The sequence below is a fragment of the Kitasatospora sp. NPDC001132 genome, assembly GCF_053598415.1.
Window position 1 is genome coordinate 56895 of the sequence record NZ_JBSFKF010000017.1, and the last position, 57671, is coordinate 114565.

The 57671-nt window shown below is 72.4% G+C and carries 43 protein-coding genes and 2 pseudogenes (2 of these 45 cut by a window edge); 28 read left to right on the plus strand and 17 right to left on the minus strand.

Annotated elements, in window-relative coordinates:
* The 3 genes from ACWDBE_RS22540 to ACWDBE_RS22550 all read left to right on the plus strand — a co-directional run.
* A protein-coding gene (locus ACWDBE_RS22540; protein WP_449790544.1) for an SDR family oxidoreductase crosses the window boundary here: on the plus strand, window positions 1-304 show its 3' end. Its footprint begins 470 nt before the window's first position; the window shows 304 of its 774 coding nt (coding positions 471-774); its start codon lies beyond the left edge, outside the window; it ends in the stop codon at window positions 302-304.
* A gap of 38 nt (window positions 305-342) precedes the next feature.
* Window positions 343-1059, plus strand: coding sequence for a DUF2306 domain-containing protein (locus tag ACWDBE_RS22545; RefSeq protein ID WP_449808870.1), 717 nt, complete (start codon window positions 343-345; stop codon window positions 1057-1059).
* 256 nt (window positions 1060-1315) lie between these two features.
* A complete protein-coding gene (locus ACWDBE_RS22550; RefSeq protein WP_449790546.1) occupies window positions 1316-1678 on the plus strand; it encodes a YciI family protein in 363 nt (120 codons plus the stop codon).
* A gap of 80 nt (window positions 1679-1758) precedes the next feature.
* Here ACWDBE_RS22550 and ACWDBE_RS22555 read toward each other — a convergent pair whose 3' ends face one another.
* From ACWDBE_RS22555 to ACWDBE_RS22570, 4 genes are all read right to left on the minus strand, one after another.
* Window positions 1759-3150, minus strand: coding sequence for a multicopper oxidase family protein (locus tag ACWDBE_RS22555; RefSeq protein ID WP_449808871.1), 1392 nt, complete (start codon window positions 3148-3150; stop codon window positions 1759-1761).
* Window positions 3151-3333: 183 nt separating this feature from the next.
* Window positions 3334-4353, minus strand: coding sequence for an alcohol dehydrogenase catalytic domain-containing protein (locus tag ACWDBE_RS22560; RefSeq protein ID WP_449790548.1), 1020 nt, complete (start codon window positions 4351-4353; stop codon window positions 3334-3336).
* 21 nt (window positions 4354-4374) lie between these two features.
* Entirely contained in the window at window positions 4375-5607 is a 1233-nt protein-coding gene (locus ACWDBE_RS22565; protein WP_449808872.1) for a cytochrome P450 family protein, read from the minus strand.
* A gap of 92 nt (window positions 5608-5699) precedes the next feature.
* Window positions 5700-6878: an acyl-CoA dehydrogenase family protein gene (locus tag ACWDBE_RS22570; RefSeq protein WP_449790550.1), complete on the minus strand. Its 1179-nt coding sequence runs from the start codon at window positions 6876-6878 to the stop codon at window positions 5700-5702.
* Window positions 6879-7140: 262 nt separating this feature from the next.
* Here ACWDBE_RS22570 and ACWDBE_RS22575 point away from each other — a divergent pair, with 262 nt between their 5' ends.
* From ACWDBE_RS22575 to ACWDBE_RS22650, 16 genes and pseudogenes are all read left to right on the plus strand, one after another.
* Window positions 7141-7554 (plus strand): SgcJ/EcaC family oxidoreductase, encoded by a 414-nt coding sequence (locus ACWDBE_RS22575; RefSeq protein ID WP_402399514.1) that lies wholly within the window; start codon window positions 7141-7143, stop codon window positions 7552-7554.
* Window positions 7555-7639: 85 nt separating this feature from the next.
* Window positions 7640-8797 carry an epoxide hydrolase family protein gene (locus ACWDBE_RS22580; RefSeq protein WP_449790551.1) on the plus strand — a complete coding sequence of 386 codons (1158 nt, stop codon included), beginning with the start codon at window positions 7640-7642 and terminating at the stop codon, window positions 8795-8797.
* A 72-nt stretch (window positions 8798-8869) separates the two neighbouring features.
* Complete coding sequence (locus ACWDBE_RS22585; protein WP_449808873.1) at window positions 8870-9721, plus strand: alpha/beta hydrolase; 852 nt, start codon at window positions 8870-8872, stop codon at window positions 9719-9721.
* Window positions 9718-10905 carry a kynureninase gene (locus ACWDBE_RS22590; RefSeq protein WP_449790553.1) on the plus strand — a complete coding sequence of 396 codons (1188 nt, stop codon included), beginning with the start codon at window positions 9718-9720 and terminating at the stop codon, window positions 10903-10905. Before ACWDBE_RS22585 ends, ACWDBE_RS22590 begins: the two co-directional genes overlap by 4 nt.
* Before the next feature lie 169 nt (window positions 10906-11074).
* The gene (locus ACWDBE_RS22595; protein WP_449808874.1) at window positions 11075-11875 is read left to right on the plus strand and encodes a tryptophan 2,3-dioxygenase; all 801 of its coding nucleotides are present in this window, start codon (window positions 11075-11077) and stop codon (window positions 11873-11875) included.
* Window positions 11876-12023: 148 nt separating this feature from the next.
* Entirely contained in the window at window positions 12024-14432 is a 2409-nt protein-coding gene (locus ACWDBE_RS22600; RefSeq protein WP_449808875.1) for a methyltransferase, read from the plus strand.
* Window positions 14410-15474, plus strand: a pseudogene (gene trpD / locus ACWDBE_RS22605) (anthranilate phosphoribosyltransferase); the annotation flags it as partial. The gene ACWDBE_RS22600 and the pseudogene trpD, both read left to right, overlap by 23 nt.
* An 82-nt stretch (window positions 15475-15556) precedes the next feature.
* Complete coding sequence (locus tag ACWDBE_RS22610; protein ID WP_449808876.1) at window positions 15557-16264, plus strand: indole-3-glycerol-phosphate synthase; 708 nt, start codon at window positions 15557-15559, stop codon at window positions 16262-16264.
* A 3-nt stretch (window positions 16265-16267) separates the two neighbouring features.
* Window positions 16268-17104, plus strand: coding sequence for a tryptophan synthase subunit alpha (locus tag ACWDBE_RS22615; protein ID WP_449790557.1), 837 nt, complete (start codon window positions 16268-16270; stop codon window positions 17102-17104).
* A gap of 5 nt (window positions 17105-17109) precedes the next feature.
* Window positions 17110-18912 (plus strand): FAD-dependent monooxygenase, encoded by a 1803-nt coding sequence (locus ACWDBE_RS22620; RefSeq protein WP_449808877.1) that lies wholly within the window; start codon window positions 17110-17112, stop codon window positions 18910-18912.
* Entirely contained in the window at window positions 18909-20237 is a 1329-nt protein-coding gene (locus ACWDBE_RS22625) for a phenylacetate--CoA ligase family protein (RefSeq protein WP_449808878.1), read from the plus strand. The genes ACWDBE_RS22620 and ACWDBE_RS22625 overlap by 4 nt, the downstream gene beginning before the upstream one ends.
* Complete coding sequence (locus ACWDBE_RS22630) at window positions 20218-20442, plus strand: DUF6052 family protein (protein WP_449790560.1); 225 nt, start codon at window positions 20218-20220, stop codon at window positions 20440-20442. The genes ACWDBE_RS22625 and ACWDBE_RS22630 overlap by 20 nt, the downstream gene beginning before the upstream one ends.
* Before the next feature lie 137 nt (window positions 20443-20579).
* The gene (locus tag ACWDBE_RS22635; protein ID WP_449790561.1) at window positions 20580-21695 is read left to right on the plus strand and encodes a serine hydrolase domain-containing protein; all 1116 of its coding nucleotides are present in this window, start codon (window positions 20580-20582) and stop codon (window positions 21693-21695) included.
* Window positions 21696-21786: 91 nt separating this feature from the next.
* Window positions 21787-23040, plus strand: coding sequence for an acyltransferase family protein (locus tag ACWDBE_RS22640; RefSeq protein WP_449790562.1), 1254 nt, complete (start codon window positions 21787-21789; stop codon window positions 23038-23040).
* Complete coding sequence (locus ACWDBE_RS22645) at window positions 23037-24590, plus strand: benzoate-CoA ligase family protein (RefSeq protein ID WP_449808879.1); 1554 nt, start codon at window positions 23037-23039, stop codon at window positions 24588-24590. Before ACWDBE_RS22640 ends, ACWDBE_RS22645 begins: the two co-directional genes overlap by 4 nt.
* Before the next feature lie 628 nt (window positions 24591-25218).
* Window positions 25219-25923, plus strand: a complete 705-nt coding sequence (locus ACWDBE_RS22650) for an EboA domain-containing protein (protein WP_449790564.1) — start codon at window positions 25219-25221, stop codon at window positions 25921-25923.
* 85 nt (window positions 25924-26008) lie between these two features.
* On the opposite strand, the gene ACWDBE_RS22655 is transcribed toward ACWDBE_RS22650, so the two are convergent.
* Entirely contained in the window at window positions 26009-27259 is a 1251-nt protein-coding gene (locus ACWDBE_RS22655; RefSeq protein WP_449790565.1) for an RNA polymerase sigma factor, read from the minus strand.
* A 4-nt stretch (window positions 27260-27263) separates the two neighbouring features.
* A complete protein-coding gene (locus tag ACWDBE_RS22660; protein ID WP_449790566.1) occupies window positions 27264-27626 on the minus strand; it encodes a YciI family protein in 363 nt (120 codons plus the stop codon).
* 211 nt (window positions 27627-27837) lie between these two features.
* On the opposite strand from ACWDBE_RS22660, the gene ACWDBE_RS22665 reads away from it, so the two are divergent.
* Together ACWDBE_RS22665 and ACWDBE_RS22670 are read left to right on the plus strand one after the other, a co-directional pair.
* Window positions 27838-29424: an MFS transporter gene (locus ACWDBE_RS22665; protein WP_449790567.1), complete on the plus strand. Its 1587-nt coding sequence runs from the start codon at window positions 27838-27840 to the stop codon at window positions 29422-29424.
* Between the two features lie 290 nt (window positions 29425-29714).
* Window positions 29715-30875: an acyltransferase family protein gene (locus tag ACWDBE_RS22670; RefSeq protein ID WP_449808880.1), complete on the plus strand. Its 1161-nt coding sequence runs from the start codon at window positions 29715-29717 to the stop codon at window positions 30873-30875.
* 72 nt (window positions 30876-30947) lie between these two features.
* Here the strand turns inward: ACWDBE_RS22670 and ACWDBE_RS22675 are convergent, their stop codons facing one another.
* From ACWDBE_RS22675 to ACWDBE_RS22690, 4 genes are all read right to left on the minus strand, one after another.
* Complete coding sequence (locus ACWDBE_RS22675) at window positions 30948-31316, minus strand: YciI family protein (protein ID WP_449790569.1); 369 nt, start codon at window positions 31314-31316, stop codon at window positions 30948-30950.
* Window positions 31317-31444: 128 nt separating this feature from the next.
* Window positions 31445-32815, minus strand: coding sequence for an FAD-dependent oxidoreductase (locus tag ACWDBE_RS22680; RefSeq protein WP_449790570.1), 1371 nt, complete (start codon window positions 32813-32815; stop codon window positions 31445-31447).
* Between the two features lie 39 nt (window positions 32816-32854).
* Window positions 32855-33673, minus strand: coding sequence for a TIGR03084 family metal-binding protein (locus tag ACWDBE_RS22685; protein ID WP_449790571.1), 819 nt, complete (start codon window positions 33671-33673; stop codon window positions 32855-32857).
* Between the two features lie 258 nt (window positions 33674-33931).
* Complete coding sequence (locus tag ACWDBE_RS22690) at window positions 33932-35416, minus strand: MFS transporter (protein WP_449790572.1); 1485 nt, start codon at window positions 35414-35416, stop codon at window positions 33932-33934.
* Between the two features lie 214 nt (window positions 35417-35630).
* On the opposite strand from ACWDBE_RS22690, the gene ACWDBE_RS22695 reads away from it, so the two are divergent.
* Both ACWDBE_RS22695 and ACWDBE_RS22700 read left to right on the plus strand, forming a co-directional pair.
* Window positions 35631-36302, plus strand: coding sequence for a TetR/AcrR family transcriptional regulator (locus ACWDBE_RS22695; protein WP_449790573.1), 672 nt, complete (start codon window positions 35631-35633; stop codon window positions 36300-36302).
* Between the two features lie 464 nt (window positions 36303-36766).
* Entirely contained in the window at window positions 36767-37492 is a 726-nt protein-coding gene (locus tag ACWDBE_RS22700) for a helix-turn-helix transcriptional regulator (RefSeq protein ID WP_449790612.1), read from the plus strand.
* Between the two features lie 214 nt (window positions 37493-37706).
* Here the strand turns inward: ACWDBE_RS22700 and ACWDBE_RS22705 are convergent, their stop codons facing one another.
* Complete coding sequence (locus ACWDBE_RS22705; protein WP_449808881.1) at window positions 37707-39104, minus strand: MFS transporter; 1398 nt, start codon at window positions 39102-39104, stop codon at window positions 37707-37709.
* Window positions 39105-39655: 551 nt separating this feature from the next.
* Between ACWDBE_RS22705 and ACWDBE_RS22710 the strand changes: the two genes are divergently transcribed.
* From ACWDBE_RS22710 to ACWDBE_RS22730, 5 genes are read left to right on the plus strand one after another with little or no spacing between them, the layout of a single operon-like run.
* Window positions 39656-45736, plus strand: a complete 6081-nt coding sequence (locus tag ACWDBE_RS22710; protein WP_449808882.1) for an acyltransferase domain-containing protein — start codon at window positions 39656-39658, stop codon at window positions 45734-45736.
* The gene (locus ACWDBE_RS22715; RefSeq protein WP_449790576.1) at window positions 45733-47592 is read left to right on the plus strand and encodes a non-ribosomal peptide synthetase; all 1860 of its coding nucleotides are present in this window, start codon (window positions 45733-45735) and stop codon (window positions 47590-47592) included. The genes ACWDBE_RS22710 and ACWDBE_RS22715 overlap by 4 nt, the downstream gene beginning before the upstream one ends.
* 53 nt (window positions 47593-47645) lie before the next feature.
* A complete protein-coding gene (locus ACWDBE_RS22720; RefSeq protein ID WP_449790577.1) occupies window positions 47646-49430 on the plus strand; it encodes a beta-ketoacyl synthase N-terminal-like domain-containing protein in 1785 nt (594 codons plus the stop codon).
* A gap of 2 nt (window positions 49431-49432) precedes the next feature.
* The gene (locus ACWDBE_RS22725) at window positions 49433-50683 is read left to right on the plus strand and encodes a cytochrome P450 (protein ID WP_449808883.1); all 1251 of its coding nucleotides are present in this window, start codon (window positions 49433-49435) and stop codon (window positions 50681-50683) included.
* Between the two features lie 40 nt (window positions 50684-50723).
* Window positions 50724-51419 (plus strand): formyltransferase family protein, encoded by a 696-nt coding sequence (locus tag ACWDBE_RS22730; protein WP_449790579.1) that lies wholly within the window; start codon window positions 50724-50726, stop codon window positions 51417-51419.
* Window positions 51420-51524: 105 nt separating this feature from the next.
* On the opposite strand, the pseudogene ACWDBE_RS22735 reads toward ACWDBE_RS22730, so the two are convergent.
* The 6 genes and pseudogenes from ACWDBE_RS22735 to fxlM form a co-directional block, all read right to left on the minus strand.
* Window positions 51525-51734 (minus strand): annotated as a pseudogene (locus tag ACWDBE_RS22735) (IS30 family transposase); the annotation flags it as partial.
* 183 nt (window positions 51735-51917) lie between these two features.
* Window positions 51918-52601, minus strand: a complete 684-nt coding sequence (locus ACWDBE_RS22740) for a thiopeptide-type bacteriocin biosynthesis protein (protein WP_449808884.1) — start codon at window positions 52599-52601, stop codon at window positions 51918-51920.
* Window positions 52602-52623: 22 nt separating this feature from the next.
* Window positions 52624-53817 (minus strand): lanthionine synthetase C family protein, encoded by a 1194-nt coding sequence (locus tag ACWDBE_RS22745; RefSeq protein ID WP_449790581.1) that lies wholly within the window; start codon window positions 53815-53817, stop codon window positions 52624-52626.
* Window positions 53814-56888, minus strand: a complete 3075-nt coding sequence (locus ACWDBE_RS22750) for a lantibiotic dehydratase (protein WP_449808885.1) — start codon at window positions 56886-56888, stop codon at window positions 53814-53816. The genes ACWDBE_RS22745 and ACWDBE_RS22750 overlap by 4 nt, the downstream gene beginning before the upstream one ends.
* Before the next feature lie 82 nt (window positions 56889-56970).
* On the minus strand, window positions 56971-57192 hold the full coding sequence (locus tag ACWDBE_RS22755) for an FxLD family lanthipeptide (RefSeq protein WP_449808886.1): 222 nt from the start codon (window positions 57190-57192) through the stop codon (window positions 56971-56973).
* A 49-nt stretch (window positions 57193-57241) separates the two neighbouring features.
* Window positions 57242-57671, minus strand: partial view of a methyltransferase, FxLD system gene (gene fxlM / locus ACWDBE_RS22760; RefSeq protein WP_449808887.1) — the final stretch only. Its footprint extends 782 nt past the window's final position; only the last 430 of its 1212 coding nucleotides appear in the window; the start codon falls outside the window, past its right edge; it ends in the stop codon at window positions 57242-57244.

Below are 57671 nucleotides of genomic sequence, written 5' to 3' on the forward strand. Positions count from 1 at the left end.
GGCCGCCCTGCTGTCGCTGGCGCAGAGCCTGGCCACCGAACTCGGCCCGCGGGGCGTCCGGGTGAACACCGTCGCCCCCGGCTACATCTGGGCGGACGCGCTGCGCGAGGGCTTCGGGCACGTCGCCGCGCAGCGCGGGGTCACCGTCCAGGACGTCTACGACGAGATCGCCGCCACCCTGGACCTCGGCCGGCTGCCCGAGCCGGACGAGGTCGCCGACGCGGTGCTCTTCCTCGTCTCCCCGCTCGCGCGCGCCGTCACCGGGCACTGCCTGGACGTCAACGCCGGCGAATACCACCACTGAACCTGTCAGGACGACGACACGGAAGCTGAGGACCAGCGGTGACAGAGAACACGGAGCAGACCGGTGCGCTGGCCACCGGACCACGGCGGGCGAGACCCGGCACGGAACCGGCCACGGCCACGACGAGCTGGTGGCAGAGCCCGTGGGCGGCGGCACTGGCCGCCGTCGTGGTGTTCAACCTGCTGTACGCCTTCCCGCGCTACCTGTCGGGGGACAGCCATCAGGCCCGGATCCCGCTCGACCCGGACTTCCCGGCGCACTACGCGGTCCTGGTAGCGCACGTCGTCCTCGGCAACATCTCGCTGGTGACGGTCCTCCTCCAGGTCCTGCCGTGGATCCGCCGCCACCACCCGGCCGTGCACCGGATGAGCGGCCGGGTGTACATCTTCGCCGGAGCGCTGCCCAGCGGGGTGCTGGCGCTGGTGCTGGTGCCGTACTCCGCGGCGCCGTCCGGCAAGACCGGGCTGGCCATGATGGCGGTGCTCTGGCTGGGCACCACCCTGCTCGGGCTCCGGGCGGCGCTCCAGCGCCGGTTCGTCGACCACCGGCGGTGGATGGTCTACAGCTTCGCCCTGGCCCTCGGCACCACCTGGGGCCGGGTGCTGGCCGAACTGATGCTGCACGTCCCGGGCTTCCGGATCGACGTCATGACCCTCCTCGACCTGGCCAACTGGGCGGGCTGGGTGTTCAACCTGCTGGTCGCCCACTGGTGGCTCGAGCGGACGGCCCCGCGGGCCGCCCGACTGGTGCGCTGACGTCGAGAACCGAGCGGCCGGCCGTGGTGTCCCACGGCCGGCCGTCGGCGTGTGCGGCCCCGGCGGCCCCGGCCGGCCCGGGCCCGTCGGCCCGCCGGGCCGCCGCCGAAGCGCCGCCGGAGCGCCCGCAGGCCGTCCGGCCTGGGATTCGTCCCGTACGCACGACCGGGGATGTCGAGAACGGGCCGCCGGCTCCGACGTCTCCGGTGGAAGCCCCGGGAAGCGCCCGGGGCGCCACCCCCAAGGAGAGACAGTCATGAAGTACATGCTGACGATGCACATGAACCCCGTGCTGTGGGAGGGCCTGCCCGAGGACGAGAAGCAGGCGGTCTACGCCGGCCACGGCGACTTCATGAAGCTCCTCCGCGAGTCCGGCGAGCTCGTCCACACCCAGGCGCTGGCGGAGCCCGAGAAGAGCACGACCGTCAAGGTCCGTGACGGCGCCCCGGCGCTGAGCGACGGCCCGTACCTGGAGAACAAGGAGTTCGTCTGCGGCTTCTACCTGGTCGACGTCGAGACCCGGGAGCGCGCGATCGAGCTGGCCGGGATGATCCCGGACGCCAAGCACACCGGCATCGAGGTCCGTCAGGTGATGTTCGAGCAGGGCCTGGAGATGTGATCGGATAGCACCCCGCGGAAACGGCGGCGGCGGGTCGGGCTGTTGGTCAGCCCGACCCGCCGCCTTCGTGTTGCGCGGGGTCAGTCGACGATCTCCATCTGCGCCATCATGCCCGCCGAGGAGTGCTCCAACATGTGGCAGTGGTACATGTACTTGCCCAGGTAGTCGGCGAAGGTCGCCTGGACCCGGACCGAGGTGCCGGGCGGGAGCGGGACGGTGTCCTTCAGGCCGACGTCACCGGGCAGCGGCGGCCGGCCGTCCCGGTCGAGCACCCGGAACTGCGTCATGTGCATGTGGAACGAGTGCTGGATCGGGCCGTACTTGGTGGCACCGTCGTCGTTGATGATCGTCCAGATCTCGGTGGCACCGCGCTGGATCCGCTGGTCCACCCGGTTCTCGTCGAACGGCTTGCCGTCGATCAGGCCGACCGGGTTGCCGGTCAGGTCGAAGGAGAGCCGCACCTCGCGCTGGACCGTGGCCGGCGCCAGCGCGGGCATCGCGCGCAGCGCGGTGGGCACCCGGCTGAAGTCGAAGGCCGGGCGGGTCACGTCGAAGCGCAGCACCTGCTCGACCTCGTCGTTGCCGGTGAACTGGCCCTGGTTGGTGAGGAAGCACTGGGTGCCGACCCGCTGCTGGGAGAAGTCCACCACCAGGTCGACCCGCTCGCCGGCGGCGAGCGGGAAGTCCGTCCCCGTCCGGTCGATCGGCGCGGGCAGCAGACCGCCGTCCGAACCGATCTGGAGCACCGGCAGGGAGCCGAAGTTGAACTTCAGGAACCGCAGGGTCGAGTTGTTCAGCAGCCGGATGCGGTACTTGCGCGCGGCCACCGGGAAGTACGGCTTCTGGCGGCCGTTGACCAGGATCACGTTCCGGTTCCGCGGATCGCCGGCCACCAGCTGCCCGTTGGCGTCGATCTCGGCGTCGCGGATCGCGATCGGGACGTCGTACTCGCCGCACGGCAGCTGGTACTGGCCCTCGCCCTGACCCTCGATCAGGTAGAAGCCGTGCATGCCGCGGTAGACGTGCTCGGCCTCCATGTGGTGGCTGTGGTCGTGGTACCAGAGCGTGGCGCCGGGCTGCCGGTTCGGGTACTCGTACTGCCGCTCGGCGCCCGGGTCGATGACCTCCATCGGGTGGCCGTCGCTGTCGGCCGGGACGTGGCCGCCGTGCAGGTGCACGTTGGCGTGCTCGGGCAGCCAGTTGCGGTAGGTCACCAGCGCCCGGCGCCCCTCCTTGGCCCGGATCGTCGGGCCGATGAAGCTGCCGCCGAAGGTCATGCACTTGGTCTTGACGCCGGGGATCAGCTCGAGCTCGGCCGGCAGGATGTCGAGCCGGTACACGTCGGTGTCGGCGGTGCGGGCCACGGGGTTGAGGGTCGGCGGTACCGGCATCCGTACGGAGAACGGCCCGGAGGCCGCGCCCCGGGCGGCCTGCCCGGGGCGCTCCGACTCCCCGGCGGCCAGCGCGCTCACCGGTAGCAGTACGCCGGTGCTCGCCGCTATGCCCGCCAGGCCGAGAAAGTGTCGCCTGTTCAGGATGTCCTCCCCAAGTCGGTATCCGCGCGCCCGAAACGTTGTTCGGGTGCGTCCCAGGTCGCCATCCTGATCGTTGATCAGACCGTACGCTTCTTGCGGGTTGCGGTATTTGACGGCGGATCAGAGGTAGTTGACGACCGCGCGGAAGCGTACCCCACCCTGTTCGACCCGTTCGAGTGCTTCGGCCACCCGTTCTTTGGGGAAGACCTCGACCATCGGCGTGACGGCCCCGGACGCAACCAGGTCGAGGGCCTCGGTGAGCTGGTCGAGGCCGTTGTGGGTGGCGCCGATCACCTGCTGCCGCTGTGCCCAGAACGGGCTGGTGGGCGGGATGGTGAAGGAGTCGACCGGGTCGATGGTGGCGAGCACGATCCGGCCGTTCGGCCGCAGCCCCTGGAGGGACTCGGTGGCCGCCCGGTAGGAGGTGCCGGTCACCAGGACCACGTCGGCGCCGCCGGCCGCCCGCAGCTGCTCGCCGTCGGCGACCACGTGGTCCGCGCCGAGCGAACGGGCCAGCTCGTGCTTGTCCGGCGAGCTGGTGACGGCCACGGTCTCGAAGCCGGCCGCACGGGCGAACTGCACGGCCAGGTGGCCGAGTCCGCCGATCCCGAGCACCGCGACCCGCTCGTGCGGCTTGGGGTCGGCGGCGCGCAGCGCGCTCCACGCGGTGTAGCCGGCGCACAGCACGGGCGCGGCGGTCTCGTACGAGAGGGCGTCCGGCAGCAGCACCGTGCTGTCGGCCGCCACCGCGACGTACTGGGCGTGGCCGCCCTGCACCGTGAGGCCGCTCATCACCGACTCCGGGCAGTTCATCCCGGACTGCCCGGTGAGCGGGAGGTTGAGCCGGCAGTAGTCGCACCGGCCGCAGGTCGCCTGCACCCAGGTGGTACCGACCCGGTCGCCGACCCGGCGGGTGGTCACGCCCGGGCCGACCTCGACGACCTCGCCGGCCGCCTCGTGCCCGACCACCACCGGGTCGAGCGGCGGGAAGGGGAAGACGCCCTGGCTCACCCAGAGGTCGTTGTGGCAGACCCCGCAGGCGTGGACCCGGATCAGCACCTGACCCGGTCCAGCCGTGGGGGTGGGGATCTCGCGCAGTTCCCAGCGCGCCTTGGCCTCCGGTACGACGGCAGCCCACATCGGTCCGACCATCCTTTCGTGTCAGCGGGTTCGCGGCGTGAGGCGGACCGGGAGGGTCTGCACGCCGTTCATGATGAAGGTGACCTGCGGCTCAAGTTCCCCTGCGGGGACGGCGAGTTCGAGGTCGGGGAAGCGGCTGAACAGCGCGGAGAGGGCGATCTCGGCCTCCATCCGGGCCAGCGGCATGCCGATGCAACGGTAGACGCCGTGGCCGAAGGAGAGGTGCTCCTTGTCCGGCCGGCCGGCGTCGAAGGCGTCCGCGCTGTCGCCGTGCATCGCGCGGTCGCGGCCCACCGCCGCGAAGTTGATCAGGACCGGGTCGCCCTTGGCGATGACGACGCCGCCGAGCTCGATGTCCTCCACCGCGAAGCGGAACGGCAGGTGGGCGACCGGCGCCTCGACGCGCAGGGTCTCCTCGATCACGTCCTCCCAGCTCACCGCGCCGCTGCGGAGCAGCGCCAGCTGCTCGGGGTGGGTGAGCAGGGCCCGGGTCGCGTTGGCGAGCAGGTTCATCACCGGCTCGGTGCCGGTGGCGAGCAGCAGGTGCAGGGTGCCGACCAGTTCGGAGTCGTTCAGCCGGGAGCCGTCCTCCTCCTGGACCTGGACGAGGTCGCTGGTCAGGTCGTCCCCGGGGCTGCGGCGCTTGGAGTCGACGAACTCCAGCATCTCCCGGTGCCACTGCTCGACGTTGGCCGCGGCCTCCTCCGGGGTGAGGCTGGTGTCGATGTTCGCCTCGCCGCCGCGCAGGATCTGCGCGCGGTCCTCGGCCGGGACGCCGAACAGGTCGCAGATCACCCGGGCGGGCATCGGGCGGGCGAAGCGGGCCTTGAGGTCCAGCACCTCGCCGGGTTCGCACTGGCCCAGCTCGTCCAGCAGCTCGTCGACGGCCTTCTGGACCTCGGCGCGCATGGCCTCGACCCGGCGCGGGGTGAAGGCCCCGGCGGTCAGCCGGCGCAGCCGGGTGTGGTCGGCACCGTACCGGGTGGTGAGGTTGTCCATCAGCACCCAGCCGATGAGCGGGAAGTCCTCGCCGATCCGGCCCTCGGCGAAGTCCGTCCAGTGCCGGCGCGGGTCCTTGGACAGCCGGTGGTCGCTGAGGGCCTGTCGGGCGGTCTCGTGGTCGGCGATCGACCAGGCGAGAACGCCGCCGGGCAGTTCGATCCGGGCGACCGGGCCGTTCGCCCGGATCCGGGCGGCCTCGGCGTGGATGTCACGTCCGGTGCGGTCGATGACGACGGGTTCGGGGATTGCCATGGAGGTCTCCGAGCGGTCGATGGGAACGGTCGGACGGCATGCCGAACAGGGCCGCCGCCGCTGGTGGCGGCCCTGTCAGGGCAGAGCGTCGGCTACAGGTAGAGCGTGTTCGGGCCGAGCCCGCAGGCGACCCGCCCGTAGAGCTCGAGGTTGGTGTTGGGGTGCAGGATGCCGTGCAGGTTGAGCGTCTGGACGTCCCGCTCGATGCGCTGGATCGGGACGGTGGTGTAGATCGAGGAGCCGCCGCTGGCGGTGTTGAGGATGTCCACCGCCTCCTTGGCGCGCGAGCAGACCGCGCCGAGGTCGAGCCTGATCCGGGCGCGCTCCTCCAGCGTCCACTCCTCGCCGGTGGGGCCCTTGGTGTCGAGCAGGGCGGCGGCGCGGTGGGCGTGGAACTCCACCTCGTCGATCCGGGTGACGGCCTCGGCCACCTGGATGTGGGTCACCGGGGCCTCGGCCTGGTTGGCGTACTCGGTGTAGCTGATCTTCCGGCCGGGGAGCCGCTCGAAGAACGCCTCCTTGGCGGCCCGGGCCAGCCCGAGGGCCGGCGCGGCCACGGTGGCGCACGCGGTGGGCATGAACGGCGCCCGGTAGATGGGCGAGTCGGCGTTCGCCAGGGAGCGGTGCTGCCCCTGGAGCACCGGGACCATCGGCAGCACCCGCGGCTCGGGAACGAACAGGTCGGTGGCGACGGTGGTGACGCTGCCGGAGCCGCGCAGGCCGGTGGTGTGCCAGTCGTCGACGATCTCCAGGTCCGCCAGCGGGACCGCGACCATGATCGGCTGCGGGCCGTCCGGGGTCATCAGCACGGCCGCATTGGTGTTCCAGGAGCTGTGCAGCGCACCGGAGTTGAACGTCCACTTGCCGTTCAGCAGCACACCGCCCTCGACCGGCACGGCGACCGCGGTCGGGCTGAGGATGCCGCTCACCCGCACACCCGGGTCGGCGAAGATCTCGTCCTGCACCTCGTCCGGGAACAGGCCGGCCATCCAGGAGCTGATCGCGTAGACCGCCATGACCCAGGCCGTGGAGCCGTCGCCGCGGCCCAGCTCGGCGATCACGTCCACCACGGTGCGCATGTCGGACTCGTAGCCGCCGTAGCGGCGCGGCACCCGGATCCGCAGCAGTCCGGAGTCGGTCAGCGCCGCCAGGGTGTCGTCGGACAGCCGGCGGTGCTCCTCGTGCCACAGCGCGTTCTTCTGCAGCAGCGGCACCAGCTCGGCGGCACGGCTCACCAGTTCTTCCCTGGACGGGGATTCCTTGGCTGTCATCGGGGGCTCCTCCGGAGTGGGCGGCCCACTCGGGACGGCTTGGCCGTCCGGGCCGCGGTCGTTGATCGGCCCTGTCGAGGCTGGCAGTCGGCCGGGGTGCCCGCATCTCCCGGATTGCGGCGCACCCGAGGCATGCCCTGCCCCGGGTTCCGGGCAACACACCATCGCAATCCGGGAGTTGTCCCCCCTCCCGGCCTGCTGTGAGGCTGGCCGTCACCCGGCCCGCGTGATCGCGGCCGGGACCACCGGAGAAGGAGAGACCATGTCCGCCACTCCCGCGCCCAACACCCCCGACGCCGCCGCCCTGCGCGCCGTTCCCGAGCGCATCGTCGCGGCCTGGGCCGCGCAGGACGCCGACGGCTTCGCCGAGGTCTTCACCGAGGACGCGACGCTGATCCTGCCCGGGGACGTGTTCCTGACGAGCCGTCAGCAGATCCGCGCCTTCATGACCCAGGCCTTCGCCGGCCCGTTCAAGGGGACCCGGGTCACCGGCGAGCCGGTGTCGGTCCGCCCGCTCGCCGAGGACGTCGCCGTGCTGGTCACCCGGGGCGGCGTGCTGGCCCCCGGGGACGCCGAGGTGACGGCCGAGCGCGCGATCCGGGCGACCTGGGTGCTGGCCCGCCAGGGTGCCGACTGGCGGATCGCCTCGTACCAGAACACCCCCCTCGCCGCCTGAGGCACCGCCGTCCGAGACCCGGCCGGCTTCCGGCCCCGCCGCTGCCCCGCCTTCGCCCCGACCGTCCCACCGAGAGGACTCCACCATGCGCCCCTTCCGTGTCGACATCCCGCAGGAAGCCCTCGACGACCTGGACCGCCGGCTCGCGGCGACCCGCTGGCCCGGCGAGCTGCCGGGCGTGGGCTGGCAGCGCGGTGTACCGCTCGGCTACCTGAAGGAGCTGGCCGAGTACTGGCGCTCCGGCTTCGACTGGCGCAAGGCCGAGGAGCAGCTCAACGCGTTCCCGCAGTTCCTGACCGAGATCGACGGCGTGGACATCCACTTCCTGCACGTGCGCTCGCCGGAGCCGGATGCCATGCCGTTGATCATCACCCACGGCTGGCCCGGCTCGGTGGCGGAGTTCCTGGACGTGATCGGGCCGTTGACCGACCCGCGGGCGCACGGCGGCGACCCCGCCGACGCGTTCCACGTGGTCATCCCCTCGCTGCCCGGCTACGGCTTCTCCGGCCGCCCCCAGGAGGCCGGCTGGGACACCGCCCGGGTCGGCCGGGCCTGGGCCGAGCTGATGCACCGGCTCGACTACGACCGCTACCTCGTCCAGGGCGGCGACTGGGGCATGCCGGTCTCGCTCCAGCTCGGCCTGGCCGATCCGGCGCACGTCGCGGGCGTCCACCTCAACATGCTCGCCACCTTCCCGCCGCAGGACCCGGCCGAGTTCGCGAACCTGGGCGAGGCGGACCTGGCCCGGCTGCAGTTCGCCGCGAACTTCGAGCAGGACGGGGCCGGCTGGCGGAAGATCCAGTCCACTCGCCCGCAGACCCTCAGCTACGGTCTGACCGACTCCCCGGTGGGCCAACTCGCCTGGATCGTCGAGAAGTTCAAGGAGTGGACGGCCGCGGAGACGGTGCCGGAGGACGCGGTGGCCCGCGACCGGCTGCTGACCAACGCGGCGATCTACTGGTTCACCGCCTCCGCGGGCTCCAGCGCCCAGCTCTACTACGAGTCCAACCGGCTGGACGCCGACTTCATCCGCACCTGGGCCGGCCCGTGGCCGCTCGCCGCGCCGGTCGGGGTGGCCGTCTTCCCCGAGGACGCCGTCCGGCCGATCCGCCGGTGGGCCGAGCGGATCCTGCCGACCCTCGCCCAGTGGTCCGAGCTCGAGCGCGGCGGGCACTTCGCGGCGCTGGAGGAGCCCGAGCTGTTCGTCGGCGACGTCCGGACCTTCGCGCGCCGGGTGCGCTGACCGAAAACTCGACCCGCCCGGCGCCGGTGGCGGCGCCGGGCAGAAACGGAGAGGCCCCGTATGGAATCGCCGGTGTATCGCGGATACGACCAGCGCACCCTGGACCGGCAGTACTCGCCGAGTTCCCGCGTGCCCGACCTGACCGTCTTCGTGGACCGGTACGCCGGCGACAGCGAGAAAGCCCGGGCGGATTTCGAGGTCCGCCGTGGAATACCCTACGGCCGCTCGCCCGCGGAATCCCTGGACTTCTTTCCGGCGGGCTCCCGGAACGCGCCGCTGGTGGTTTTCCTGCACGGCGGCTACTGGCAGGAGCTGAGCAAGGACGACGCGTCCTTCCCGGCCCGCGGCCTGGTCCCCGCCGGCGCCGCGTTCGCGGCACTGGGCTACGGGCTGGCGCCCGAGTACCGGCTGGACGAGATCGTCGCGCAGGTCCGCCGCGGCCTGCTCTGGCTGCTGGAGCACGCGCGGGAGCTGGGGGTGGACGCGGACCGCGTCCACATCGGCGGCTCCTCCGCCGGCGCCCACCTGGCCCTGATGGCGCTGCTGGACGACTGGCTGCCGGGCGGCCGCCACCCGGCCGACGCGTTCGCCGGGGCGGTCCTGCTCAGCGGCGTCTACGACCTCGAACCGCTGCGGCACACCTACGTCAACGAGCCGCTGGGGCTGGACGCCGCGGCGGCGGCCCGGCTCAGCCCGATCCTGCGGCTGCCCGCGCGCCTGCCCGCCCTCGTGGTGGCCAGGGGCGGCGCCGAGACGGACGAGTTCGCCCGGCAGCACGACGACCTGGTACGGGCCGTCGGCCCGCGCGCGGCCGTGGTGCGCGAGCTCGTCGCCGCCGACCGCAACCACTTCGACCTGCCGTTCGACCTGGCCGATCCGACGACCGGGCTCGGCGCCGCGGTGTTCGCGCAGGTGGGCCTGTGACCACGCACGAGGTGGCCGCGCAGCTCGACCGGGACGACCCGCTCGCCGCCGCCCGCAAGGCGTTCCTGCTGCCCCCGGGCACGGTGTACCTGGACGGCAACTCGCTGGGCGCGCTGCCGGCCTCCGTGCCGGAGCGGGTCCGCCGGGTCGTCGCCGAGCAGTGGGGCGAGCACCTGATCGGCGGCTGGTACGAGGACGGCTGGTGGGACGCGCCGCTGCGGGTCGGCGACCGGCTCGGGCGGCTGCTCGGGGCGGCCCCCGGCCAGACGGTGGCCGGCGACTCGACCTCGGTCCAGCTGTTCAACGCCCTGACCGCCGCCGCCCGGCTGCGCCCCGGGCGCGACATCCTGCTGATGGACGACGCGGGCTTCCCCACCGACCGCTACCTGGCCGCCTCGGTGGCCCGGATGCTCGGCCTGGAGCTGCGCGAGGCCCCGGTGTCCGGGTTCGAGGAGGCGCTCGCCGACTGCGGCGAGCGCCTGGCCGTCGCCACCGCGAGCGCCGTCGACTTCCGCACCGGCGAGCTGTGGGACCTCGCCCGGCTGACCGCGGCCACCCACCGGGAGGGGGGCGTGGTGGTCTGGGACGTCAGCCACGCGGTGGGCGCCGTCCCGCTCGCGGTGGACCGGGACGGCGTCGACTTTGCCGTCGGCTGCGGCTACAAGTTCCTGTCGGGCGGCCCGGGCGCCCCCGCCTTCGGCTACGCGGCCCGCCGCCACCACGACCGCCTCGACCAGCCGCTGACCGGCTGGAACGGCCACGCCGACCCCTTCGCGATGACGCCGGACTACCGGCCGGCCGAGGGGATCGCCCGCTGCCGGATCGGCACACCGGCGGTCCTGTCGCTGCTGGCCCTGGACGCGGCACTGGACGTCTTCGACGGAGTCGACCTCCGGCAGCTCCGGCGGAAGAGCCTCTCGCTGAGCCGGTTCTTCATCGCCTGCGTCGACGAACACCTGGCGGGCCGGGGCTTCGAGCTGGTGACGCCGCGCCAGGACGGCCGCAGGGGCAGTCAGCTGACCCTCGGCCATCCGGAGGCGGCCCGGCTCATGGCGGTCCTGGTCGAACGCGGCATCACCGGTGACGTGCGGCCGCCGAACCTGCTGCGCTTCGGCCTGAACGGCCTCTACGTCTCGCACGCGGACGTCCTGACCACCGTCCTGGCCCTGCGGTCACTGACCTGACGGTCCTGCGCGCCCCGCGGTCACCGGCCCCACGGTGACCGCGGGGCACCGCCCTGACGGCACGTCACATCTTCCGGATTGCTGAACTCCCCATCCTCGCCTTGTTGACCTTCGGCGCCGCCCGCTAGCCTGGCGGACATTCCAGCTCAAGATTCACCACTCGAATCGGATGTGGGTTGTGACGGGCGAAGACACAGCGGTTCTGGACTATTCCGCATATCTCGCACTGGACGAACTCATGGCATTGCAGCGGCCGCGCACCGACGTGCCCGACGAGCTGCTTTTCATCGTGGTCCACCAGGCGCACGAGATCTTCTTCAAGCTGATCCTCCATGAATTCGCGGAAATGCAGCGAACGCTGTCCGAGGGCGACAGCGGCGGCTCGTTGCGCCGGCTGAACCGGCTGCTCGCCGTCTTCCGGGCCGTGGTCGGTCACGTCGGCCTGATCGAGACGATGACGGCCGACCAGTTCAACGCGTTCCGGTCGGTGCTGAACGGCAGCGGTTTCCAGTCGGCGCAGTTCCGCGAGATCGAGGCGGTGCTCGGCCGGCGCGGGGACGCGATGGTCAGCCAGTACCCGCAGCACAGTGCCGAGCGGACCGCCATCACCGCGGCCATGACCCGGCCGCCGGTGTTCGACTCCGTCCTGCGCTACCTGGCGCAGCACGGCTACCCGGTGCCGCAGGACCGCCTGCACCGGGACGTCTCGCTGCCCCAGGAGCCCTCGGAGGCGGTGCAGTCGGTGCTGCTGCGGGTCTACCGCGACGACGGCGTGGCGGCGCAGCTGTGCGAGCGGCTGCTCGACCTCGACGAACTCATCCAGGAGTGGCGCTACCGGCACGCCAAGATGGCCGAACGGATCATCGGTGCCAAGCCCGGCACGGGGGGATCCGCCGGTGCCGCGTACCTGCGCGGCACCCTGCACCAGCCGGTGTTCCCGGACCTCTGGGCGATCCGCAGCGAGATGTGAGACCGATCCCCGATCCACCTCACGGCGGCCATCCCGCCACTATTCCACGAGGTGTGGCATGTACCTATCGGAACACAAGTCCCCGTCCGTCCGAACCGAAGGCCGAGCCCCGGCCGGCCCGACCGCCGAGTGGCCGCAGCACACCGGCGTGGCGGGAATCAGCCTCCGCGGAGCCCGCCCGAGCGACCGACCGGATTCCGCGGCGGCCCTGGCCCGCCTCGCCGAGTGGACCGCCGGGCTGGAGACCGACGGCGAGCGCGGGTCACCGGAGAGCTTCCCGTTCAAGGAGATCCTCGACCACTTCCAGACCACGGGACGGAACTACGCCTCCCCCGAACTGGTCGACGCCTTACGCGGGTTGGAGCGGAGGCTGGCCGAAACGGCGCTGCCGGACCACCGGCTGCCGCCCGACCGGCGGCTGCTCCTCGACTGGCTGCCGAGCACCTTCGACCAGGACGACGGCGACTACGACTCCTACCTCCTCGTGCCGATGCTCGAACGGCTGGCCGCCGCCGACGGCGAGTCGCAGACCGACCCGGGCCTCGACACCCAGATCCGCGTCCTGCTGGCCGACCTCCTGCTCGCCGAGAGCGAGGCCCTGGCGGTGACGCCGGACGCGCACTGGCAGCGGGTGCGGACCCACGCGGTCGCCCAGGCCCTGGCGCGGGTGGCCGAACTGGCGCCGGGGGCACGCGGGGGCGTGGTGCCGCCGGCGCGGTTCGTCCGGACGCTCGACCGGGACGACCCGGCGCTGGCCGCGCTCGGCCGGCGGCTCGCGCAGGCGGCGCTGGACGCGACGCCGGAGGCCGTCCGGCAGGCGGCCGAGATCTCGATGCTCCCGTCCACGCCCGTCCACGACGAGTTGATGTTCGTGCGCAGCGTGCAGCTCTTCGAACTGGTCTACCGGCGGACGTACCGGTGTCTGGAGCGGGCGCTGACGGCGCTGCGGGCCGCGGACCTCAGCACCGCGGTCGCCGAACTCGAGGCCGCGGCCGAGCGGGTGGAGAGCACCCCGATCCTCTACCGGGTGCTCACCACGATGTCCCGCGAGGGCTTCGCGATCATCCGCGCGCACACCGAGGGGCGCAGCGCCATCCAGTCCCGCGCCTACCGGCAGGTGGAGCGGATCACCGCGCCGCGGCCCCGTACGGCGACCGACGACAAGGTCGCCCGGGTCGAGGTGCCGAGCCCCACCCTCCAGGAGGTCTTCCAGGAGCTGGCACCGGTGCTCGGGGAGCCCGCGCTGGAGCCGGTGGCCGCGGCGATGGCCCGGCTCGACGACAGCTGGCGCGCCATGAAGCGGACCCACTGGGGGATCACCCGGAAGATCATCAAGGACTCCCCCGGCACCGGTGGCACCACCGGTGCCGACTACCTGAAGGCCACCGCCGCGATACCACTCTTCCCGGACCTGCGGGGCGCGGGGGAACGCACCCGCGACCACGACCGGAGACCGCCGCGACCGACGGAGAACACCATGCCCGACCCCGAGGACCAGAACAGCCTGCTGCGCCGGAAGATCATGGGGTACATCGTCTCCCAGGCGATCTTCGCCGTCACCGAACTCAAGGTGGTCGAGAGCCTCGGCGAGGAGGCCGTCCCGGCCGCGGAGCTGGCCCGCAGGGTCGGCGCCGACCCGGACGCCCTGCACCGCTTCCTGCGGGTCCTCACCGCCGAGGGGCTCTTCGTGGAGCAGCCCGCCGGCACCTTCGCCGTCACCCCGCTCGGCGCGCTGCTGCACCGCGACGCGCCCGGCTCGCTGCACCACCTCGCCTCGCTGATGGCCGGCGAGGCGTACCAGGCGTGGACGGCGGCCGGCCACTCGCTGCGCACCGGCCGCGCGGCCTTCGATACCGTCTTCGGCAAGCCCATGTTCGACTGGCTCGGCGACCACCCCGCGGAGCTGGCCGCCTTCAACGAGGGCCAGGCCGGGCTGGTGACGCTGCGGCTGCTGCCCCTGCTCGACCGGGACTGGAGCGGGGTCGGCACGGTCGTCGACGTCGGCGGCGGCAACGGCACGCTGCTGGGCACCCTGCTGTCCCGGCACCGGGAGCTGCGCGGGGTGCTGTTCGACCTGCCGAAGGTGGCGGACGAGGCGCTGTCCGGGCTCGGCGGGGGCGAACTGCGGGAGCGCTGCCGGGTGGTGGGCGGCGACTTCTTCGACGAGGTCCCGTCCGGGGGCGACGTCTACGTCCTGGCGCAGATCCTGCACGACTGGTCCGACGACCGGGCCGTGGAGATCCTGCGCAGCTGTCACCGGGCCATGGGGCCGGGGGCCAGGCTGCTCATCCTCGAACAGGTGATCCCGGACGACTCCCGGCCGCACCCCGCGAAGCTGCTCGACCTGCACATGCTGGTGCTGCTCGGGGGACGCGAGCGCAGCGAGAGCTCCTGGCGGCGGCTGCTCACCGAGAGCGGGTTCGAGTTCGTCGGGATCGACCGCTCGGCGAGGTCGTCGCTGATCGAGGCCCGTCCGGCGGAGGTTCCGGCGGTCGTCGGTGCGGCCGCCCGGCACGACGAGCCGGGGGGCGGGAATGGGAGCGCTGCCGGCGCGTAGTCAGCCGGTCGCCGGCCGGGCGGTGCCCGGCTGGCAGCGGCTGATCGAGCAGCTCCTGGACGGCCGGGACCTCTCGGCCGAGGACATCGCCTGGGTGATGGGCCGCGTCATGTCCGGTGCCGCGGCCCCGGCCCAGGTCGCGGGCTTCCTGGTGGCGCTGCGCGCGAAGGGCGAGACCCCGGCCGAGGTCGGCGCGTTGGCCGACACGACGCTCGGCTACGCCCGTCCGGTCCGGCTCGCCGCCCGTGCCCTCGACATCGTGGGCACGGGCGGCGACCGGTCCGACTCGGTGAACATCTCGACCATGGCGGCGCTGGTGGCCGCCGCGGCCGGCGCCACCGTCGCCAAGGTGGGCAATCGCAGCGCTACGTCCAGGTCCGGCTCGGCGGACGTGCTGGAGCGGCTCGGGGTCGCCGTCGACCTGGAACCGGAGGCGGTGGCGGGCTGCGTGGCCGAGATCGGCATCGGGTTCCTGTTCGGTCCGGTGTGCTACCCCGCGCTGCGGCACATCGCCGAGACCCGACGGGCCCTGGGCGTGGCGACGGTCTTCAACCTGCTCGGGCCGCTGCTCAATCCGGCCCGGCCGTCGCACGCCCTGGTCGGCTGCGCCTTCCCGGAGCGGACCGGGCTGCTGGCCGAGGTGTTCGCCCGGCGCGGCGCGACCGTGCTGCTGGTCCGCGGCGACGACGGCCTGGACGAACTCACCACCACGACCACCAGCCGGGTCTGGCTGGTCCAGGGCGGCACGGTGACCGAGCGCACGCTCGACCCGGTCGCGCTGGGCATCCCCCGGGCCCGGCCGCGGGACCTGCGGGGCGGGGACACGGCGGCCAACGCGGAGACGGTCCGCCGGCTGGTCCGCGGCGAACGCGGCGCGGTGCGGGACGCGGTGCTGCTCAACGCGGCCGCGGCCCTGGCCGCGTACACGGGCTTCACCGGATCCCTGGAGGAGGACCTCGCCTCCGGGCTGGCGCGGGCCGCCCGGGCGGTCGACTCGGGAGCGGCGGCGGACCTGCTGGCGCGCTGGGTCAAGGTCTCCGACCGGATCCGTCACAGCACGACGGAAGAAGTCCGTCGCACCGGGGCCGACCACAATGTGGTGGCACCGACCCGAGAGGAGGATCATGAACAGCCTGAGCCTGTATGACGTACTCGCCACCGCACGCCGGGACCGCCGGCCGGCCCTGATGGTCGACGTCAAGTGCCGGTCCCCACGGGACGGGGAGCTGATCTCCGACGAGCAGCTCGAGCCCTACGTCCGGGTGCTGCTCGACGGCGGCGCGGACGCGCTCTCGACCCCCACCGACCCCGACTTCTTCGGCGGCAGCATCCCGATCGCCCGGAGGATCCGCCGGGTGGCGGGGGTTCCGCTGATGCGCAAGGAGTTCTTCCGCACGGTGGACCAGATGGACGAGTCGCACGAGGCGGGTTTCGACGCGGTGCAGATCTCGCTGAGCACGGTCCCCGATCCGGAGCTCTTCGGCGCGATGAAGAGCCGCGCGGAGCGCCTCGGGCTGGAGGTCGTGGTCGGCGTCCACAACGCCGAGCAGCTGGAGCGGGCGATCGAGCTCGGCGCGGTCGCCGTGGGCATCAACAACCGGGACATCACGGCACTCGAACTCGACGACGGCACCGTCAGCCTCAGCGAGAAGCTGATCGCCGGCTGCCCGGACGACCTCCTGGTCATCTCCGAGAGCGCCTTCTACTCCGAGGCGGACGTGTCCCGGGCCGCGAACGCCGGGGCCCACTGCATCCTCGTCGGGACGGCCATCGCCAAGAGCGACGACCCGGCGGCCACCGTCCGGTCGCTGCGGGACGCGGCGAGGGCCTAGGAGGTGTCCGACGATCTCCCACCGGCCTCGTCCGGCGGTCCCGGCGACCGGCTCGGACGCTGCCTGGACCGGTTGGCCGCCGCACGGCAGCGGGCCCTGGCGATCTACCTGACGCTGGGTGACCCGCTGACCGGCGACCGGCCGGACCTGGCCCTGGCGGCGGTCGACGCGGGCGCGGACATGCTCGAGTTCGGCATCCCGACTCCGGGCGCCCGCCCGCGCGGTGCGGAGATCGCGCGCTCCTTCGAACGCGCCCGCGGGGCGGACCAGGAGCAACTCTGGGAGTGGCTGGGCGAGTTGCGCCGGGCCGCGGCGGACCTCCCGGTGCTGCTCCTGGTGTACCCGCAGACCGTCGCCGACCTCGGCTGGGACCTGCTCCTCGCGCGGTCGGCCGCGGCCGGGGCGGACGCGCTGGTGCTCGCCCGCCCGGACGGGCCCGAGGACCTGGAGCGGGTCGCGGCGGCCGGCCTCAGCGCCGTCCCCGGGATCGCTCCGGCCGCCGACCCGGCGCGGGTCCGGCAGCTGGAGTCGGCGGCCGCCCACCTGACGTACCGGAACCTGGCCGACCGCACCGGGGCGGACCTCGACCTCGACGAGGCCACCCGCCTCACCCGGCGGCTCGGCGCGACGGCCGCCCGGCCGTTCCTGGTCGGCTTCGGCATCCGCGACGAGCGGCAGATCCGGGCCCTCGCCCCGGACGCGGCCGGCGTGGTGGTCGGGAGCCGGCTGATCAGCGTGCTGTCCCGGGCGGCGCCCACGGCCCGCCCGGACGCACTTCGCGAGCACATCGGCCGCTGGAAGGCGGCCACCCTCCTTGACGGATCCCCAACGGAACAGTGAGACACATGCGGGTCGACATCATCGGCGGCGGTCCCGGCGGGCTCTTCCTCGCCGTACTCCTGCGCCGGTACGAAATCGCGGACGACGTACGGGTCTTCGAGCGCAACGGGCCGGAGACGACGTACGGCTGGGGGGTCGTCTTCCCGGAGGGCGCGCTGGACGAACTGGGGCGGGTGGACCCGGCGACGCACGCCGCGATCGTCGCCGCCGGCACCACCTGGACCCCGGTGGACGTCCGGTACCGCTCCTCCCGGCTGCTGGTGAACGGCAACCGCTTCCACGGCGTCCCCCGGGCCGCCCTGCTCGCCATCCTGCGCGACGCCGCCACCGGGCTCGGCGCGCGGGTGCACCACCACCACCGGGTGGAGAGCCTCGACGACCACTCCGGGGCCGACCTCGTGGTCGGTGCCGACGGCGTGAACTCGGTGGTCCGGCGGGCCCACGAGGACGTCTTCCGGCCGGAGTTCGAACAGTCGGCGTTCCGCTACGTCTGGTACGGGGTCGACAAGGTCTTCCCCTACTTCACCTACATCTTCCGCGACACCGAGTGGGGCCGCTTCCACGGGTACTGCTACCCGTCGGGGCAGCCCTGGAGCTCGATGATCATCCACGTCTCCGAGGAGACCTGGCAGCGGGCCGGGTTCCCGGAGCTGGACGAGAAGGAGTCGGTGCGCCGCTGCGAGGAGATCTTCGCCGCGGACCTCGACGGACGGCCGATCCGGTCCAACGGCGCGCCCTGGGCCAACTTCCGGCAGCTCAGCTGCGCCACCTGGCACCACCGCGACGTGGTCCTGATCGGCGACGCGGCCCACACCGCGCACTGGTCGATCGGATCGGGCACCCGGCTCGCGATCGAGGACGCCATCGTGCTGGCCGACGAACTGCGGGCACGGTCAGGAAGCCTCACCGACGCCCTGGCCCGCTTCGAGCGGGCCCGGATGCCACGGGTCGAGAAGTTCCAGCAGGCGGCGCGCAGGTCCGAGCGCTACTTCGAGAACCTGCACCGCTACACCGACTACGAGCCGACCCAGTTCGCGTACCAGCTGGTGGCCCGGTCCTGGCGGATCACCCACGCCGACATCGCGGCCCGCGACCCCGAGTTCTCGGCCCGCTTCGACGGCTGGTTCCACAGCCGGGCGACCGGACGGCAGACGCAGCTGGCGCCGCCGCCGGCGTTCGCCCCGCTGCGGATCGGCGGGCTGCACCTGGAGAACCGCCTGGTCAGCGAGGCCGGGACGCCAGGGACGCTCGGCAGCGCCCTGGTGCTCGGCCCGGAACCCGGCCCGGTGGACGGGGCCGCCGCGCCGACCTGCCGCCGGCTCCCCCCGGCGGACGACCCGGGGAGCTACCGGCAGCTCGCCCGGCAGGCCGTCGACGACGGCTGCGCGATGCTGCTGCTCGACCTCCACGCCGAGCCGTGGCCGGAGCCCGCGGCCGGCCCTCCGGAGCGGGTCCTCGCGGCGCTGGACTCGCTGCGGGCCGCCTGGCCCTCCCCCCGCCCGCTCGCGGTGGCGCTCGGCCCCGACCCGGCCGGCCCGCGGTCCACCGGGTCCGGTCCGCTCGTGGCGCTGGCCCGGCGGCTGGCCGAACACGGCGCGGACCTGCTGCTCCTGGAGGCCCGCGGGGCCGCCGACGAGCCCTCGGACGTCCTCCGACTCGCCGACGCGGTACGCAACGAGGCCGGGATCGCGGTCATGGTGGACGACGCGCTGCGGACCCTCGACCAGGTCCACACCGTGCTCGCGGCCGGCTGGGCCGACCTCTGCGTGCTGCGCCCGGCGCCCATCGAGACCGACGTGGTGTCATGACGCCCCTGCCGACCGACACCCCGTACTGGAACCCGAGAACCGAGACCATGCCGCGCGAGGAACTGGTGCGCTGGCAGTGGCGGAAGCTGCGGCGCGCCCTGGAACACGCCGAGCACTCGCCGTTCTGGCGCGAGCGCCTGCCGAAGGGCATCGCCTCCCTGGAGGAGTACACCGAGCGGGTGCCGCTGGTGTACAAGTCCGACCTGATCGCCGCCCAGCAGGCCGAGCCGGCTCCGTACGGCACGATCCCCTCGACGGATCCGGCCCTGGCCGTCCGCTACCACCAGACCAGCGGCACCAGCGGCAACCCGCCGTTCCGCACCTTCGACACGGCGCGCGACTGGACCTGGGCCGTCGACATGTGGTGCACGGCCCTGTACGGCGCGGGCGTGCGGGCCGGGCAGCGGGGCTGCGTCGCCTTCGGGTACGGCCTGTTCATGGGCTACTGGGGCATGCACTACGCCCTGGAGCGGATGGGCAGCATGGTCGTCCCGGTCGGTTCGATGGACTCCCGCAGCCGGGTGCGGCTGCTGGTCGACCAGCGGATCGACGTCCTGGGCTGCACGCCCACCTACGCGATGAGGCTCGTGGAGACGGCCCGGGAGATGGGCGTCGACCTGGCCGCGGAGGCGAACGTGCGGATCGTGGTGACCGGCGCCGAACCGCGCCCGGACTCGACCGCGCGCGCGATCGCCGACGCCTTCGGCGCCCGGGTGTACAACTTCGCCGGGATGACGGAACTCGCCACCGTCTTCATGTTCGAGTGCCCGGCGAGGGCGGGCAGCTGCCACATCATCGAGCCCGGGGTGATCGAGGAGGTCCTGCACCCGGTCACCCGCGAGCCGGTCGGCTACGGCGAGCAGGGCGTCCGCGTGATGACGGCGCTCGGCCGCGAGGGCATCCAGATCTTCCGGTACTGGACCGACGACCTCGTGGTGAAGCGGCCGTGGCACGAGTGCGGCTGCGGCCGGAGCTGGGACTGGTACGACGGCGGCATCCTCGGCCGGACCGACGACATGCGCAAGATCCGCGGCATCTCGGTCACCCCGGTGATGATCGAGGACATCATGCGCGGCTTCGACCAGGTCAGCGAGTACCAGACGGTCCTGCGGACGGTGCGCGGGCTCGACACCGTCGTCGTCCGGGTCGAACCGCGGCCCGCACCGGGCGCGCGCCGCTCCGACCAGGCCGAGCTCTGCGCACGCATCGGCGCCGAGATGAAGCGCCAGCTCGGCCTGCGCCCCGAGGTCGAGCTGGCCGACCCCGGCAGCCTCCCCCGATTCGAAGTGAAGGCAGCGCGATTCCATGACGAACGAGCCGGTTGACCACTCCCCCGCCGCCGCGGCCCGGCTCTCGCCCGAGGAGGAGGGGCAGCTGCGCGACTGCTACCGCGTGCTGCACGGGCTGGCGGCCGACTGCCGGGTGCCCTCCGTGCGGGCCGCGGCCCGGGCCGCCGTCGCCGAGCTGCACGCCGCTCTCGACGGGCAGGCGCTGGACTTCGAGTTCTACAGCCACCGCTGGACCGGCTGACCGCCGCCGCCCGGGTGAACCGAAAAAAATCTCCGAGCACCCGGCGGGCCGATGTCGAGATCCCGACGACGGCACCGATGTCTCATGTGAGCGGTGCCCGTGGGGCGCCGGATCCACAGAGCGAAAGTCGAAAGGGCATGAGCATCATGCAGAAGATCGTCCAGCAGGCCATCGACGAGATGGTGGAGTCCGGCGCCGAGCAGGGGATCCAGGTCGCGGTGTACCAGCACGGCGAGCTGGTCGTGGACGCGGTGGCGGGCGTCGCCGACGCCGACAGCGGCCGTCCGGTCACCTCGGACATCCCGTTCTACAGCGCCTCGACCGGCAAGGGTGTCACCGCGACGGTGGTGCACGTCCTCGCCGAGCGCGGCGCCCTTGACTACGACACCCCGATCGTCGAGCTGTGGCCGGAGTTCGGCGCCCACGGCAAGGACAAGGCGACCGTGCGCCACGCGCTGACCCACTCGGTCGGCGTCCCGGCGGTGCCGTCCGACCTCACCATCCCGGACCTGGCCGACTGGGACCGGATGGTCGGTCTGCTCGCCGACGCCGAGCCGTGGTGGGAGCCCGGCACCAAGACCGGTTACCACGCGATGACCTGGGGCTTCGTGATGGGCGAGATCGTCCGCCGGGCCACCGGCAAGCCGATCTCCCAGGTGCTCAAGGAGGAGGTGACCGGTCCGCTCGGCATCGCGGACGAGCTGTTCTTCGGCGTCCCGGAGTCCGAGCTCGGCCGGCTCGCCCGGCTGGAGGACGCGCCCGGCACCGCCGAGATGCTGGCCGCGATGCCCGCCGACCTGCCGCTGTTCAAGGCCACCCCGGCGGCCGTGACCCCGAGCGCCGACTACGGCAACCACCCGCTGGTGCTCGGCTCGGACATCCCCTCCGGCGGCACGATGTCCGCCCGCGCCGTGGCCCGGATGTACGCCGCCCTGCTCGGCGAGGTCGACGGCGTCCGGCTGATCTCGGACGAGCGGCTGCGCGAGGTCACGGCCGTGGCCACCGCCGACGTCGACCAGATGATCGGCTTCCCGATGCCGCGCGCGCTGGGCTACAACCTGGGCCGGCCGGGTGCCAACCCGCAGGACACGCTCACCACGTTCGGCATGCCCGGCATGGGTGGCAGCACGGCCTACGCCGACACCGAGACCGGCATCGCCTTCGCGCTGACGAAGAACCGGTTCTTCCCCGGTCCCGCCTCCGCCGTCGACCAGCTCAGCGAGCTGGTCGCGCAGCACGCCGCCGCCAACTGAGACCTCTGGTCGGGCCGGGCCGCCACCTCGGCGGCCCGGCCCTTGACGGCTCCCTAACACCGGAACACAGTCACCAGAGGGGGACACACGCATGGCAGTGACAGAGAGATCCGTCGGCCTCGCCGGGGGGGCACCGAAGACGAAGAGGGTTCCGACCCTCGAAGGGCTGCGCGGACTGGCCGCCGTCGGCGTGCTCGCGTACCACGTCGCGTACGAGGCCAACGTCAGCCACTCGATGGCCGAGCCGGGGCATGACCTGTGGAGCGTGCTGGCCAACGGCCTGGAGGTGTGCCTGTCGCCCTTCTTCGTGCTGTCGGGCCTCCTGCTGTTCCGCCCGTTCGCGCGCGCCACGATATCCGGGACCCGGCGACCCGCGACGCTCCCGTTCCTCTGGAAGCGGGCGCTGCGGATCGTGCCGGGCTACTGGGCGATGGTCCTGGCCGTCCTGCTGCTGATCGACTTCGACAACATCGACGGACCCTGGTACGTGCTCAAGCCGTTCCTGATGGTGCACTTCGTGCTGACCAGGAACCCGATGGACTGGATCGCCGGCCTGGAGCCGACCTGGACGGTCCCCACGGAACTGGTGTTCTACCTGAGCCTGCCGCTCATCGGCTGGCTCGTCCAGAAGTACGCGTCCCGCGCCGCCGACCCGAGCCGCCGGGCCCGCCGGATCGCCCTGCCGCTGGCCCTGGTCGCGCTGGCCAGCCTGGGCTGGACCACCTTCGCGTACCTGCCCGCCATGAAGGCCGACGTCTTCTACTACTCCTTCTTCCCCTTCGGCTCCTTCAGCTTCTTCGCCGGAGGCATGGCGCTCGCGGCCCTGCTGGCCTACGCCGAGACGACGTCCCAACCGCCCGCCCTCTTCCGGATGGTGGCCGCGCGGCCCAACCTGTGCTGGCTCGGCGCGGGCGTGGTGTTCCTGCTCAACATCCCCAAGCCCTTCGGCATCCCGGGAACCGGCACCTACGGCGCCCTGGCGCAGGAGCTGACCGTCCAGGTCCTCACCATCCTCTTCGCGATGCTGGTGGTGCTGCCGCTGACCGTCCCCGGCGTCAGCTCGCGGCTGATGGACGGCGTGCTCGGCAACCCGCCGGTGCGCTTCCTCGGGCGGATGTCGTACGGCATCTACCTCTGGCACCTGCCGATGATCCACGCCTGGTTCAAGAACGGAAGCATCTTCGACAACCACGCCATGCCGGTCGGCGCGTTCGTCGGCAAGGCGGGCTTCTGGGAGCTGCTGGTCTTCGTCCTCGCGGGCAGCGTGCTGTTCGCGACGGTGAGCCACTACCTCATCGAGCGCCCCGCCGAGCGGCTGCGCGACCTGGTGGGGTCCGGCAAATGACCGAGACGGGGACATCCGGGCCACAGGGGCCGATGCGCTACGCGGACGTGCCGTCGCGGCTCAACGTCGCCGACTGGTTCGTCGACCGCAACGACGGCGAGCGCACCGCGCTGATCACCGACACCGGGCACACCACCTACGCCCAACTGGGCGCGCTGGCCAACCGGGTGGGCAACCTGCTGCGCGGCCTGGGCATCGGGCGCGGCGACCGCGTGATGATGGCGCTGAGCGACGGCGTCGAGTACGTGGCGGCCTGGTACGGCGTGCAGAAGATCGGTGCCGTCACCGCGGAGGTCTACAGCTACCTCCACCCGAAGGACTACCGGTACTACCTGGACTACGTGAAGCCGTCGCTCACGCTGGTCGACCGGGCGACGGTGGCCGCCCTGCGCGAGACCGGGGAGCGCAACCTCCTGGTGATGGGCCTGGCGCCGGAGGAGCTGCTCGAGGGCGAGCTGCACTACGAGACGCTGCTCGCCGGGCAGTCGGATGAGCTGGCCGCGGTGGAGGTCGACCGGGACGACATCGTCATGTGGAAGTTCACCACGGGCAGCACGGGCGCGCCCAAGGCCGTCCTGGTGCCGGCCCGCAGCCCGGTGCTGAGCTTCGACTGGTACGCCCGCGGCGTCCTCGGCCTGCGCCCGGACGACGTCGTGCTGCCGGTGCCGAAACTGTTCTTCGGCTACTCGCGGGACACGGCGGTGCTGTTCCCGTTCGGCGTCGGCGCCGCCGGGGTCGTCTTCCCGGAGCGCAGCACGCCGGAGCGGATCTTCGACCTGATCGAGCGGCACCGGCCGACCGTCCTGGTCAACGTGCCGACCATGATCAAGGCGATGGTCGACCACCCCGACGCCCGCACCCGGGACCTGAGTTCGCTCCGGCTCTGCATCTCGGCCGGCGAGGCGCTTCCGGGCGAGCTGCACCGCAGGTGGCTGGACACCTTCGGCGTCGAGGTGACCGACAGCATCGGCTCCTGCGAGGTCTACCACGCCTACATCTCGAACCGGCCCGGCGAGGCCCGGATCGGAAGCCTGGGCAAGGAGGTGCCGGGGTACCGGGTGAACGTGGTCGACGACCACGGCGACCCGCTGCCCGACGGCGAGCTCGGAGTCCTCCAAGTGGTGGGCGAGACGGCCGCGTTGGGCTACTGGGAGGCGCCGGAGCAGACGGCCGTGACCTTCCCCGCGGAGCACACCGTGCGCACCGGCGACCTCTTCACCCGGGACGAGGAGGGCTTCTTCTACTACCGGGGCCGGGCGGACGACCTGTTGAAGGTCCACGGGGTCTGGGTGGCACCGGTCGAGATCGAGGACTGCCTGCTGAACCACCCGGCCGTGGACCAGTGCGCGGTCGTCGGCTACCAGGAGGACGGCCTCACCCTCACCAGGGCGTACGTGGTCCCCCGCGCCGAGGTCTCGGCCGCCGAGCTGAAGGACTTCGTCCGCGCCCGGATGTCGCCGCAGAAGTACCCGCGGGACGTCCGGTTCGTCGTCACCCTGCCGCTGACCGCCAACGGCAAGGTGGACCGCAAGGCGCTGCAGCGGCTCTGAGCGCCCCTCGGGCAGCACAGCGGTCACCGGCGCGGCAGGCACCACCGCCGCGCCGGTGACCGCTGTTCGTCGTTCCCGGGGCCCGGTGGAGGCGCGGTCGCGGTCCGGCGGCGGCCCGGCGGCGGCCCGGCAGCGGTCCTGCAGCGGCTTCGAGAGAAGTCCGAAGAATCTTGCCCGCGGATGTCGATGACGCGTCGTCGGCTTCGACTACCAAGTGCAGGGCAGAGATGCCGGCTGCTGCGGCCGCCGGGACGGAGTGGACGCCGTCCCGACGGCCGCCCGGCACGCGGCGCCCCGCGGGAGGCCCCGCACGCCTCCCTTCTCGTGTCGTGCGGTGTCCACGGGGCTCCCCGTGCCCGCTCCGGGCCCCCTCCGCGCCTCCCGGCGTCCGCCGCGACCTGCGCGAACGCGTGCTCCCCCGTGATCGTCCGGCCGGTTCGCGGCCCCGCAGCGGTTCTTGACCGTGCTCCGCGCCCCGCTGTTTCATAGCGAGCATCGCCGACCGCGGTTGAGGCCTGCGCACCAACCGCCGCCCGCCGGGCACCAGTCGGCCACCGGACAAACCGTTTCCGTTCAGCTGCCGCCCACGGCTGCACCGCTGACGTCCACGATTCGGAGACCGTCGATCATGCAGTTCCACGAGGAACACCCCTGGCCTGCCACCGACATCCCGCGAGGGGGCTCGGTGGCCATCCTGCACGCACCGGAGAACGGCTGGCTGGCCGGTGCCGAACGCCGCATCCGGCAGCGCCCCACCGCCGTCCACGAGGAGTTCTCGCTGGTCGGCCGGGCGGTCGGCCGGGGGCCCGTCCGGCCGGAGGCCGACCCGCAGGGCCTGGTCTTCGGCACCGTCGACGACCGGGCCAGGGCCCGGCTGCTCACGGTGCTGGCCGAGGTGCTGCCCGCCGGGCTCCTGGAGGAACAGGTCGAGCGGCTCTACCGCCGCGGCGACGACGCCGAACAGCGCGGCGTGCTACGGGCGTTGGCGCTGCTGCCGGCCTCCTGCACGCGGCTCGGCCTGGAGCTGGTCGCCGACGGCCTGCGCAGCAGGGACCCGCTGCTGATCGCGGCGGCGATGGGCCCGTTCGCGGCCCTGCACCTCGACCAGACCAGGTGGCGGCACGGCGTGATGACCTGCCTGCTCGCCGGTGTGACGCTGTCCGCCGTCGCGGAGCTGGTCCCCCGTACCGACTCCGAACTGCTGCGGATGGCACACGAGTTGGCGCAGCAGCAGCGGGCGGCCGGCCGGGACATCGGCCCCGACCTGCGGGCCCTGCTCGGCATGACCGTGCTGTTGGCGCTCATGCCGCGCCCGCGCGGCGGCCTGCGCTGAGGCGGGCCTCAGCGGCCCGGACTCGTCACCGGCCGTTCCGTCACCGGCGGGCTCGTCACTGGTCGTTCCGTCACCGGTCGTTCCGTCACCGGTTGTTCGTCGCCTCGGCGCGGGCCTCCAGGTAGCGGCGTTCGGGAAGGCTGCCGGTCTGCCGGGCGGCCTCGCGGTAGCTCTCCCGGGCCGCCGCCGGATCGCCGTTCAGCTCCTGGAGATGGGCGCGGACGGCGGCGAGCCGGTGGTGGCCCGCGAGCCGGCCGTCGGCCTCCAGGGTCGCGAGCATCTCGAGCCCGGCCGCCGGGCCGTCGACCATCGCGCGGGCGACCGCGTGATTGAGCGTCACCATCGGGCCGGGGGACATCCGCTCCAGCACCTCGTACAGAGCCGTGATCTGCGGCCAGTCGGTGTCCTCGGCGCGCGCGGCCTCGCCGTGCACGGCCGCGATCGCCGCCTGTACCTGGTACGGCCCGGTCACCATCCGCGGGAGCGTCTCGGCGATCAGCGCCAGCCCCTCCTTGAGCGCGGCCTGGTCCCAGCGGGAGCGGTCCTGCTCGGCGAGCGGGACGAGGCTGCCGTCGGGCCGGGTGCGGGCCGGGCGGCGGGCATCGGTCAGCAGCATCAGCGCCAGCAGGCCCGCGACCTCGCCCTCCCCGGGCAGCAGCCGGTGCAGTTCACGGTTGAGCCGGATCGCCTCGCGGGCCAGTTCGGGGTGCAGGAGGTCGGGGCCGCTGGTGGTGGTGTAGCCCTCGTTGAAGATCAGGTAGAGCACCTGGAGCACGACCGCCAGGCGTTCCTCGCGCTCGCTCTGCGGAGGCATCCGGAACGACGAGCCGGTGGCCTTGATCCGCTGCTTGGCCCGGCTGATCCGCTGGGCCATGGTCGCCTCGGGGACCAGGAAGGCGTGCGCGATCTGGGCGGTGGTCAGACCCCCGACGGCCCGCAGGGTGAGGGCGACCTGCGAGCCGGGCGTGAGCGAGGGGTGGCAGCACAGGAAGAGCAGGGTGAGCATGTCGTCGTGCTCGGCCGCCTTGGGCTCCTCGCCGGGGCCGGGCGTCACCGTCTCGTCGGTCGGGGTGAGCGCGGCGACGGTGGCCTCACGGCGCTGGCGGGCCTGCTCGCTGCGCAGCCCGTCGATCACCCGGCGGGCGGCCACGGTGATCAGCCACGCCCGGGGGTTGTTGGGGACGCCCTGGTCGGGCCACTGGACGGTCGCCGCCAGCAGGGCGTCCTGGACGGCGTCCTCACAGGCGTCGAAGTGTCCGTAGCGGCGGACGACCGCGCCGAGGACCTGCGGTGCCAGCGATCGGAGCAGGCCCTCGACCCGGGCGTCACGGTTCATCGGCTCAACTCTCCGCATCTGCTTCGAAGACGACCTGGCGGACCTCGATGCCGGTGTACCGGGCATCGGGGATCTGGCCGGCCAGTTCGACTGCGCGCTCCCTGGACGCACAGTCGACCAGGTAGTAGCCGGCCAGGAACTCCTTGGTGTCCGTGTACGGGCCGTCGGTCACCGCGGGCCGCCCGTTGCGGACTCTGACCGTGGTGCTGGCGGACGGATCGGCGAGGGCCTGGGTCGTCACCATCTCACCGGAGTCGAGGATCTTCTGCTGGAACGTGGCATGCCCGGAGTAGACCTCGTTCCGCTCCCGCTCCGGCAGACCGTCCCAGATGACCGGGTTCATATGGATCAGAAGCATGTATTTCATACCATCATTCCTTGGTCCTTCGCGCGGTCGGCTGGTGCTCTGCACCTGAGACGTCGCCGCAGGCGGCCCGCCCTCGACATCCAAGCCGAGATGACGCCGCTGCGCCCGAGTTTCCGCCGGAGATGTCGAGACCTTGTCGCCGGGTCCGACGTACCGGTGTGACGGCACCCGCGGATGCCGAGTGCCCCGAGAACGCGGAAGGACCCCCGTAATGAGCGACACCACGTCCCCCGGCGAGGCCGCACCCCGGGCCGGACGGCGAGAGTGGACCGGACTCGCCGTCCTCGCCCTGCCCACCCTGTTGGTCTCGATCGACGTCTTCGTCATGCTGCTGGCCCTGCCCAGCCTGTCGGAGGACCTGCACGCCAGCGGTGTGCAGCAGCTGTGGATCACCGACATCTACTCGTTCATGCTGGCCGGCCTGCTCGTCACCATGGGGTCGCTCGGCGACCGCATCGGACGGCGCCGGCTGCTGCTGATCGGTGCCGGCGCCTTCGGCCTCGCCTCCGTCGCCTCCGCGTACGCCGTCAGCCCCGAGATGCTGATCGCCTCGCGCGCCCTGCTCGGCATCGCCGGCGCCACCCTCGCGCCGGGCACCCTCTCGCTGATCACCACCATGTTCCAGGACCCCAAGCAGCGCGGCGCCGCGTTCGGCATCTGGGGCGCGTGCTTCTCGGCCGGCGCCATCATCGGCCCGATCATCGGCGGCACCATGCTCGACCACTTCTGGTGGGGCTCGGCCTTCCTGCTCGGTGTCCCCCCGATGGTGCTGCTGCTCGTGCTCGGCCCGGTCTTCCTGCCCGAGTTCCGCAACCCCGAGGCCGGACGCCTGGACCCGATCAGCGCGCTGGAGTCGATGGCGGCCGTCCTGCTCGCCATCTGGGGACTGAAGGAGATCGCCAAGGACGGCTGGCAGCCGCTGTCGATCGCGGCCGTGCTGGTCGGCATCGGCTTCGGCATCCTCTTCGTCCACCGCCAGCGCAAGCTGCCGAACCCGCTGCTCGACCTGAGCCTGTTCGGCAGCCGCTCCTTCTCCGCGGCCCTGGTCAGCCTGTTCCTCGGCACCATGCTCACCGGCGCGGTGATGTTCTTCGTCACCCAGACGCTGCAGCTGGTGTACGGCCGCGACCCGCTCCACTCGGGCCTGTGGATGCTGCCGGCGATCCTCGCCAACACGATCAGCTTCGGCATCTCCCCCAAGCTCGGCCAGCGTTTCCGCCCGGCGTACGTCATCGGTGGCGGACTGGTCCTCGCCGCGGTCGGCATGCTGGTGATCACCATGGCGGAGCCCGGAACGAGCCCGGTCGTGCTGATCACCGGCTTCGCCGTGGTCTTCCTCGGCTCCGGCCCGATGGTCACCCTCGGCATGGGCCTGGTCATGGGCTCCGCGCCGCAGGAGAAGGCCGGTTCCGCGGGCGCGCTCAACGAGACCAGCGGCCAGCTCGGGTTCGCCCTCGGCATCGCCGCCCTGGGCAGCATCGGCACCGCCGTCTACCGCGGCACCCTCAGCGTTCCGGACGGCCTGCCGGCCGACGCGGTCCGGGCGGCGAAGGACTCCCTCGCCGGCGCGACGGAGGCCGCCGGCTCGCTGTCCGCCCAGGTCGCCGACACCCTCCTCACGCCCGCCCGGGCGGCCTTCGCCTCCGAGCTCCACACCGTGGTGACCATCTCCGGCGTCCTGCTGGTCGCCACCGCCGCCCTGGTCACCTCCCTGCTCCGGCACGTGCCGCCCACCGGCCAGCCGGCGGCCGAGGCCGCCGCCGAGGGCAGCGAGGACTCCGTCCCCGCGACCGGCTGACCGCACCACCCAGCACGACGACCGACGGCTGTGGCCGGGGCTTCGCGCCCCGGCCACAGCCGTCGGTCCGTTCCCGGGTACATCCGGCAACTCCCGCCGCCCCGGCGCGACTCGAGGAAGAAGGGCACGACGGTGTCGAATCCCCCCGCCCCCGTTCGACGTAGGGGCCGGCGGCGCCGCCCGGCGCCGCCCGGTGCCGCGTACCGGCCGAGAGACCGGGCGGCACCGTCCGAGCGTTCTCCACCCCGGAGAAAGGGACTGCCGTGAAATCCCAGTTACCCGTCCCTGCGATGACGCTGCCGTCGCTGGAGGGCCTGCGGGCCGTCGCCGTCGTCTTCGTCTTCGCCAACCACGCGCTCCTGCTCCCCGTGTTCTCGGACCCCGCCGCCCACTCCGCCTTCAACAGCCTGACGGGCAACGGGCGGGTCGGCTTCCTCGCGGTCTCGGTCTTCTTCGTCCTCAGCGGGTTCGTGCTGACCTGGTCCGCCAGACCGGGCCGCAGAACCGTCGACTTCTGGCGGCGCAGACTGATGCGCATCGGCCCGTCCCACGCCCTGGTCGCGGTCCTCGCCCTGAGCCAGTTCGCCGCCGCGGGCGACACCATCAGATGGGTTCCGGCCATCGCCGGCCTCTTCCTGGTGCAGACCTGGTGGCCCTCCCAGGACCTGATGCTGTACCAGTTCAACGGGCCGAGCTGGACCCTCACGGTGGACCTGCTGTGCTACGCCCTGTTCCCGCTGCTGCTCCGGTTCGTCCGGCGGCTCGACCGGCGGGCACTGTGGCCCTGGCTGATCGGCCTCGGCGTGACCGCCGCCCTGATCCCGGTGATCAGCCGGCCGCTGCTCTCGGGGTATCCGCCGAGCTTCTACCCCGCGGGGTCCTGGCCCCAGATGTGGGCGCTGTGCTTCTTCCCGCCCGTCCGGACGATCGAGTTCGTGATGGGCATGCTCCTCGCCCGGATCGTCGCCGACGGGCGGTGGCCGAGGATCCGCGTCCTGCCGGCCGTCCTGCTCAACCTCGCCGTCTTCCTGCTGCTGGCCCACCTGCCCGCCGTCTTCATGGTCGCGGCGCTCTACCCGATCCCGGCCGCGCTGCTGATCGGCTCGCTGGCCTCCGGTGACCGCTCCGGCAGGGGCACGATCCTCGACGGGCGCTTCATGATGTGGCTCGGCGAACTGTCCTTCGCCTTCTACATCATCCACATCACCGTGATCTTCGCGGCACACGCGGCGTTCTCGGGCCAGTTCGTGGGCTACGCGGGCCGATACACCCCGACGACGTTCTCCACACCCGTCGCCATCCTGTTCATCCTCGGCCTCTACGCGCTCTGCGTGGCACTTGCCTGGGTGCTGCACAAGACCGTCGAGGTGCCGGCCATGCGCCGCTGGGGCCGGCCACCGGCCCGACGCGCACCCGACCGCACGGACCCGGAGCCCCAGCTCAGGACCTGACCACCCGCCGGCACGGGTGAGAACACGGAAGAGCCGGAAGCCCGGGGGCCGCGAGGGCCCCCGGGCGACCGGTCAGGAAGAGAAACCATCGCTGTAGACGACCGGCCGGAGCTCGATGCCCAGGCCCTCGACCGCGGCGTCCGGGATCATCGCGGCGACCTCCCGGGCGCGCTCCGCGTCCCTGACGTCGATGACGTAGATTCCGCCCATGTACTCCTTGGCCTCGGCGTACGGACCGTCCGTCACCGCGGGCACACCGCCCCGGACGCTCACCACGGCACTCTGGTCGACGCCGGCCAGCGCCAGGGTCCCGACGAACTCGCCGCTCGCCTTGATCTTCTCCATGAACCCGCCGTGCCCTTGGAAGAGGGCGTTGCGCTCCTCCTCCGACATCGCGTCCAGGACCGCGGCGTTCGGGTACATCATGATCAGGTACTTCATGGTTCCGCTCCCTGCGACGTGAGGCGCCTGCTGCGCCCCCCTCCACTACTTCGTCGGCGCCGACGCGCCGCTCTCGACATAGTGGCGAAGAAGTGCCTTCCCTCCCAACCGGATCGCCGACGTCCGCTTCAGGAAGTCGGCGATCCGAAGGCCGAGGGCGGCACGGGGCGGCGGGAGGCCCGCAGGACCCGCAGCAGGGTGCGCGGGTGCATCAGGGACTGCGGGGAGGCCACCAGTCCGGCGATCCGCACCAGTGCGTCGGTCACCCGGGGATCGTGCACCGCCGCCCGCTGGGCCAGCGCGACGTACCGGTTGACCAGGCTGGTCTGGGCGGTCCGCCGGCCCTTGACGCCGGGGTAGCCGAGGTCCGACACCGCGGCGAACTCCCAGGGGGTCTTGATCTCCCGCGCGACCTCGCGGAAGAAGTCCTGGGGGCGCGGCAGCCGGCGCCCCGCGGAGTGCCGCCGCAGCACCAGCGCCTGCAGCGCGGCCGAGGTCATGCCCTGGGCGTAGGCGGGGTTGAAGCTGCAGACCGCGTCGCCCATGACGAGCAGCCCGGCGGGGAAGCGCTCCAGCCGGTTGTAGTCCCTGCGGACGCTGGCCGGGAAGCGGAAGCGCAGCGGTTCGTCGAGGGGTTCGGCGTCGCGGATCGCCTCGTGGATCTCGGGGGCGGGCAGCGAACGGACGAAGGCGTCGAACCCCTCCGGGTCGGTGGGCGGGTGGTCACCCACGATCCCGGTCACCGACAGCTCCACCCGGTTGTCGTCGCCGGGCACCCGGTAGAAGAACCCCCCGCGCGGGTGCGAGGGCGTGGCGGCCGGGATGATGGCGATCTCGCTGCCGAAGGGGTCCTTCTCCAGCCGGTAGTGGCGGGTGGTGTACGCCAGGTCGATCTCGATCCGCTCCTCGGGGGGCGCCTGGTACCCGAGGTCGGCCAGCCACAGCGGGGTGCGCGAACCGCGACCGGTGGTGTCGACGACCAGGTGGGCGGAGAGCGTCCGCTCCTCGGCCCCGGGGGTGCGCTGCTGCACCCTGACCCCGGTGACCCGGTGCCCGGAGGCGTCGGTCACCGGGGCGACGACGTCGTGCTCCTCCAGGAACGACACCTCCGGCAGCGCCCGCACCCGCTCGCGCAGGTGGTACTCGAGCACCGGCCGGGTGGCCGGCACGGACGGCAGGCCGGTACGGGCGGGGCGCAGCCGCAGCCCGTTGAAGTACCAGCGGATGTCGCCGCTGAAGTCACCGGGCCGCACCCCTGCGGCGATCAACTCCTCGGTGAGGCCCGGGAACAGCGACTCCATGATCTGGTGGCCCCGGGCGACCAGCCCGTGGGCGTGGTTGCCGTGCGGGACGCCGCGGCGCGGCCCGCGGACCCCGAGGATCTTGTCGCGTTCGACGATCACGACCCTCGGATAGGACTCGGAGAGCACCCTGGCCGCCAGCAGGCCCGCAATGCTTCCGCCGAGAACCACGGCACATTCGTCGGTACGGGTGGCCATGAAGGTCCCCTCTCTACGGATTCAGGACGGGTACGGCGGTCAGTTCCCGGACGGGCGGAACTGGCCGGGAGTGCGGCCCTCGCCGGCCGGGCCGCGGTAGGCCTGGGCGAGGTCGAGCCAGCCGTCGGCGTCCCTGCCCTCGGCCGTCAGGGCGAGGTCGTCGCGGTGGCGGCGGCGGGTCACCAGGAGGCAGAAGTCGACGGCGGGGCCACTGACGCGCTGCTCGGCGTCGGCGGGGCCGAACTCCCAGCGGGCGCCGGACGGGGCGGTGATCTCGAAGCGGAACTCCGTCGCGGGGGCGGCGAGTCCGCGCGCCTGGTACCCGAAGTCCCAGGTGCGGACGGCGAATTCGACCAGGTAGCGGAGCCGGTCGGTGTGCTCGCGGTGCACCCCGAGCGTGTCGGCGATGTCCTGGCCGTGGCCGAACAGCTCCATCATCCCGGCGGCGGCCAGGACGGGCGCCGGCAGCGGGCGGACCAGCCACGGCACCGGCTGACCGGCCGGGACGGCCGCCAGGGCCTGCTCGGCGGTCCTCCGCTCGGCGTTCCAGCGTTCCAGCAGCTCCTTCGGCGCGCCGGACGCCAGGTAGGGCGCCAGGTAGGGCTTGAGGGACTGCTGCACCGCACCGTCGAAGTCCTGCCCGACGCCCGCGGCCAGCGCCTTGAACGCCTCCGGATCGGCCGCGGCGGTGCCCGCCAGCTTGAAGGTGGCCGCGAGGTGGGCGATCTGGTGGGCGATGGTCCAGCCGGGCGCCGGGGTGGGCCGCGCCCAGTCGGCGTCCGCGAGGTCCGCCACCAGGGCCTCGACGGCGTCGCCGTCCGCCGCCAGTGCGGCTGTCACGTCCTGTGAGTCGGGCATGCCTCTTCCTTCCGTCAGGGGGTCCGGATGCCGACGCCGTCTCGACTCGCTTTGCGGAGCGTCGGATTCGGGGGCCTGCCCAGTATCGGCCGGGCCGAGATCGGCGGGCTTCTCTGCTCGTGCTGTGCGCCCGTGCGCCCCGCGGTCGACCGGCGGGCGGCCCGCGGGCGGCCCGCCGGTCAGTCGGTCGCGGCCGGTCGGTCGGTCGCGGCCGGTCGGTCGGTCGCAGCCGGTCGATCGCCGGTCGGTCGGTCGCGGTCAGTCGGTCGCCGGTTCGAGGCCCGCCAGCGCGAGGCGGTGCCGGCGGCTGATGTACCAGGCGGCCGCGCCGCACAGCAGGGCGAGGGCGGAGACCGCCACCAGGACGGCGGAGGCCGAGGAGACCAGGCTCGCCAGCAGCAGCGGCCCCATCAGGCCGCCCAGCCGGTTGAAGAGGGAGACCCACCCGGTGGTCCGGCCGCGCCGTTCCGGCTCCGCCAGGTCGGCCGCGATCGGGAGGAAGATCGCCGCCATCGAGTTCACCGAGAACAGCGCCGCCACCAGCGCGCCCGCGGCGATCCAGCCCACCTCGGCCACCGCGCCGCTGGCCGTGAGCGCCAACAGCAGCACGGCGGTTGCGGTGGCCAGGCCCGCGGCCATGGAGGTCGGGCCGAAGCGGCGGTAGCCCAGCATCAGGAGCAGGGCGCACGGGATCATCGCGATCGCCGCGACCGTGAGCATCAGGTTCGCGGTGTGCACCGGTACGCCGCCGATCCTGGCCAGGCTCGGCACCCAGGTGGTGAGGCCGAAGGTGAGCAGTCCGATCAGGGTGGCGAAGGCGCGCTGCAGGCCCTGGGTGAGGGCCCGGGAGGACCTGGGCAGGTGCCGGACGGCCGGTGCGTCCGCGGCCGCCGGGGCGGGGGCGGAGACGCGGTTGGGGACGAAGGGGGTGAGCAGGGCCAGCACGGCACCGGTGGGGGCGCCGATCAGCCAGAGGATCCGCCAGCCGAACACCGGCTCCAGCCACAGCGCCGAGCCGGCGGCGACGAGGTAGCCGACCGCGGTGGCGACGACGGAGAGCGCCACCACCACGGAGCCGCGGACCTTTCCGCCGGCGGTCTCGGTGAGCAGGGTGATGAGCAGCGGGGCGAGGCCGCCGACCGCCAGGCCCATCAGGCCGCACATCACCAGGTTCCCCTCGAAGGTGGGCATCGAGCCGCACATGCTGGTGGCGGTGAAGCCGAGGGTGGCGATCAGGTAGGAGCTGCGCCGGCCGATCCGGTCGGTGAGCACGCCGAACAGCAGCGCCCCGGCCGCCGTCCCGGTCAGCCCGCAGACCGCCAGCAGGGAGGCGGTACGGGGATCGAGCCCGTACTCGGCCCGCATGCCGGGGATGACGAAGCCCAGGGTCGAGGTCTTGCTGATGTCGATGGTGAGGGCGGCCGTGCCGATGACGGCGACCAGCAGCCGGCCGCGCCGCGCGGACCCGGAGTCGGCCTCGACGGATTTCGGCCGCCCGCGCAGCGCGGCGCCGGCCACCACGAGCAGCAGTCCGCCGAGGGCGGTGAACATCTCCGGCATGTCCGCCAGTGCCATGCCGTGCAGCTTCCGGCCGTCGTCGGCCGGCATGTGGGCCATCGGCATCGAGGGATCCATGGCGAAGGAATGGTGGAAGGCGAATGCCGAGGAGACCAGCACGATCAGGCTGCCCAGGGAGAGGAGCAGCGTGGCGCCGGTGGTCCGGCCGGGGGCTGTGGTGGACAAGAGCGACCTCCGTTGACCAGGGGTGTGGTGATCGCGCGAGGGCCCTCGACATTTCCCGGCTGTTCTCCGGCCGCCGGTGGGCCCTGGAATGTCGCGCTGAGTGACTGGAAAGCTATGCCCGGCGCGCGAAGGGCTGCTTCTCGCATTGTGCGGGGATCCGAGGGTTGTGGGCGCGAACCGCCCTGGGATAACGGCATTTTGCTTGACTGAAGGAATGAGTCCGCGTCACACGGATCCCAGCACCCGTCCGGCGCTGGTGGACATCGCCGCCCGGCTGCTCGCGGAGGAAGGGCCGCAGGCGCTGTCCGCCCGTCGCATCGCGAGCGAGATCGGCGCCTCCACGATGGCCCTCTACACCCACTTCAACGGAATGCGCGGCCTGGTGCGCGCCATGGTTCACGAAGGGTTCGCCCGGCTCCAGCACTACTTCACCCTGGTGGAGTTCAGCGACGACCCGGTGAGCGACCTGGCATTGCTGGGTCGTGCGTACCGGCTCAATGCGCTGGCCAACCCGCACCTGTACGCGGTGATGTTCGGAGGGTCCTCACTGGCCGGTTTCTCACTGGGCGAGGAGGACCGGCAATACGGCCGCTACACGCTGGCGGGCGTGGCCGAGTGCGCCGCCCGGTGCATCGAGGCCGGCCGGTTCCGGGCGGCGGACGCCGACCTGGTCGCACACCAGATGTGGTCCGCCGTTCACGGTCTCGTCGCTCTGGAGCTCGGCGACTACCTGACCGAGCCCTGGAACGCCGATAGCCTGCTGGAGGCGCAGTTGGTGGGGCTGATGGTCGCCGTCGGCGACACCCGGGAGGCCGCCGTCAACTCGGTGTCGGCCTCCGCGGAGCGGCTCCGGGAGGAGGTGGACTCGGCGGCCGACGCGGATTGAGGGGTGGAACCGCCGTGATCCGGGGAGGACATCCGCGGGCACCGGCCCGGCACGCTCGTCACACCGGTCACTGGCGTCTCGCCCGCCCCGTCCGCACCACCCGGCAGCTACGTCTTCCCCCCTCCGCCACACCTCTTCAATTGCTGCGATATTTCAAACATATACCGGCGAGTATCTCCTCTTCGGCTTTGCCGAATAAGGGCGTGAACACACCGTTGTACTTGTCATGTCCGCCTGCTACGGTCGTCAATCGCAATCGCGAGAACACGCAGTGTCACTGGCGCTTTAACGAAGGGAGCCGGGATACCTCGCACGCTCCGGCAGCCGAATGTCATCCCCCCGATCGGCTGCGTCACGGGACGCAGCGCCGGAGCGAAGTTTCCGTCGTCCACCGGGTACAGCGAGAATCTGGAGTCACCTTGAAACCTGCAATCGAAGAAGCCGTGGCCCGAGCCATCGAGATCATGCACGAGAACATCGGCGAATTACTGACCATAGACGATATGGCAGAGGCTGCCATCTACAGCAAATTCCACTTCTCCCGGGAATTCCAGCGGGTGACCGGGGTCTCGCCGAGACGCTTCCTGTCCGCCATTCGCATCGAGGCCGCCAAGCGCCTGCTCCTCGAGACGGACTGCACCGTGACCGAGATCAGCCACCGCGTCGGCTACAACAGCGTCGGCACCTTCAGCTCACGGTTCGCCAGCAGCGTCGGCACCTCGCCCACGATGTTCCGCCAGTTACGCGGCTTCACCAACCGCATCGAGCTCGACACCCGGCGCTGGAACCAGCCGACGGAACTCGCCACCGTCCGCGGCGAGATCCGGGCGTGCGACGCCGAACGACTCGGCCGCGTCTTCGTCGGACTCTTCCGCACCCGCATCCCCGAGGGCCGGCCGGCCGCCTGCGCCGTGCTCCCCCGCCCCGGTTCCTTCCTGCTCGAACACGTGCCGGCCGGGACCTGGTACCTGCTCGCGCACTCCGTCCCCGCCTCCTGCGAGGAGGTCCTCACCGACGAGGCCTCCGTCGGCTCGGTCGGCCCCATCGAGATCAGGACGAACGTCCCGGTGGACCCCCTCGAACTGCACCTTCGCCCCGTGCGCGCCCTCGACCCACCGGTCCTGCTCGCGCTGCTAGATGTCCGGGCAGCGGCCATCTCCAGGAACAGCGAGCTACGCGAGGCCGGCTGAGCGGGCACCGGGAAACACGGCGACGGCCCGGAACTCCGGCTCCGGGCCGTATGCCTGACGTGCCATCGGGTGAGCGTGGCCGCCACGGGGAACCTCTTGCCGGGTCTCGGACCCAGGATCGGCCCGAGTCGCCGATCCGGGGCTCCGGACCGGCGACTCGGGCGTCTTGGTCGGCGGGGTACGCGTCACCCGGCCGCGGAACCGCGCGGGGCGCTCAGGCCCGTCGCCGTACCGCGATGAACACCGCGCCCAGCACGCACGCGGCGGCGGCGGTGACGTAGGCGAGGTGGTAGCCGGCGAGCTGGTCCTCGGTGGTCGCGGCGACCAGCACCAGCAGCGCCACGCCCACGCTGGCGCCGATCTGCTGGGTCACCACGTTCACCGCCCCGGCGACGGCGTGCTGCCGTTCCGGGACGCCGGAGAGGCCGGCGGAGGTCATCGAGGGGAAGTTCAGCCCCTGACCGATGCCGCTGACCACCAGTCCGGGCAGCACGTGCAGCAGGTAGTCGCCGTCCTGCGGCGTGCCCAGCCACAGCCCGGTGCCCACCCCGATCAGGACGAGGCCGACGGCCATCAGCGTCCGCGGGGAGTGCTTGGCCAGCAGCCGGCCGGTGGCGAAGTTGGCCGTGAGGAACACGGCCAGGGACATCGGCACCAGGGCGATGCCGGACTCGAACGGCGAGTAGTGCAGCATCCCCTGGAGGTACAGCGGGGCGAAGAACAGCATCCCGACCGAGCCCGTGTACTGGAGGAACGCCGCCAGGCTCGCCTCCCGCACCGAGTTGGCCCGGAAGAGGCCGAGCGGGAGCACCGGGTCGGCGGTGCGGTGCTCCCGGACGACGAACAGCACCAGGAAGAGCACGGCGGCGGCGAGGACGATCCAAGCCGAGGCGCCGCCGGTGCTGACGCCGACGACGAGCAGGGTGAGGCCGAGCGTGCCGGTGATCGCGCCGGGCAGGTCGAGCCGGCCGCGGTGGCCGGCGCCGTCGGGCAGTCCGACGCGGGTCGCGGCCAGCACCCCGAGCCCGAGCAGCACCGAGAACCACAGCACCGAGCGCCAGCCGAGGAACTCGGTCAGGACGCCGCCCAGCAGCACCCCGCCGCTGAAGCTCGCGGCGCCGACGGCCGCGTACACCCCGAAGGCCCGGTTGCGTGCCGGACCGGCCGGAAAGGTGTCGGTGAGCAGCGCCAGCGCGGCCGGACCCGACAGGGCGGCGCCGATGCCCTGCGCGGCTCTCGCCCCCAGCAGCGTCGCGGTGTTCGGGGCCGCCGCGCCGACCAGCGCGGACACGGTGAACAGCGCGACGCCGACCTCGAACACCCGCCGCCGCCCGAGCACGTCGGCCAGTCGGCCGCCCACCAGCAGGAAGCCGGCGAAGGTGACGGCGTAGGCGGTCATGACCCACTGGAGCGTCGTCTCGTCCAGGTGGAAGCGCTCTCCGACGGACGGCAGAGCGGCGTTGAGCACGCCGAGGCCGCTCACGTCCAGGGCGAGTGCCCCGGCCAGCACGCCGAGTGCCAGTCCCGGCCGGCGGACCGGGGAGGCCGGTGCAGGTCCGGGTAAGGAGTTCTCGGCATCGGTCGACGCCGCGTCAAATTTGTCAACTGCCATGCGGACAGCTTGCATTGGCCGCTCATCCGCTGTCCACTCCACCCCGGCCCGCAAAACGGCACTGAATGGTACCGTCCCAGGAGATCGAATCGGACACTTTGTCGATCAAATTTCGCCACTGCCACAACCGAAGCGCGAAGTGCGCAATCCTGGAGTCGAGAAGCTCCCCACCCGAACGCGCGGATGAACAGCGCTGCCGAAATCCCGGCAGCGAGAATGCGCGACAGCTCCGCCGGCGCGGCACCGTGAGCGCCAGTGAGAATTCCACAGTGAGCCGCTGATCCGCGATCACTCCGGTCACCTCGTAGCACCCCCCGTTCCCCACACGCGTTGGCGAGTCACGCGATCGGCGCTCCGTTTCCTCCCTCCTGCCACGAGAGGAGCAGTGCCGTCCGACCACGAGCGCAGCCATGTCATGTACAGGCCTATGCCTGAGGCTCTCCTTCGTGTCCGAACTCCCCTTGCGTGAAAGAACCGTCAGTCCCCCTCTGCGAACGATCGGCTGTGAAGCTCCAACCGTCCATTCCACCCGCCCTGTCGAGGGAGTCGCCATGCCCCAAGAGCGCGCAGCGCGAGACATATCCGCCGTCACGGATTTCCTGCTATCCCGCTTCGCCGAGCTACTGGACGTCTCCGCGAACTCCGTGGACCGGTGGGCGCCGATGCACCGGTACGGACTGGACTCCCTGAAGTCGGTGAACCTCGCGGCCGCCCTGTCCGAGTTCCTCGGCTGGCAGGTCCCGGCCACCTGGATGTGGCAGTACCCGACCGTCGACGGGCTGGCCCGCGCCCTGGTCGACGGTCCGCGGGCCGCGGAGCCCGCCCGGAGCACCGAACGCCGCTCTCCCACGCACGAGCCGGTCGCGGTCGTGGGCATCGGCTGCCGGTTCCCCGGCGGGCCGGACCCGTCCTCGTTCTGGCGGCTGCTGACCGAGGGCGGCGACGCCGTCGGACCGGTACCGGCCGCGCGCCGCGAGCTGCTGAACGACCGGGTGCGCTGGGGCGGGTTCATCGACGACATCGACCGCTTCGACCCGCTGTTCTTCGGCATCTCGCCCCGCGAGGCCGTCCAGATGGACCCTCAGCAGCGCCTGGTCCTGGAGCTGTCCTGGGAGGCCCTGGAGGACGCCGGCATCGCGCCGCACAGCCTCGTCGGCAGCGACACCGGCGTGTTCATGGCCTCCTGTTGGGGCGACTACGCCGCCCTGGCCCACTACCGCGGCCCCGACAGCCAGATCACCCCGCACACCGCGACCGGCATGCACGACGGCATCATCGCCAACCGCGTCTCCTACGTCCTCGGCCTGCAGGGCCCCAGCATGGCCATCGACTCGGCCTGCGCCGGGTCGCTCGTCTCGGTGCACGTGGGCTGCCAGTCGATCTGGCTGGGCGAGAGCGACCTGGTGCTGGCCGGCGGCGTGAACCTGAGCTTCGTCTCCGACTACTACACCGCCATGGACCAGATGGGGGCGCTCGCCCCGGACGGCCGCTGCAAGTCCTTCGACGCCCGCGCCGACGGCTACGTCCGCGGTGAGGGCGCCGGCGTCGTCGTGCTCGCCCCGCTGAGCGTGGCGCTCGAACGCGACCTGCCGGTGTACTGCCTGATCAAGGGCAGTTCCTCCAACAACGACGGCCCCAGCAACGGCATGACGGCGCCGAACCCCCAGGCCCAGGAGAAGATGCTCCGCACCGCCTACCAGCGGGCCGGCATCGCACCCCACCTCGTCGACTACATCGAGTGCCACGGCTCGGCGACACCGCTCGGCGACCCGATCGAGGCCAACGCCATCGGCGCCGTCCTCGGCGGCGACCGCGCGGAGCCGCTGCGGCTCGGCTCCGTCAAGTCCAACGTCGGTCACCTGGAGGCGGCCGCCGGCATCGTCGGCCTGGTCAAGCTCGCGATGTCGATGCGCAACGGCGTGCTGCCGCCGAGCCTGCACTTCAGCGCGCCGAACCCGCAGATCCTGTTCGACGAGTACAACCTCACCGTCCAGGACCGGCTGGAACCGTGGCCGCGGCGCTCCGACGCCCGCCGCGGCGGCGTCAGCTCGTTCGGGTTCGGCGGCTCGATCTGCCACCTCGCCGTCGAGGAACTGCCGCGCCCCGAGGCCTCGCTGCTCCTGCTGGCCGCGGACTCCCCCGAGGAGCTGGCCGAGCGGGCCCGGGCGGTGCGCGACGCGGACGACCTGCGCGCGCTCTGCCGCCGCACCCCCGGCGACGGCCCGTTCCGGCTCGCCGCCACCGCCCGTGACATGGCCGAGCTCCGCGGCAGCCTGGACGCCTTCGGCAACGGCGCGGACGCTCCCGGACTGAGCGTCGGGGAGGTCGGGAAGGCCGGCCGCAGGCCGCGGGTGGCGTTCCTGTTCTCCGGCAACGGCTCGCAGTGGATCGGCATGGGCCGTCAACTGCTCGCCGGCCAGCCCGTGTTCCGCCGCTCCATGATGAGGTCCGACCGCCGGATGCGGGAGCTGCTGGGCTTCTCGCTGGTCGAGCAGCTGCTCGACCCCGACGGCCGCCTGGACGACATGGACGTCTTCCAGCCGCTGCTGTTCTCCCTCCAGGTCGCGCTCGCCGAGACCTGGCGCTCGCTGGGGGTGGAGCCGGACGTCGTGGTGGGGCAGAGCGTCGGCGAGTTCGCCGCCTCCCACATCGCCGGCGCCCTCGACTTCGAGGACGCCTCCCGGCTGGCCGCCCACCACGGCCGGCTCCTCCAACTGCTGGCCGTGGGCCGCGGCGAGGGCATCGTGGTGATGACCCCCGCGGAGGAGGTGCTGCCGCACCTGACCGGCGGGCTCACCCTCTCCGGCCGCAACGGCCTCGGCTCCACCCTCGTCACCGGCACCCCGCAGGAGATCGACGACCTCGTCCTGCGGCTGACCGAGGCCGGCGTCACCAACCACCGGGTGCGGATGGGCCACGCCCCGCACTCCGCGCTGGTCGACCACGTCCTCGCCCCGCTGAAGGCCGAACTCGACGGCATCCGGCCCCGGTCCACCCGCATCCCGATGATCTCCACCGTCACCGGCGAACTCGTCGACGGCGCGGAGCTCGGGCCGGACTACTGGGCGGACAACCTGCGCCGGGAGATCCGGATGGTCGACGCCCTGACGGCCCTGCGCGACCACGACGTCGACGCGGTGGTCGAGCTCAGCCCGCACCCCCTCCTGCTCAAGTCGGTCTCGGAGATCCTCCCGGCGGCGGCCACCCTGCCCTCCCTGCGGCGCGGCGCCGACGAGGCCGCCACCCTGCTCGGCTCGCTCGGCGCCCTGTACACCGCCGGACTCCCCGTCGCGGCCCACCCGTTCCTGGCCGGCGACCGGGGTCGCCACCTCGCGCCGAGCCCGGGCGACGCCGCCGCCGACGGGCAGCTGCACCTGGTGCCCGTCACCGCCCGGACCGCCGGCGCGCTGGCCGACACCTGCCGCGAGCTGTCCAACCACGTCGAACGCGACCCGGCCCTCCGGGTGTCCGACCTCGCCTACACCCTCTCCGCCCGGCGCAGCCACCACGGCCACCGGATCGCGCTGTTCGCCCGCGACCGGCAGGACGTCCTGGACGGACTCGCCCGGGTCGCCGCCGGCCGGCCGCACCCCGACGTCGTCACGGGTACGGTCTCCGGCAACGCCGACCGGCGGGTGGCGCTGGTGTTCTCCGGCGGCGGCACCCAGTGGGTCGGCATGGGCCGCGAGTTGCTGCGCTCCCACGCCGGCTTCCGGGCCCGGATGGCCGCCTGCGACGCCGCCGTCCGCGCGGCCGGCGGGTTCTCGGTGCTCGACCTGCTCGCCGCCCCGGCCGAGGAGGCCAGGTACGAGGAGATGGACTTCCAGCAGCCCGTGCTGTTCGCCCTGCAGGTCTCGCTGGCGCAGGTCTGGCTCGACCTGGGCGTCGAGCCGGCGGCCGTCGTCGGCCACAGCCTGGGCGAGGTCGCGGCCGCCTGCGTGTCCGGCGCGCTGTCCCTGGAGGACGCCGCCCGGGTCGTGGTGGCCCGCTCGCACCTGCTGGAGCGCAAGGCCGCCGAGGGCGCCATGATCTCGGTCGACCTGCCGGAGGAGGAGCTGCGGCCCCGGCTCGCCCCGTACGCCGAGCACGCGGCCGTCGCCGTGGTCAACAGCCCCACCAGCGCCGCGGTCTCCGGCTCGCCCGAGGCCGTCGACGCCCTGGAGGCGGACCTCCTGCGGGACGGGGTCTCCGTCCGGCGGATCCGGGTCGAGCGGCCGGTGCACAGCCCCGGCATGGACCCGCTGCTCGAACCGCTGCGCGCGGGCATCGACGGCATCACCCCGCTGACACCGGGCATCCCCTTCCATTCCACCGCCCTGGCCGACACGGTGAACCCGGTCACCGACGTCGACTACTGGGTGCACAACCTGCGCAACCAGGTCCGGTTCGCCGAGACGATCGGCGCGCTGGTGGACCGGGGCGTCACCACCTTCGTCGAGATCGGCCCGCACGAGACGCTGCGCGGCGCGGTCGAGGAGATCGGGCTGTCCCGCGGCACCGGGGTGCACGCGATCAACTCGCTGCGGCGCGGGGAGAGCGACGTCCGCTGCCTGCTGGGCGCCGTCGCCTCGCTGTACGTCAGGGGGCTGCCGCTGAGCTTCGACTCGCTGTTCGGTGACGACGTCGAGGTGGTGGAGACCCCGCTCGTCCAGTGGCAGAAGGAGCGCTACTGGATCGACACCGAGCCCCGCCGAGAGGCCGTGCCCGCCCCGGCTGCGGCCGTCGGGACCGCGGCGGCGGGCGTGGCCGTCACGGCTCCCGTCGAGGCGCGGCCGGTGGTCGAGAGCCCGGCGGCGGCGGACCGGCCGGTGGCGGAGGTCGTCCTCGCCGAACTCGCCGACGCGCTGGGCGTACCGGTGAGCAGGTTCGACACCGCGGCGGGCCTGCGCGACTTCGGCCTGGACTCGATGCTGGCGATCCGCCTCGTCAACAGGCTGCAGGCGGTACTCGGGCACCGGGTGTCGCCTGTGGTGTTCCTGGACGGGCGCTCCATCACCGAGGTCGTCGCCCACTTCGTCGGGCTCACCGCCGGACCGGCCGCACCCGCTCCGGCACCCGCCGGCTCCCCTGCCATCCCCGCCGTCCCCGCCGTCCCCGTCGTCCCCGCTCCCGTCACGGCTCCCGTCACCGCTCCCGCGGCCCGGCCGGACCGGAGCTTCCTGGCGGACCTCTCCGAACTGGACGCCGAGGAACTGCTGGAGGAACTGGACGCGCGCGGGCTGCTGGAGGCCACCGACGCCCCGGCGCTGGAGCAGCTGCTCGCCGACGGCCTCGGCCTCGAGGTGGCGCCGGCCTCGCACGGCCAGGCCTCGCTGTGGTTCATGCAGATGGTCGCGCCGGACGCCGTGCCGTACAACTTCATGGTGACCGCCCGGATCCGGGCCGCGGTCGACGAGGAAGCCCTGGAGCGCGCCGTCCTGGCCGTGCTGGACCGGCATCCCGCGCTGCGCACCGTCTTCGTGGAGGCGGGCGGCAGCCCGTACCAGGTCATCCTGGACGAGCCGGTGTACGAGTTCCTCGTCGTGGACACCGCCGACCTGGACGACGAACAGGCCCGCGAGGAACTGGCCGGGTACGGGCACGAGCCGCTGGACCTGGACAACGGGCCGCTGGTGCGGATCGTCCTGATGCGGCGCGGCCCCGCCGACCACTACCTGCTGGTGCTCGTCCACCACATCGCCTCGGACGCGGCGTCGGCCGACGTCATGATCCGCGAGATCCAGGAGTACTACGAGGGCGCCGACCCGGCCCGCAGCGCGCCGGTCGCCCCGTACACCGAGTTCGTCGCGTGGGAGCGGCAGTGGCTGGCCGGGCCGGCCGCCGAGGCAGCGCTGGACTGGTGGTCGCGCAAGCTCGCCGACCCGCCCGCCCACCTCGACCTCTCCGACAAGGAGCGGCCGCCGGGCGTCACCTACGAGGGCCGGGACGTCGCGCTCCGCTGGAGCGCCGAGGAGACGCGCCTGCTGCGGGAGTTCGCGGTGCGCGAGGGCGTGTCGGTGAGCACCGTCGTGCTGGCCGGGTTCTTCGCCACGCTCAACCGCGCGGTCGGCACCGAGGACTCGGTGCTCGCCACGGCCATCGCCCAACGGGCCGAACCCGGCTGGGAGTCCGCCATCGGCTACTACCTCAACACCGTGCTGGTGCGGGCGAACCCGACCGCCGACCGCAGCTTCCGCGAGCTGCTGCGCGAGGTCCACGCCTTCTCGCTGGGCCTGCTGGAGCACATGAACTACCCCCTCGACCTGCTGGCCGCCCAGCTGAAGCCGCCGCGCGCGGAGGGCCGCTCCCCGTGGTTCGACGTGGTGGTGAACTGGCTCTCCTCGGACGCCTTCCCGCGCTCCGTGAAGCTCTTCCACGGCGTCGGCGACACGCTCACCCCGGACGGCGCGCTGCCGCTCGAACCCCTCCAGGTCCGCCGGCACCTCGCCAAGTTCGACCTGGAGATCTCGATGGCCGACATCGACGGCCGGGTGGCCGGCCACGTCCAGTTCAAGCCCGCCTACCTGGAGCGGCGGACCGTGACGGCGCTGCTGTCGCTGTACCGCACCGTGCTCTTCGACTCGATCGCCCGACCCGACCAGGCCCTCGGCGCCGTCGCGCCGGCCGGCCTCCCCAAGGAGACGGACCGTTGACCGAAACCCTGCACTCCGAGTTCATCGCCCAGGCCGTCAAGAACCCCGACGCGACGGCGGTCCACTCCGACGCCGGCGTCCTGAGCTACGGCGAACTGAACGAGCGCTCCCGTGAGTTGGCCGAGCGGCTGGCCGCCGACGGCGCGGGCCCTGGCGTCCCGGTCGGCATCTGCGTCGAGCGCACCCCCGACCTGCTCGTCGCCGTCCTCGCCGTCCTGCGCACCGGCTCCTGCTACCTGCCGCTGGACCCGAACTACCCCACCGACCGGCTGGCCTTCATGGTCCAGGACAGCGGCACCCGCCTGCTGCTCACCACGCCCGCGTCCCGGGCCGCTTGCCCGCCCGGCGCGACCGTCGTCGTGCTCGGGGACACCGTGACGACCGAGCCCGGCGCGAAGCCGGTGGCGGTCGTGCCCGAGGACACCGCGTACGTCATCTACACCTCGGGCTCCACCGGCCGGCCCAAGGGCGTGGCCGTCCGGCACGCCGGCGCCGTGGCGATGCTCGCCGCGATGGACCGGGTCCTCGAGGGCTGCGACCTGAGCGGCGTCTCGGCGGCGAGCTCGATCTGCTTCGACATGTCCGTGATGGAGGTCTTCAACGCGCTCTGCCGCGGCGGCGCCGTGGTGCTCGTCGAGAGCGCCGTGCACCTGCCGGAGAGCCGGTACGCGGACCGGATCACCCATCTGACCGTCGTCCCGTCGGTCATGAACGGCCTGCTGGACGCCGGCGCCCTGCCGCCGAACGTGCGCTCGATCGTGTTCGGCGGCGAGGCGCTGCGCCGCAAGCTGGTGGACCGGGCCTACCGGGAGACCGGCGCCGTACGGGTGTTCAACGCCTACGGCCCCACCGAGGGAACCGTCTTCTGCTCCTTCGGGCTGGTGCCCGAGGACGGCACCGACGAGCCGACCATCGGCCCGCCGACCGCCGACGCCGTGGTCCACGTGCTCGACGGGAACCTGCGGCCGGTGGCGCCAGGCCGGCCCGGCGAGCTCTACCTCGGCGGCGTCGGCGTCGCGCACGGCTACGTCAACCGGCCGCGCACCACCGCCGAGCGCTTCCTGCCGGACCCGTTCCGCGAGGGCGAGCGGATGTACCGCACCGGGGACCTCGTCGAGTTCACGGAGGACGGCGAACTGCGCTTCCTCGGCCGCTCCGACCACCAGGTCAAGCTGCGCGGCTACCGGATCGAGCTGGAGGAGGTCGAGGCCCGGCTGACCGCCTGTCCCGAGGTCCGGGAGGCGGCCGCCGTCGTGCGGGGCAACCGGCTCGTCGGCTACGTCGTGCCCGCGGGCGACGGCGCGACGCAGGACGGCACGGCCCCGGGTGGCGCCGCCCAGGACGGCCCCCGGCTGGACGCCGCGCTGCAGAGCGCCGTCACCGGCCGGCTCGCCGTCGAACTGCCCGACTACATGGTGCCCGCGACCCTCGTCGTCCTCCCCGCCCTCCCGCTGGGCCCGGGCGGCAAGCTCGACCGCGACGCGCTGCCCGAGCCGCCGGCCGCCTCCGGCGGTCCGCTGACGGCCGCCAGTACGCCGACCGAGGTGGCCCTGTCGGAGATCTGGGGCCAGCTGCTCGACCTCGAACCGTCGGCCATCGACGTGCAGTCCGCCTTCTACGACCTCGGCGGCGACTCGCTGCTGCTGGTCCGCCTCGCCCGGCTGATGACCCGGCGCTTCGACCGCCGCGTCCGCGTGCCCGACCTCTTCAGCTTCCGCGACATCGCCTCCCTCGCCCGCTGGCTGGACGACGAGAGCGGCGCCACCCCCGAGGTGGTCGAGTCCGCCCGCCAGCGCGCCGGTGCCCGCCGGGCCGCGCTGCGCGGCCGCGGCGGCGGCGCTGCCGGCGGACGCTGAGCACCCCCTGCCCCACCCGAAGCCAACGAAGCCGACGGAACAGGAGCCTTCCCATGACCGACAGCCCCGAGCAGGAGTACGACCCGGGTGACGTGGCCGTCATCGGCATGTCCCTGCGGGCGCCAGGCGCCCGCACCAAGGAGGAGTTCTGGGACAACCTCGTCCACGGCCGGGAGTCCGTGTCCTTCCTGACCAAGGACGACATCCACGTCGACGAGACCCTGATCCACAGCCCGTTCTACGTACGGGCCTGCGGCGTCCTCGACACGTACGACAAGTTCGACCCGTCGGTCTTCGGCATCAGCGACCGGATGGCCGCCAGGATGACCCCGGAGAACCGGCTGTACCTGGAGAGCGCGTGGGAGTCGCTGGAGGACGGCGGCTACGACCCGGACCGGCTCAAGGCCGAGGTCGGCATGTACGGCGCCAACAACCCGCAGACCGCCGCGCAGTACAGCTCCCCGCCGGACCGGGTGTCGGTCGGCCCCGAGGCGATCGAGGCCAGCCTGGCGTGGTCGCCGGACACCATGACCTCCAACGCGCTGTACTACATGGGCCTCACCGGCGAGGCCGTCACCGTCGCCGCGGTCTGCGCGGGCTTCCACTACGCGGTGCACCTGGCCTGCCAGTCGCTGCTGCTCGGCCAGAGCGACCTGGCGATCGCCGGCGGCGCGCTGGTCCGCCTGCCGCACCCCCGCGGTCACCTCTGGGAGGAGAACCGCATCCTGTCGCGGGACGGCCACTGCCGCCCGTTCGACGCCAACGGCACCGGCACCGCGCTCTCCAGCGGCGTCGTCACCGTGCTGCTGAAGCCGCTCGGCCGGGCCGTCGCCGACCGCGACCACGTCTACGCCGTGGTCCGGGGCTCGGCCGTCAACAACAACGGCGTCAGCGCGATGGCGTACGGCCTGGCCCAGCCCGAGCGGCTGAGCGCCTGCATCGCCGCCGCCATGGAGGTGGGCGGCGTCACCCCGGACACCGTGTCCATGTACGAGGCGAACGGGCTCGGCCTGCCGATGACCGACGAACTCGAAGTGCACGCGGCGACCATGGCGTTCGGGAAGCAGACCGCGACCACCTCGATCGGCGGGGTCAAGGGCAACGTGGGCCACGGCGGCGTGGTGTCGGGCGGCTTCGGTGCCGTCAAGGCCGCGCTGGCGCTGTACCACCGGACCCTCCCGGCCACGATCAACCTGACGGAGGTCAACCCGGACCTCGACTTCCCCAGCACCCCCTTCGTGCCGCAGATCGAGGGCGCACCCTGGGACCCGGAGGCCGGCATCCGCCGCGCGGGCGTCACCTCGATCGGCGGCGGCGGCTACAACGCCCACCTGGTGCTGGAGGAGGCGCCGACGCCCGCCGAGCGCGCCCCCGAGGAGGCGGGCAGGCCGTGGCTGGCCACCCTGTCCGCCATGGACGACGACGCGCTGGCCCGTCAGCGCGCCCGGCTCAGGGAGCGGCTGGAGGCCGACCCGGGCCTGCGCCTGGACGACGTCTGCTTCACCCTCAACCTCGGCCGCAAGGTGATGGCCCGCCGGTGGGCGGCCGTGGTCCGCAGCCGCGAGGAGCTGATCGCGGCGCTGTCCGACGACGGCGCCCGCGGCCCGGCCACCTCGACCGCCGCCGCCCCGCGGACGGACCCGGGCGCCTTCTCCCGCAACGACAACGGGATCGTGCCGTCCGGCCAGGACGCACCGGCGCTCTTCGACCTGGCCGCCGCCTGGGTGGCCGGCCAGCAGGTGGACTTCGACGTCCTGCACCGGGACGGCGGCGGCCGGCGCGTGCCGCTGCCCACCTACCCGTTCCAGCCCCGCCGGTTCTGGCGTACGGACTGGTGAGCATGAAGGCGCCGACGACCACCCCCTCCCTGGACACCGTGGACCTGGGCGACCCGGCCACCTTCGCGGAGCACGACCTCGACGGGTTCTGGCGCACCCTGCGGGACACCGCGCCGCTGCACTGGAACCCGCCGGCCGGCGGCCGCCCCGGGTTCTGGGTGCTCTCCCGCTACGACGACATCATGGCCACCTACCGGGACAACGTGAACTTCACGTCCCAGCGCGGCAACGTGCTCGTCACCCTCCTGGAGGGCGGCGACGCCGCGGCCGGCAAGATGCTGGCCGTCACCGACGGGCCCCGGCACCTGGAACTGCGCAAGATCCTCCAGCGGGTGCTCTCCCCGCGGGTGCTCGACGAGGTCGCGCAGACCGTCCGGACCAACACCCGGCAGTGGATCCGCGAGGCGGTCGAGTCCGGCGGCTGCGACTTCGCGGAGCGGATCGCCAGCCGGATCCCGATGACGACGATCTCGAACCTGCTCGGCGTGCCCGAGCGGGACCGGGACTACCTGCTCTCGCTGACCAGGACCGCGCTGTCGGCGGACGACGAGGACGTCGACGAGGTCGACTCCGAGATGGCCCGCAACGAGATCCTGATGTACTTCATGGACGTCGTCGAGGAGCGGCGCGAGTCACCCGGCGAGGACGTGATCAGCATGCTGATCGGCAGCGCCATCGACGGGGTGCCGCTGTCCGACGAGGACGTCGTGCTGAACTGCTACAGCCTGATCATCGGCGGCGACGAGACCAGCCGGCTGACGATGATCGACTGCGTGCGCACCCTCGCCGCCCAGCCCGAGCAGTGGCGGCGGCTCAAGCGGGGCGAGGTCGCGGTCGAGACCGCGGTGGACGAGGTGCTCCGCTGGGCCTCGCCCACGATGCACTTCGGGCGCAGCGTCGAGCGGGAGACCGAACTGCACGGCGTACGGCTGCGGCCGGGCGAGATCGTCACGCTCTGGCACGCCTCCGGCAACCGGGACGAGCGGGTCTTCGCCCGGCCCGGGGTGTTCGACCTCGGCCGCACCCCCAACAAGCACCTGGCCTTCGGCTACGGCCCGCACTTCTGCGTCGGCTCGTACCTGGCCAAGGTGGAGATCGCCGAACTGCTCAAGGCCCTGCGGGACTTCACCGTCGGGTTCGAGCAGACCGGCGAGGCGCTGCCGATCCGGTCGAACTTCCTGACCGGGTTCTCCACCATGCCGGTGCGCTTCGAGCCCGACCGCCCCGGACTGGACGCGCCGACGGAGGCCTGAGGGACCGGCAACCACCCGACCAGCGACCGAGGGAGTGCGGATGAACATCTACATGTCAGGGCAAGGGGCGTTCGCGGTGCAGGTCGCGGAAGCCCTGCTGGACAACGGGCACAAGATCGTCGGGGCGGCCGCGCCCCGGCTGCGCAAGGGGAAGTCCGACGAGGGCGACCCGATGTCCTGGGACCGGCTGCGCGCCTGGGCGTTCCCGCGGGACATCCCCTGGACGGACTCGGCCGAACTGCGCGCGATGCACGTCCCGGACGGGGTGGACATCATCCTCGCCGCGCACTCGCACGCCTTCCTCGGCCGCCGGACGCGGGCCAGGGCCGCCGTCGCCACCATCGGGTACCACCCCAGCCTGCTGCCGCTGCACCGCGGCCGGGACGCGATCCGGTGGACCATCCGCGACGGCGACAAGGTGACGGGCGGGAGCGTCTACCACCTCACCGAGCGCACCGACGGCGGCCCGATCGCCGCCCAGGAGCACCTGTTCGTACCGCCCGGCTCGACCGCGCAGAGCCTGTGGCGCGACCACCTGGCTCCGCTCGGCGTGCGGCTGCTGCTGAAGGTGGTCGCCGACCTCGCCGCGGACCGGCGGATCGAGGTCCCCCAGGACGAGCGGCTGGCGACCTGGGAGCCCGCGATGGACACCCAGCCGCTGTTCAAGCCCGAGCTGATCGCCCTGCCGGGCTCGGTGCGGGTCGACAGCGACAAGTGGGCGCTGCACGAGTGCTGAGCTCCGCGCACCACCCGGACAACCGAAGAGGTCCGAGCAACTCAGCAGGTGCCCCCGGGTGTTCGTGGCGGTTTCTAGGGGTCGTTGCAACACGTGGTTAGTTGATCAAGCTGCGAGCAGATTGTGCAGGCGCTCGGCTGGGGTTTCCCAGCCGAGCGTTTTGCGTGGACGGCCGTTGAGTTCGGCGGCGACCGCCACGAGGTGTTCGGGGCTGTGGATGGACAGGTCGGTGCCCTTCGGAAAGTACTGCCGCAGCAGGCCGTTCGTGTTCTCGTTGCTGCCGCGCTTCCATGGACTGGCCGGGTCGCAGAAGTAGTGGTCCTGCTCAGCTCGTCGGGAGGAAATCCCAGGGCGGCGGCCGGCTCCTGGGGCTCAGGATCCCAGAACGACGGTCTTGGCTGCGAGGGCCAGGGCGCCCTGAGCGGGGTAAGGCAGCCCGATGCGGTTCCAGTGGAATATCACGTGATGAGTGATCACCGCGCGCAGGCCTCGGGTGAGTCAGCCGTCGGACCACAGCAGAGCCAGTGCGCGGCCGGCCGCTTCGAAGGCGTCCAGCCAGGACATGATGACGAGGTCTTCGGTAGCGCCGGAAACTGTGCTCAGCCCGGATCGGGGGTCGGCAACGAGGAATCGACCAACGGCCTCCCGGAACTTGTGGATCTGCTCGTTGGTCGCGCCTCCGGTGTCCGGCCGGTTCTCCGCCACGCGGGCCCACACGTCGCCTTGCTCGTACCAGTCGAGGCCCGCGCTGCGCATCAATGCCGAGCACAGCAGTACCGAGAGTTCTCGGCGGCGCTCGGGGCCGGGCAGGCGCAGGTAGTCCAGAACGTGCTGGCTGTCCTGGTGGAAGAGCCGGTGCGCGCTGTCCATGGCTTGCTGGCCGCCGAAGGCGTGGACTTCGGGCTCGTAGATCTTCTCCACCCAGCCTTGGACGGCACCGTGCTCCCTCATCTCGACCAGGGCCCTCGTCACCTGCGCCTTGGCGCTGGTCGCGACGGTCGGGGTCGTAGGGCGGTACCGCACCCGCCACTCGCCCTTGCGGATGAAGAACCAGGAGGACAGCGGCCCCGTGGCCGTCACGCGTAGCGCGTCCCCGAGGTGGCTGGCGACTGCCTGCTCGGCGCGGTGCGGGTCCGTGAACCGGATGTCCAGTTGTTTCCACAGGTCGTGGTCGTCGTTCATTTCCGTCTCCTTTCCCCGTCGGTCAGTTGAGCAGGAGGCAGCTGTCCCACCCGGTGGCCGGAGCAGTGCCGCTGGCAGTGTGCAGGGCGAGGGCGAGGCCGGCTGAGCCGTCCAGGAGTCCGGTGTGGGGAAGCTGGGGGCCGTTGACCAGGTGTGGCAGGAGGTTGGCCAACTGCTCGGTGATCGCGGCGTTGTGCGCGTCGTTGGCGATGCGCCAGCCAGTCTGGAGCAGCCCGGCCCAGCCGTGGCACAGGCCACGGTCCGTGATACGCCCAAGCTGGGCCGGGTCGGTGAGGCAGCCGAGCAGTGCAGTTTCACCGAGCCGTCGGCGGGCAGCGTCGTCGGTGGCCTGTCCGGCGAGTTGCTGCGCGCGGGCGAGCCCCGGGGTTCCGTAGCACCAGGACGGCCGCAGAGGGCCTTGCTGGTGGACGATGCCAGTTCGGTGTTCGTCCAGAGATACCCACTCCGGCCACCAAGGTCCCGTGGCGCTGTGCTGCTGCCACTGGTCCAGCCAGTCACAGATCCGGCCGATCGCTGCGGCGTGACCGGTCACTGTGATCCCGCGCTTCATGGTCAGGGCCAGCAGGGCGAGGGGCCCGGCGATCCCGTGGGCCATCCCGGTGTTCGCGTGGCCGTCGGGGAAGTGCGGCGAGGTGTCGCCGGACGGCGCCCGGTCGGTCCACCAGCCTGGTAGACCGTACGGGGGCGCGTCGATCGGATCGGTCAGCCGTACCAGGTAGGCGAGTACTTCGCGGAGCACGGGGCCGTGCGGGTCGCGGCGAAGGTGGTGTGCGCCGAGGCCGGTCAGTCCGTAGATCAGATCGAACTCGGCGAGGGCCGGACGCTCGCGGCGGCCGATGCGGGCGTGAGCCGACCTGAGCCGTTCACGAGTCAGCTCAGTGGTGGCGGAGTCCAGAGCGCTGAGCGCCCGGTCGTAGCTGCCGGGGCGGGCCGCACCGTGGAAGGTGAAGGCGAGGGCCGGGGCGCCGTAGAAGGCCGTGGCGTGTTCCCCGGTGTCCGCGCCTCCGCGGATCGATGTGGCCAGCCACTGGTGCGCGGAAACCCAGGTGCCACGGCCGGCGGCGGCGTGTTCGACCGCCAGGAGGGCGATGGCGGCGGCGCCACGGATCAGCGACTGCGGATCGAGATCGTTTCCGGCAGCGGCCCGAACCAGTTGCTCTGTGAGGTGGTCGGCAGCGGCGTCCGTCGTGCTCACCTCGGCCTCCTTCCGGTCCGGCTGATCCAGGAGAGCGCGGTTGCTCGGACAAGGCGGTTGGTCGCGCGTTCAGCGTCGCGGTCAAGGCCGTGGATGCGGATGTGGTGCAGGTGCAGCAGGCTCGGCAGCACGTCCGTCGGCTCAAGATCACCGGTCGCCGTGAGCTGGTCGCGGTAGGCCGCCAGCGCTGCGCGGCGTTCCTCCCACAGCCGGAGTACTTCGGGATCGAGCACAGCGGCGCGGGTGTCCGGGTCGGCCAGCCGCCCAGCCTCAGCGAGCACTGCCCGGTCAAGCGGCTCCTTGTGGCCGGTGCTGATGTGGTTGACGAGCCAGTTCATCCCGGTCGGGGTGTCGTCCAGGAAGGCGGTCGCCAGGTTGAGGAAGCTCGCGGCCGTCAGCGCGCCGAGGCCGGTGCCCTGGTGCCGGGCGGCCAGCTGGGCGATGGCGGCGGCGGAGTCGGCGACGAACACCTCCTCGGCGGCTGCCAGCACCTCGCCGGTACCGAAGCGGCCGGACTCGGGAAGGTAGGTGTCGAGTTGGAGACGGCTGACCACGCCCAGGCCGCGCAGCCGCTCGGCCCAAGCCCCGACCCGAGCGGCGGCGGGGCCGAAGTCCTCGGGGCTGTCGAGCGTCAGCCGCAGCCGGAGGTGGTGTTCGGGGTCGGCGTACCGGAGGAACCACCAGCGGGGTTGCTGCTCGAAGCCGTCCAGCAACTTGGGTAGGTGGGCGGTGAGGATCTGCGCTTGCCGTCCCGGGTGGCAGTACACCTTGGCGTACAACCACGTCGAGTGGCCCGGCAGGTGACCACGGACGGTCCCGGCTGCCGGGAGATGGACGGGGTGCGGCCGGGCGGGCGCGGCGGTGGAACTCAGCGGCACGACGATTTCGTGGGTCCGGCCGTCCAGCCAGCCGTCATCGTCAGGGGTGCCGGCCTCGGTCAGCACAGCTGTTTCTCGCTGGTCGAGGTGGGCGCGCAGCACTGCGAGGTGGGCGGGTTCGTCAAGATCCAGTCGGAGCTGGAGTCCGTTGTCGTCCAGCTGTACCACCCGGGGCACCCGCAGACGCGTCCGCCAGTTGTCCACCGCGGCAGCCCAACGTGGCCACGCCTCCCGGTGCTCGGGCAGGTCGGCGGGGGTGAGGGTCCAGCGGGCCGGGGAGAGCACGGTGCGGCCGAAGCGGATGCGCGGCAGGAACGGCAGTTCGTCTCCCGCGCCCCAGTAGAACGTCTGGAAGGTGGCGGTGTGGGAGCGGACGAGTTCGCACAAGAACCGGGCGATGGGCTGAGTGTGGTGGAGGAAGTCCACCGCGTTCAGCACGGTGGGCTCGATCGGGCGGCCGGTCGAGAGGGAGATGAGCCGCAGGCGTAGCCCGTTGCTGCTGACTGCCATGTCGTCCAACGCTGTGGTCCCGGTGTTGGCCGGGGTGTGCTCGGCGAGCGGGATCACGGTGGGGAGCACGGCGGGTGCGCGGTGGACGTTGCCGGTGCGCACGTACATTGGCGGCCCGGATATCTGGGCCAGCTCCGCGCCTTCGTCCATGGTCGCCAGCCTGGTGTACACGGTGGCCATCCGGTCGCGGTCGGCGGGGTCGAGCAAGTGGAGGAAGCGGCCGGCTGTTGCCCCGGCGGCCCGCATCGCGCCGACCACGACAAGCTGGAACGCGCCGCTGTCGAGAGCCGCTCGCGAGGCGGCTTGGAGATGGAACGACAGCTCGACGTGGGGCGTGGGCCGGGTGTTCTCGGCACCTTCGGCGGCGAGTTCAGCCACCGCACGGTCGTCCAGCAGGATTTCGCCTGCACCCTCGACCGCGGCGCGCTGGGCCAGGGCCAGGAGTCGGCGGTCGCGCCGGGACACGTCCGAGGCGGGTTTCTTGAGCAGCGAGTCGCGGTAGGTCGCGGGGAATCCGAGTCCGGTGTCAGCGTGAACCAGCTCGGTTACCGGCACCAGGGCGCCGGGCCCGTACCGTTCAACGAACTGCTGGTGGTACGAGCGCCACACCGGGCTGCCGAACGGGTACGGGGTCAGACGGGCCAGGGCCCCGGCGGCGGCAACGGCCTCGCGGGCGACCTCTTCCGGCAGGGTGATCGCGCAGTCCAGCCGGAGGTCCGTCATCAACGGATGCTCCGCGGTGCTGCACAGGGACCGGATGCGGTCGGCGGCCTGTCGCCGGGCGGCGTGTCGCTGGCCGGCGCTGGCGGCGGTCTTGTGCGCCGTCAAGGTCTCGCTGACCTCGCGGAGGCCGCCCAGAAGGAGGCGGGCCGGGGGAAGGTCCTTGGCGCCCGCACGCTCCAGCTGCTCCAGGAGGTGGTTGAGTGGGTCGGTGGCGGTGGCCGGCGCGTGCAGGGCGGTGATCAGGAACCGCTGCCGGACCAGCCCGGTCAGCATCGCGGTGATCGAGGTTGCCGACGCCTCAGGGAAGGCGGCGGCCAGGTGCTCGCCGAGTTGGCGCACCGTCCGTGGGCTGCGGGCAGCTGCCATCACCGCCCGGACGGGACGGCTGTGGCGCACGGCGACCTCGGCCGGGCTGATGTCCTTGTTGCCGTCGGTACTCGGTTGGACCGGCAGCACCAGGCGCCCGTCTCGCACGAAGCACAGGTTGTTCGCCATCACCGGTAGCTGCCAGAGGAGTTCGGGGATGTCCTCCAGGGTCCTGATCATCTCGTCCAGCCAGACGGCATCCGGCCTCAGTGTGGCGTGGTGCCCGTCGCTCCAGCGGATGGTGCTGCGCGATCCGAAGCCGATCGGCGCCACTCCGGCGAACAGCCCGAACGGAGTGGCGCGGCTGGTGAGCCTGAGCAGGTACCGGACGGTGGACAGCACGGTCCGGCGCACCTGCCTCTCGTCCAACGGCCGACCTGCACAAATCTGTTGAAGCCGTTCGGCGAGCCCTGGACTGGCCACCTCAATGGCTTCGGCAACCGTCGGGAGTGCCCAGACCTGGTGCAGCCAGTCCTGCCAACTCTCGACCTGACCGGGCGTTCGATCGCCGCCCGGCTGCGGCCATGGCGGCAGCCGCAGACCGGACGGATGGGAGACGGCCCGGATCAGGGCCGCATCGACGTACGCGTACAAGGTGCCACCTCGGTTCTCCGCAGCCCCGGCCCGGTGCTCCTAGGAGCACCGGGCCGGGGCGTGACCAGTCGGTTCAGGTAGATCAGGCGATGATCAGACCGCCCTCGCCACCACCGCCCTCGCCACCGTTGCCGCGGCCACCGCCGTTGCCGCCCCCGCCACCGGCGCCGCTGGCGCACGCCGGGCAGGTGCTGCCGCAACCGTCGTCGGTGCTGCGCATGATCGCCGTCAGCACGCCGGTGTTGCGGACGATCGACACGTCCAAGTCGAACTCGGTCGTGCTGTCCATGACCTTGTTGGCCATAGTTGATCCCCTCCTTGCAGAGTTGGTGATCAGGAACACCTGGTCCGCGTCAGGACCAGGAGACTGTGAACCGGGTGTGCTTCTTGTCGATGACCAGGCCCCCGGGAAGCCGGTCGTCGGAGGTGCCCGCCGGGTAGGCGGTGATGATCGGGGCCGACCCGTTGCGGTGGCGGCCGTCCCAGGCGCTGATCTGTTCGACCACCCTGACGGCCAGGTGCTCGGCATCGGGGCCGTGCCCGTACACGCCGAACTCGTGACGGTCCGGGCCCAGCTGCCGCAGCACCACGTAGGCGAAGGTGCCCCCACTGAACACCGCCGAGCTTCCCCACGGCCGTGCCTGCACGATCCCGGCACCAACGGCGGAGTCGTGCGCCATCAGCAGACAGAAGCCGGGCAGCGTCGTGGCGAGGAACATGTCCAGGTCATCGAACGGCTCCTGGTCGCCGACCGTGACCCCGGACCACCGCTCGACCCGGGGC

Bases quoted from the DNA above. Each gene is read 5' to 3' on its own strand.
- ACWDBE_RS22550 (WP_449790546.1), top strand. From the start codon at position 1,316: ATGAAGTACATGCTGACGATGCACATGAACCCCGTGCTGTGGGAGGGC.
- ACWDBE_RS22560 (WP_449790548.1), bottom strand. From the start codon at position 4,353: ATGTGGGCTGCCGTCGTACCGGAGGCCAAGGCGCGCTGGGAACTGCGC.
- ACWDBE_RS22565 (WP_449808872.1), bottom strand. From the start codon at position 5,607: ATGGCAATCCCCGAACCCGTCGTCATCGACCGCACCGGACGTGACATC.
- ACWDBE_RS22570 (WP_449790550.1), bottom strand. From the start codon at position 6,878: ATGACAGCCAAGGAATCCCCGTCCAGGGAAGAACTGGTGAGCCGTGCC.
- ACWDBE_RS22575 (WP_402399514.1), top strand. From the start codon at position 7,141: ATGTCCGCCACTCCCGCGCCCAACACCCCCGACGCCGCCGCCCTGCGC.
- ACWDBE_RS22580 (WP_449790551.1), top strand. From the start codon at position 7,640: ATGCGCCCCTTCCGTGTCGACATCCCGCAGGAAGCCCTCGACGACCTG.
- ACWDBE_RS22595 (WP_449808874.1), top strand. From the start codon at position 11,075: ATGTGGGTTGTGACGGGCGAAGACACAGCGGTTCTGGACTATTCCGCA.
- ACWDBE_RS22610 (WP_449808876.1), top strand. From the start codon at position 15,557: ATGAACAGCCTGAGCCTGTATGACGTACTCGCCACCGCACGCCGGGAC.
- ACWDBE_RS22620 (WP_449808877.1), top strand. From the start codon at position 17,110: ATGCGGGTCGACATCATCGGCGGCGGTCCCGGCGGGCTCTTCCTCGCC.
- ACWDBE_RS22625 (WP_449808878.1), top strand. From the start codon at position 18,909: ATGACGCCCCTGCCGACCGACACCCCGTACTGGAACCCGAGAACCGAG.
- ACWDBE_RS22630 (WP_449790560.1), top strand. From the start codon at position 20,218: ATGACGAACGAGCCGGTTGACCACTCCCCCGCCGCCGCGGCCCGGCTC.
- ACWDBE_RS22635 (WP_449790561.1), top strand. From the start codon at position 20,580: ATGAGCATCATGCAGAAGATCGTCCAGCAGGCCATCGACGAGATGGTG.
- ACWDBE_RS22640 (WP_449790562.1), top strand. From the start codon at position 21,787: ATGGCAGTGACAGAGAGATCCGTCGGCCTCGCCGGGGGGGCACCGAAG.
- ACWDBE_RS22645 (WP_449808879.1), top strand. From the start codon at position 23,037: ATGACCGAGACGGGGACATCCGGGCCACAGGGGCCGATGCGCTACGCG.
- ACWDBE_RS22650 (WP_449790564.1), top strand. From the start codon at position 25,219: ATGCAGTTCCACGAGGAACACCCCTGGCCTGCCACCGACATCCCGCGA.
- ACWDBE_RS22655 (WP_449790565.1), bottom strand. From the start codon at position 27,259: ATGAACCGTGACGCCCGGGTCGAGGGCCTGCTCCGATCGCTGGCACCG.
- ACWDBE_RS22660 (WP_449790566.1), bottom strand. From the start codon at position 27,626: ATGAAATACATGCTTCTGATCCATATGAACCCGGTCATCTGGGACGGT.
- ACWDBE_RS22665 (WP_449790567.1), top strand. From the start codon at position 27,838: ATGAGCGACACCACGTCCCCCGGCGAGGCCGCACCCCGGGCCGGACGG.
- ACWDBE_RS22670 (WP_449808880.1), top strand. From the start codon at position 29,715: ATGACGCTGCCGTCGCTGGAGGGCCTGCGGGCCGTCGCCGTCGTCTTC.
- ACWDBE_RS22675 (WP_449790569.1), bottom strand. From the start codon at position 31,316: ATGAAGTACCTGATCATGATGTACCCGAACGCCGCGGTCCTGGACGCG.
- ACWDBE_RS22680 (WP_449790570.1), bottom strand. From the start codon at position 32,815: ATGGCCACCCGTACCGACGAATGTGCCGTGGTTCTCGGCGGAAGCATT.
- ACWDBE_RS22685 (WP_449790571.1), bottom strand. From the start codon at position 33,673: ATGCCCGACTCACAGGACGTGACAGCCGCACTGGCGGCGGACGGCGAC.
- ACWDBE_RS22695 (WP_449790573.1), top strand. From the start codon at position 35,631: ATGAGTCCGCGTCACACGGATCCCAGCACCCGTCCGGCGCTGGTGGAC.
- ACWDBE_RS22700 (WP_449790612.1), top strand. From the start codon at position 36,767: ATGCACGAGAACATCGGCGAATTACTGACCATAGACGATATGGCAGAG.
- ACWDBE_RS22705 (WP_449808881.1), bottom strand. From the start codon at position 39,104: ATGGCAGTTGACAAATTTGACGCGGCGTCGACCGATGCCGAGAACTCC.
- ACWDBE_RS22710 (WP_449808882.1), top strand. From the start codon at position 39,656: ATGCCCCAAGAGCGCGCAGCGCGAGACATATCCGCCGTCACGGATTTC.
- ACWDBE_RS22720 (WP_449790577.1), top strand. From the start codon at position 47,646: ATGACCGACAGCCCCGAGCAGGAGTACGACCCGGGTGACGTGGCCGTC.
- ACWDBE_RS22725 (WP_449808883.1), top strand. From the start codon at position 49,433: ATGAAGGCGCCGACGACCACCCCCTCCCTGGACACCGTGGACCTGGGC.
- ACWDBE_RS22730 (WP_449790579.1), top strand. From the start codon at position 50,724: ATGAACATCTACATGTCAGGGCAAGGGGCGTTCGCGGTGCAGGTCGCG.
- ACWDBE_RS22740 (WP_449808884.1), bottom strand. From the start codon at position 52,601: ATGAACGACGACCACGACCTGTGGAAACAACTGGACATCCGGTTCACG.
- ACWDBE_RS22755 (WP_449808886.1), bottom strand. From the start codon at position 57,192: ATGGCCAACAAGGTCATGGACAGCACGACCGAGTTCGACTTGGACGTG.